This is a genomic window from Paenibacillus chondroitinus NBRC 15376 (assembly GCF_004000765.1).
Classification (GTDB): Bacteria; Bacillota; Bacilli; order Paenibacillales; family NBRC-103111; genus Paenibacillus_E; species Paenibacillus_E chondroitinus.
Window position 1 is genome coordinate 1 of the sequence record NZ_BILW01000011.1, and the last position, 57671, is coordinate 57671.

General features: G+C 44.9%; 52 protein-coding genes and 1 pseudogene (1 of these 53 running past the window's edge). 41 read left to right on the plus strand and 12 right to left on the minus strand.

What is annotated here, in order from left to right; translation table 11 throughout:
* The first annotated feature begins 217 nt into the window (after positions 1-217).
* The 12 genes from PCH02S_RS14410 to PCH02S_RS14465 all read left to right on the plus strand — a co-directional run bounded on the left by PCH02S_RS14410 (position 218) and on the right by PCH02S_RS14465 (position 13656).
* Positions 218-412, plus strand: a complete 195-nt coding sequence (locus PCH02S_RS14410; protein ID WP_127454129.1) for a hypothetical protein — start codon at positions 218-220, stop codon at positions 410-412.
* A gap of 174 nt (positions 413-586) precedes the next feature.
* Positions 587-2191, plus strand: coding sequence for a response regulator (locus PCH02S_RS14415; RefSeq protein WP_127454131.1), 1605 nt, complete (start codon positions 587-589; stop codon positions 2189-2191).
* 25 nt (positions 2192-2216) lie between these two features.
* A complete protein-coding gene (locus tag PCH02S_RS14420; protein ID WP_127454133.1) occupies positions 2217-3998 on the plus strand; it encodes a cache domain-containing sensor histidine kinase in 1782 nt (593 codons plus the stop codon).
* Between the two features lie 126 nt (positions 3999-4124).
* Positions 4125-5531: an ABC transporter substrate-binding protein gene (locus tag PCH02S_RS14425; RefSeq protein ID WP_127454135.1), complete on the plus strand. Its 1407-nt coding sequence runs from the start codon at positions 4125-4127 to the stop codon at positions 5529-5531.
* Between the two features lie 72 nt (positions 5532-5603).
* Positions 5604-6563: a carbohydrate ABC transporter permease gene (locus PCH02S_RS14430; protein WP_246069081.1), complete on the plus strand. Its 960-nt coding sequence runs from the start codon at positions 5604-5606 to the stop codon at positions 6561-6563.
* Positions 6564-6578: 15 nt separating this feature from the next.
* The gene (locus PCH02S_RS14435) at positions 6579-7412 is read left to right on the plus strand and encodes a carbohydrate ABC transporter permease (protein ID WP_127454137.1); all 834 of its coding nucleotides are present in this window, start codon (positions 6579-6581) and stop codon (positions 7410-7412) included.
* Between the two features lie 14 nt (positions 7413-7426).
* A complete protein-coding gene (locus PCH02S_RS14440; protein ID WP_127454138.1) occupies positions 7427-8389 on the plus strand; it encodes a Gfo/Idh/MocA family protein in 963 nt (320 codons plus the stop codon).
* Positions 8390-8418: 29 nt separating this feature from the next.
* Positions 8419-9288, plus strand: a complete 870-nt coding sequence (locus tag PCH02S_RS14445; RefSeq protein ID WP_127454140.1) for a sugar phosphate isomerase/epimerase family protein — start codon at positions 8419-8421, stop codon at positions 9286-9288.
* 154 nt (positions 9289-9442) lie between these two features.
* Complete coding sequence (locus PCH02S_RS14450; RefSeq protein ID WP_127454142.1) at positions 9443-10609, plus strand: hypothetical protein; 1167 nt, start codon at positions 9443-9445, stop codon at positions 10607-10609.
* Between the two features lie 152 nt (positions 10610-10761).
* Complete coding sequence (locus PCH02S_RS14455) at positions 10762-12090, plus strand: MFS transporter (RefSeq protein ID WP_127454144.1); 1329 nt, start codon at positions 10762-10764, stop codon at positions 12088-12090.
* Positions 12091-12196: 106 nt separating this feature from the next.
* Positions 12197-12670 (plus strand): RrF2 family transcriptional regulator, encoded by a 474-nt coding sequence (locus tag PCH02S_RS14460; RefSeq protein ID WP_127454146.1) that lies wholly within the window; start codon positions 12197-12199, stop codon positions 12668-12670.
* Positions 12671-12741: 71 nt separating this feature from the next.
* Entirely contained in the window at positions 12742-13656 is a 915-nt protein-coding gene (locus PCH02S_RS14465) for an NAD(P)/FAD-dependent oxidoreductase (protein WP_127454148.1), read from the plus strand.
* Positions 13657-13794: 138 nt separating this feature from the next.
* Here the strand turns inward: PCH02S_RS14465 and PCH02S_RS14470 are convergent, their stop codons facing one another.
* Positions 13795-14436, minus strand: coding sequence for an FMN-dependent NADH-azoreductase (locus tag PCH02S_RS14470; protein ID WP_127454150.1), 642 nt, complete (start codon positions 14434-14436; stop codon positions 13795-13797).
* Between the two features lie 153 nt (positions 14437-14589).
* Entirely contained in the window at positions 14590-15021 is a 432-nt protein-coding gene (locus PCH02S_RS14475) for a MarR family winged helix-turn-helix transcriptional regulator (RefSeq protein ID WP_127454151.1), read from the minus strand.
* 190 nt (positions 15022-15211) lie between these two features.
* Here PCH02S_RS14475 and PCH02S_RS14480 point away from each other — a divergent pair, with 190 nt between their 5' ends.
* Positions 15212-15667 (plus strand): CBS domain-containing protein, encoded by a 456-nt coding sequence (locus tag PCH02S_RS14480; RefSeq protein WP_127454153.1) that lies wholly within the window; start codon positions 15212-15214, stop codon positions 15665-15667.
* 78 nt (positions 15668-15745) lie between these two features.
* On the opposite strand, the gene PCH02S_RS14485 is transcribed toward PCH02S_RS14480, so the two are convergent.
* On the minus strand, positions 15746-16927 hold the full coding sequence (locus PCH02S_RS14485; protein WP_127454154.1) for an NAD(P)/FAD-dependent oxidoreductase: 1182 nt from the start codon (positions 16925-16927) through the stop codon (positions 15746-15748).
* 21 nt (positions 16928-16948) lie between these two features.
* Entirely contained in the window at positions 16949-17380 is a 432-nt protein-coding gene (locus PCH02S_RS14490) for a DUF1641 domain-containing protein (RefSeq protein WP_127454156.1), read from the minus strand.
* Between the two features lie 694 nt (positions 17381-18074).
* Between PCH02S_RS14490 and PCH02S_RS14495 the strand changes: the two genes are divergently transcribed.
* The 5 genes from PCH02S_RS14495 to PCH02S_RS14515 all read left to right on the plus strand — a co-directional run bounded on the left by PCH02S_RS14495 (position 18075) and on the right by PCH02S_RS14515 (position 24643).
* Positions 18075-20114 carry a Na+/H+ antiporter gene (locus PCH02S_RS14495; protein ID WP_127454158.1) on the plus strand — a complete coding sequence of 680 codons (2040 nt, stop codon included), beginning with the start codon at positions 18075-18077 and terminating at the stop codon, positions 20112-20114.
* 81 nt (positions 20115-20195) lie between these two features.
* Complete coding sequence (locus PCH02S_RS14500) at positions 20196-20906, plus strand: YebC/PmpR family DNA-binding transcriptional regulator (RefSeq protein WP_127454159.1); 711 nt, start codon at positions 20196-20198, stop codon at positions 20904-20906.
* Positions 20907-21833: 927 nt separating this feature from the next.
* A complete protein-coding gene (locus PCH02S_RS36955; RefSeq protein WP_407670075.1) occupies positions 21834-21974 on the plus strand; it encodes a GerAB/ArcD/ProY family transporter in 141 nt (46 codons plus the stop codon).
* Complete coding sequence (locus PCH02S_RS36960; protein WP_407670078.1) at positions 21920-22171, plus strand: GerAB/ArcD/ProY family transporter; 252 nt, start codon at positions 21920-21922, stop codon at positions 22169-22171. The genes PCH02S_RS36955 and PCH02S_RS36960 overlap by 55 nt, the downstream gene beginning before the upstream one ends.
* Positions 22172-22720: 549 nt before the next feature.
* Positions 22721-24643 (plus strand): glucosidase family protein, encoded by a 1923-nt coding sequence (locus PCH02S_RS14515; protein ID WP_127454163.1) that lies wholly within the window; start codon positions 22721-22723, stop codon positions 24641-24643.
* A 94-nt stretch (positions 24644-24737) separates the two neighbouring features.
* Here PCH02S_RS14515 and PCH02S_RS14520 read toward each other — a convergent pair whose 3' ends face one another.
* Positions 24738-25163 (minus strand): hypothetical protein, encoded by a 426-nt coding sequence (locus PCH02S_RS14520; protein WP_127454165.1) that lies wholly within the window; start codon positions 25161-25163, stop codon positions 24738-24740.
* A 228-nt stretch (positions 25164-25391) separates the two neighbouring features.
* On the opposite strand from PCH02S_RS14520, the gene PCH02S_RS14525 reads away from it, so the two are divergent.
* Positions 25392-27260, plus strand: coding sequence for an alpha-L-fucosidase (locus PCH02S_RS14525; protein ID WP_127454167.1), 1869 nt, complete (start codon positions 25392-25394; stop codon positions 27258-27260).
* An 18-nt stretch (positions 27261-27278) separates the two neighbouring features.
* On the opposite strand, the gene PCH02S_RS14530 is transcribed toward PCH02S_RS14525, so the two are convergent.
* On the minus strand, positions 27279-28169 hold the full coding sequence (locus PCH02S_RS14530; RefSeq protein ID WP_127454169.1) for an AraC family transcriptional regulator: 891 nt from the start codon (positions 28167-28169) through the stop codon (positions 27279-27281).
* A gap of 125 nt (positions 28170-28294) precedes the next feature.
* Between PCH02S_RS14530 and PCH02S_RS14535 the strand changes: the two genes are divergently transcribed.
* The 11 genes from PCH02S_RS14535 to PCH02S_RS14585 all read left to right on the plus strand — a co-directional run bounded on the left by PCH02S_RS14535 (position 28295) and on the right by PCH02S_RS14585 (position 39474).
* Positions 28295-29332: a glycoside hydrolase family protein gene (locus PCH02S_RS14535; RefSeq protein ID WP_127454171.1), complete on the plus strand. Its 1038-nt coding sequence runs from the start codon at positions 28295-28297 to the stop codon at positions 29330-29332.
* Between the two features lie 138 nt (positions 29333-29470).
* Complete coding sequence (locus PCH02S_RS14540; RefSeq protein WP_246069082.1) at positions 29471-30841, plus strand: ABC transporter substrate-binding protein; 1371 nt, start codon at positions 29471-29473, stop codon at positions 30839-30841.
* A gap of 67 nt (positions 30842-30908) precedes the next feature.
* Positions 30909-31790, plus strand: a complete 882-nt coding sequence (locus PCH02S_RS14545; RefSeq protein ID WP_174806782.1) for a carbohydrate ABC transporter permease — start codon at positions 30909-30911, stop codon at positions 31788-31790.
* On the plus strand, positions 31790-32620 hold the full coding sequence (locus tag PCH02S_RS14550; RefSeq protein ID WP_127454173.1) for a carbohydrate ABC transporter permease: 831 nt from the start codon (positions 31790-31792) through the stop codon (positions 32618-32620). Before PCH02S_RS14545 ends, PCH02S_RS14550 begins: the two co-directional genes overlap by 1 nt.
* Complete coding sequence (locus PCH02S_RS14555) at positions 32620-33837, plus strand: trans-sulfuration enzyme family protein (RefSeq protein WP_127454174.1); 1218 nt, start codon at positions 32620-32622, stop codon at positions 33835-33837. The genes PCH02S_RS14550 and PCH02S_RS14555 overlap by 1 nt, the downstream gene beginning before the upstream one ends.
* Complete coding sequence (locus PCH02S_RS14560) at positions 33803-35005, plus strand: GntR family transcriptional regulator (protein WP_127454176.1); 1203 nt, start codon at positions 33803-33805, stop codon at positions 35003-35005. The genes PCH02S_RS14555 and PCH02S_RS14560 overlap by 35 nt, the downstream gene beginning before the upstream one ends.
* A 30-nt stretch (positions 35006-35035) precedes the next feature.
* The gene (locus tag PCH02S_RS14565; protein WP_127454177.1) at positions 35036-35818 is read left to right on the plus strand and encodes a phytanoyl-CoA dioxygenase family protein; all 783 of its coding nucleotides are present in this window, start codon (positions 35036-35038) and stop codon (positions 35816-35818) included.
* A gap of 286 nt (positions 35819-36104) precedes the next feature.
* The gene (locus PCH02S_RS14570) at positions 36105-37022 is read left to right on the plus strand and encodes a hypothetical protein (protein WP_127454179.1); all 918 of its coding nucleotides are present in this window, start codon (positions 36105-36107) and stop codon (positions 37020-37022) included.
* A 337-nt stretch (positions 37023-37359) separates the two neighbouring features.
* On the plus strand, positions 37360-38235 hold the full coding sequence (locus PCH02S_RS14575; protein WP_127454181.1) for a hypothetical protein: 876 nt from the start codon (positions 37360-37362) through the stop codon (positions 38233-38235).
* Between the two features lie 854 nt (positions 38236-39089).
* The gene (locus tag PCH02S_RS14580) at positions 39090-39281 is read left to right on the plus strand and encodes a hypothetical protein (protein ID WP_127454183.1); all 192 of its coding nucleotides are present in this window, start codon (positions 39090-39092) and stop codon (positions 39279-39281) included.
* Complete coding sequence (locus tag PCH02S_RS14585) at positions 39268-39474, plus strand: hypothetical protein (RefSeq protein ID WP_127454184.1); 207 nt, start codon at positions 39268-39270, stop codon at positions 39472-39474. Before PCH02S_RS14580 ends, PCH02S_RS14585 begins: the two co-directional genes overlap by 14 nt.
* A gap of 25 nt (positions 39475-39499) precedes the next feature.
* Here PCH02S_RS14585 and PCH02S_RS14590 read toward each other — a convergent pair whose 3' ends face one another.
* Positions 39500-39694 carry a hypothetical protein gene (locus tag PCH02S_RS14590; protein WP_127454186.1) on the minus strand — a complete coding sequence of 65 codons (195 nt, stop codon included), beginning with the start codon at positions 39692-39694 and terminating at the stop codon, positions 39500-39502.
* Between the two features lie 201 nt (positions 39695-39895).
* Between PCH02S_RS14590 and PCH02S_RS14595 the strand changes: the two genes are divergently transcribed.
* The 5 genes and pseudogenes from PCH02S_RS14595 to PCH02S_RS14615 form a co-directional block, all read left to right on the plus strand.
* On the plus strand, positions 39896-41068 hold the full coding sequence (locus tag PCH02S_RS14595) for an FAD-dependent oxidoreductase (protein ID WP_127454188.1): 1173 nt from the start codon (positions 39896-39898) through the stop codon (positions 41066-41068).
* Positions 41069-41116: 48 nt separating this feature from the next.
* A complete protein-coding gene (locus tag PCH02S_RS14600; RefSeq protein ID WP_127454190.1) occupies positions 41117-41812 on the plus strand; it encodes a response regulator transcription factor in 696 nt (231 codons plus the stop codon).
* Entirely contained in the window at positions 41805-42890 is a 1086-nt protein-coding gene (locus tag PCH02S_RS14605; protein WP_127454191.1) for a HAMP domain-containing sensor histidine kinase, read from the plus strand. Before PCH02S_RS14600 ends, PCH02S_RS14605 begins: the two co-directional genes overlap by 8 nt.
* A gap of 97 nt (positions 42891-42987) precedes the next feature.
* The gene (locus tag PCH02S_RS14610; protein WP_127454193.1) at positions 42988-43851 is read left to right on the plus strand and encodes a M15 family metallopeptidase; all 864 of its coding nucleotides are present in this window, start codon (positions 42988-42990) and stop codon (positions 43849-43851) included.
* A 52-nt stretch (positions 43852-43903) separates the two neighbouring features.
* Positions 43904-44341, plus strand: a pseudogene (locus PCH02S_RS14615) (VanZ family protein); the annotation flags it as partial.
* A 12-nt stretch (positions 44342-44353) separates the two neighbouring features.
* Here PCH02S_RS14615 and PCH02S_RS14620 read toward each other — a convergent pair.
* Positions 44354-45580, minus strand: a complete 1227-nt coding sequence (locus tag PCH02S_RS14620) for an MFS transporter (RefSeq protein ID WP_127454195.1) — start codon at positions 45578-45580, stop codon at positions 44354-44356.
* A 220-nt stretch (positions 45581-45800) separates the two neighbouring features.
* Here PCH02S_RS14620 and PCH02S_RS14625 point away from each other — a divergent pair, with 220 nt between their 5' ends.
* Entirely contained in the window at positions 45801-48257 is a 2457-nt protein-coding gene (locus tag PCH02S_RS14625; RefSeq protein ID WP_164819567.1) for a S9 family peptidase, read from the plus strand.
* A gap of 59 nt (positions 48258-48316) precedes the next feature.
* Here the strand turns inward: PCH02S_RS14625 and PCH02S_RS14630 are convergent, their stop codons facing one another.
* Positions 48317-48799 carry a hypothetical protein gene (locus tag PCH02S_RS14630; RefSeq protein ID WP_127454199.1) on the minus strand — a complete coding sequence of 161 codons (483 nt, stop codon included), beginning with the start codon at positions 48797-48799 and terminating at the stop codon, positions 48317-48319.
* Between the two features lie 164 nt (positions 48800-48963).
* Between PCH02S_RS14630 and PCH02S_RS14635 the strand changes: the two genes are divergently transcribed.
* Both PCH02S_RS14635 and PCH02S_RS14640 read left to right on the plus strand, forming a co-directional pair.
* Positions 48964-50757, plus strand: coding sequence for a protein adenylyltransferase SelO family protein (locus PCH02S_RS14635; protein WP_127454201.1), 1794 nt, complete (start codon positions 48964-48966; stop codon positions 50755-50757).
* 30 nt (positions 50758-50787) lie between these two features.
* Positions 50788-51297: a DUF402 domain-containing protein gene (locus PCH02S_RS14640; RefSeq protein WP_127454203.1), complete on the plus strand. Its 510-nt coding sequence runs from the start codon at positions 50788-50790 to the stop codon at positions 51295-51297.
* Positions 51298-51369: 72 nt separating this feature from the next.
* Here PCH02S_RS14640 and PCH02S_RS14645 read toward each other — a convergent pair whose 3' ends face one another.
* Entirely contained in the window at positions 51370-52857 is a 1488-nt protein-coding gene (locus tag PCH02S_RS14645) for an MFS transporter (RefSeq protein WP_127454205.1), read from the minus strand.
* Positions 52858-53093: 236 nt separating this feature from the next.
* On the opposite strand from PCH02S_RS14645, the gene PCH02S_RS14650 reads away from it, so the two are divergent.
* The 3 genes from PCH02S_RS14650 to PCH02S_RS14660 all read left to right on the plus strand — a co-directional run bounded on the left by PCH02S_RS14650 (position 53094) and on the right by PCH02S_RS14660 (position 55786).
* On the plus strand, positions 53094-53657 hold the full coding sequence (locus PCH02S_RS14650) for a TetR/AcrR family transcriptional regulator (RefSeq protein ID WP_127454207.1): 564 nt from the start codon (positions 53094-53096) through the stop codon (positions 53655-53657).
* A gap of 110 nt (positions 53658-53767) precedes the next feature.
* Positions 53768-54685: a phosphotransferase gene (locus PCH02S_RS14655; protein ID WP_127454209.1), complete on the plus strand. Its 918-nt coding sequence runs from the start codon at positions 53768-53770 to the stop codon at positions 54683-54685.
* Between the two features lie 24 nt (positions 54686-54709).
* Complete coding sequence (locus PCH02S_RS14660; protein ID WP_127454211.1) at positions 54710-55786, plus strand: NAD(P)H-dependent flavin oxidoreductase; 1077 nt, start codon at positions 54710-54712, stop codon at positions 55784-55786.
* A gap of 49 nt (positions 55787-55835) precedes the next feature.
* Here the strand turns inward: PCH02S_RS14660 and PCH02S_RS14665 are convergent, their stop codons facing one another.
* Positions 55836-57278, minus strand: coding sequence for a response regulator (locus PCH02S_RS14665; protein ID WP_127454213.1), 1443 nt, complete (start codon positions 57276-57278; stop codon positions 55836-55838).
* Positions 57275-57671 carry the 3' end of a sensor histidine kinase gene (locus tag PCH02S_RS14670; RefSeq protein ID WP_127454215.1) on the minus strand. The gene runs 1391 nt beyond the window's last position, so only the last 397 of its 1788 coding nucleotides appear in the window; its start codon lies beyond the right edge, outside the window — the gene reads right to left on this strand; its stop codon occupies positions 57275-57277. Before PCH02S_RS14670 ends, PCH02S_RS14665 begins: the two co-directional genes overlap by 4 nt.

Sequence of the window (57671 nt, forward strand, 5' to 3'; positions counted from 1 at the left end):
CTCCAAGCTGTGGCCTGCCAGCCAGTTTGGCGAAGGAAATTAACTCCTCCAACGATCCTTTCTCCTCAACGAGGAACTACTGGGCACTTTTTTACTGAAATAGACCCTTTTTCAAAAGATAAGAATTATGTTTTGGGATGAGCTTTATGAATAAGATTTGTCCATAATTGGGAAATTAGACCGAATGTCAAACTAATCGAAATGGGAGGTATATACGATGTCTGATACGTCAAAGGGCCAGAAGAATATCGTTGAAAACAAAACGAGCATGTTTAATAACATGGGGCAGTCAGCTACAAATTATGTCCAAAACGCTATCGAGAATGTGTTTGATTCCACACAAGACGCAACCCAAAACTTGGTGAACAACATCATGAAGCGGCGGAAATCGGGCAACAAAAATGAGGTTTAAGGTATAAACGTCGAAATAGCTGGAGTTTCTCCAGTTATTTCCTTTCTATAGACATGGACATCTTTTTAGCACCTACTTTTCAGATCTATCAAATTCATGTAAAGTATGGAAAAGACATCTAAGAAATAAACGTTTTTGAAGGGTAACAGACCTTTTTATACGAGAGGAGAATGAATGATGTACTCTTTATTAATCGTGGATGATGAAAGGTGGGTTCGTCAAGGATTAGTTACAACGATTGATTGGGAAGCAGAAGGTATTAAAGTCATAGGAGATGTAGAGGATGGAGAAGATGCATTAACCTTCATTCAAAACCAGATGCCGGATATCATCATCACAGATATTAAAATGCCGCGGATGGATGGTCTTGCTTTCATTGAAGCCGTCAAAAACGCCAATATGCCCTCCAAAATCATAATTATTAGCGGATACAGCGAGTTTAGCTACGCGCAAAAAGCGATGCGTCTCGGAGCCGTTGATTATGTGCTGAAGCCGATCGAGGAAACCCTCATGCTGGAGGTTGTGCGAAAGTGTATTGAGCAAATCAAACGTGAAAGAGAAGATCATAACGAATTCTTGCAGATGTCTGAACGCGTTCGAGAAAGTTTGCCACTGGCGCGGCAGCGGTATGTTGAAACACTTCTTACAAATGGAAGCGCTTCACAGCAATTCTCGCGAACGGTGTGGGATCGTCTCAACATTCCGCTCGACCCCGACCAGATCAAAGTTATCATGATCAAGATTTATGACTGGGGCGTGCATGAGCACAACCCGAAGGAGCACTACTTATTGCGACATGCCATTGGTAATCTCGCTAAAGAAACCGGAAAACATGCCATGAAGATGATTGCTTGTTCTTTGCATGACGACCCCGATACAGATTTAGCCATTCTAGTGTCGCCCAACAAGGAAGCAGATCTTGCTCATGAGCAGGGGATTTGGGAGACGCTCATCTCTGCTTGCTGGCGGTACTTGGGAATCGGTATTAACATTGGAATCAGTAAAAATAGTCAGATTACTGACATCCATGCCTCGTTCCAAGAAGCCGTGCAGATTTCCGCCTATGCGTTCTACGAAGGATACGGGAAGGTTTATGATGCGAATGAGATGGACGTGCCTCAGTCCCATTCACTCCCTAAATATACGCAGCCTAATGGCTGGGTAACCAGGTTTGTGCATGCTGTGAAGCTTAGCGATGATGCTGCGCTTCGTGCTTTGATTGATGAATTGTTCGCACATTTGCAAATGCATAAACAGAAATGTTCGCCGTTTGTGCTGAGAAAGGGCTTAACCTTACTCTTCACGGAAGTGGAGATGAAATTGGAAATCAATTATGCTTCAGATTTGAAAGAGGCAACCAAGAGTTTTGTCCTTCCCTACTTTGCTTTGTCGGATCTCAAGGATGTGCTCCTTACGATTCTGCTCCAATTCCAACCAGGCGATAACGCCTCTGGAAATCGAAAAAGATTTATCGAGCTCGCTGTCGACTATATGGAAAAACATTATACAGAACCGCTTACGATGAACCGGGTTGCCGAGCATTTGTTTTTGAACCCTTCGTACTTTAGCAAAATATTTCATGAAAAAACGGGGGAGACGTTCAGTAAATACTTAATTCGGCTTCGGGTCAACAGAGCTAAAGAGCTGCTCAAGGTTTCAACGCTTAAAATTTATGAGGTGGCGGAGCAGGTGGGTTACCAGGACTTCAGGCATTTTGTAAAACTGTTTAAAGAGCAGGAGGGCATGACGCCAGCTCAGTATCGTGATATTGGCGTCTAATGCCTAATTTGGAGGGGACAATAGCTTGAAGCTTCTAGCGCATCTCAAATGGCGTTCCGTAGGCTATAAATTATTCATTTTATTTTTTGCAAGCATCACGATCTCCATCATGCTCATGGGGTATTTATCCTATCATAAAGCCAATGAAATTATCAGCTCCAAAGTCTCGCAAGTAGCTTGGCAAACGATTCAGCAAGCGAATAGGCGGCTTGAGCTTATTATGAACGAATATGATAACAGGTCTTTATTGATTTTTGGCAATAAGGAAATTCAGAAAGGCATTCTGGGTGAATACCGGGACAGCTATGATCAAAGCTATAACAACCAACAGATCGGCAAGTTTTTATCCAACTTGGTAAATGTCAAAAATGATACGTTGAACATTTATATTTTGGGAGAGCGCAGTGCTTCCTACCGGTTCACGAACACGGGTTTCACAGAACTGCCGATGGTAAGCAAGGTAGAGAAAGAGCAGGATTGGTACAAGCAGATTAAAGCGGCTAACGGTCAGGTGGTCTGGTACGGCATCCGATCGCCCCTTTTTAAATCAACGATTGATCAAGACAATAAACCCGTCTTTGTGATGGGGCGCTCGCTCAAAAACTTCGACAATCTGAATCAAACGCTTGGAGTGCTCATCATGGAGTTTAATCCGGAATTGATCCAGCAATTTTTGTCCGAGGTTGATTTCCAAGCGCAAGGTACAACCTATATTGTGAATCAGAACGACACTGTTGTTGCTGATTCGGACGGCTCATTAAGTATGCGCCCAGCAGGCTTGAATCTTCCCCCGAATCCTAGCGGGTATTTAACCGACAGGGTCGATGGGAAAGAACTCATGGTCGTTTATGATCAATTGAAAATTAATGATTGGAAGCTTGTCGGCATGGCCCCGATTCAAAATTTGGTCAGTGATTCAAGAAAAATCGCCTACTACACAGTTTATCTCGTCATAGGTTTTAGCGTTGTGGCAATCGCCTTAGCGTTCCTATTTGCCAAGCAAATGCATAAGCCGGTCAGAATGCTGCTGTGGTCCATGCGCAGGGCAAGAGAAGGCGACTTCGATGTGCAAATTACGGATGAACGCAAGGATGAATTCGGCATGTTGTATCATGGTTTTAACACGATGGTGACGCGTATTAAGGATTTAATTGATGAAGTGTACATTCAAAAGCTGCTTAAAAAAGAAACGCAATTGAAAATGATGGCTTCGCAAATTAACGCCCACTTTTTATACAACACGTTGGATTCCATTCATTGGATCTCCCGCATTTATAAGGTTGATGAGATCAGTACGATGATTTTCGGCTTATCGAAATATCTCCGGATCAGCTTAAGTGAAGGAAATGATTTTGTAACTGTTAAAGAAAGCGTGGAGCTGCTTGAAAGTTATTTATCGATTCAGAAAGTAAGATATCAGGACAAATTTACAGTGAATATGTACACAGATTCCGCCATGCTGAACCATAAAGTGTTGAAATTCGTTTTTCAGCCTCTTGTTGAAAATGCGATTTATCATGGGCTTGAGAATAAGCGAGGCAAAGGGCGGTTGGACATCCGTTGGAAAATGGACGGCCAGATTTTACACTTCGAGGTAGAGGACGACGGAATCGGGATTCAACCGGATAAAATGGCAGAGCTCACGGCTATGATGGCAAGTGAGGAGTGGGAGGGAGAGCATAATTTTGCTCTAAGAAATATTCATTCACAAATTCAGCTAACTTATGGCAAAGAGTATGGTCTATCGATTGTAAGTACGCCGGGGTCAGGAACAACAGTGAAGCTCGTGCTGCCACTTCGATTATGACGAAAACCGTGAACGAACAAAAATAATACACTAAAAACAAAAATCCCCACGTTTAAAGGAGGCCTTGAAAGCGCCTACAATAAAGGTGAGCTCATCAGCGAGTGAGAAACTTAAAGGAGGATCAATATGAATAATAGAAAAAAACGTATCGATTGGCAAAGCAAAAAGTTGATTGCACTCCCCCTCTCAGCAGCACTGGCAATTACTCTGACAGCGGCCGGCTGCAGTTCCACGAACACCGCATCGAGCAGTCCAAGTACCAAAGGAACAGACACAAAGAGCACAGACGCCAGCACACCTAAAGCGGCTACAAGTTCAGGAGATCCGGTTACCATTGATTTTTGGTTTCCGTGGGGCGGAGACTATCAGAAGGATTTTAAAGCTACGGTAGTAGACGTATTTGAGAAGCAGCATCCTAACATAAAAGTGAAAATGACCTTCGTGGAGACAACAGGCCAAACACAAGCCTCTGATAAATTGTTGACGGCTATTGCCGGCGGAAATCCGCCTGATGTCGCTTTGTTCGACCGATTCTTGATCGGTTCTTGGGCGGCCAAAGGCTCGCTGACAGACTTATCGGGTTATGTGAAGAGCAGCGGAATATCTCCAGATGATTATTATAAAGGGCTTTGGGCCGAAACGGTTTATAAAGACAAAGTTTACGCATTACCATGGGGTACGGATAATCGCGGAATGTTCTACAACAAAACGCTGATGAAAGAAGCGGGACTTGATCCGAATAAGCCGCCTACAACGATCGCAGAGTTAGATCAAATGGCGGAGAAAATTTTCAAAAAAGGAAGCAACGGAAAATATTCGCAAATCGGTTTCATCCCATGGATGAACCAAGGATACTTATTCACGCACGCATGGAACTTTGGCGGGAAGTGGGAAGATAGCAGCCATAACTTGACGCCAAACGATCCGCAGAACGTTAAAGCGCTTGCATGGATGGCCGACTATGCGAAAAAGTATGACATCGGGAACTTGACCAGTTTCTCCGATGCCATGGGGCAAACCGGTATGAATCCATTCTGGACGGGTAAGGTTGGTTTCGAATTTGATGGCAACTGGATTTTGAATGATTTGGCGAAATACAAATTGAACTTCGATTGGGGCGTTGCCCCAATGCCTGTAGCAGATGGCGCTAAACCGACGACTTGGGCTGGCGGTTGGTCCTACGTTATTCCGAAGGGCTCCAAGCATGAGAAGGAAGCATGGGAATTCGTCAAGTTCGTCGCGCACAAGGAAGGTACGCTGCTCTACGCCAAACGTCCGAAAGCCGGAAATGATATTACGGCAATGCCGCAAGTGAATGAAGAGTTGAAGCTGTCTGATAACCCGAACTTAAAGGTATTTCTTGACTTAATGCCAAATGCATACACAAGACCGGTATCCCCTGTAGGCGCCTTCTTGTGGAATGAATCCATCAGGGTACAAGATTTGGCGATTCATGGCAAAGGCGATGCCAAAACGCTGCTTGATGAAGTGAAAAAGAATGTGGACACGGAATTGGCTAAAGTTGGAAACTAGATTCTAGAAAAATAGGAGGCAGGGCATTGTGCATGGCCCTGCCTCTTTTACTTAGAAAAGGAGGGGAACGGATTGAAATTGGCTGAGACTGAAACTTCCATCAATAAACTGTCAGCTTCCGCAAGTGCTGTAAAGACGAAGAAAACGCGCTTCGAAAGAAAGATTTCTTTATTCGGATTGATCTTCGCAATGCCTTGGATTATCGGTTTGCTTCTCTTTCACGCCTATCCGCTTATTATGTCAGCTTACTACAGCCTAACCACCTACAGCATTCTTGAACCCGGAGAATTCGTAGGTTTCGATAATTATGCAAATCTTTTTAAAGACCAGGTATTCTGGATCAGTATTTATAATACCTTGTACTATACGGTGATTTTCGTACCGCTAAGCATTGCATTTGGCGTGTGTCTGGCGCTGCTGTTGAATTTGAAAATACGCGGTCAAGGCTTTTACCGAACGCTGTTTTTCATTCCTAGCTTAGTCCCTCCAGTCGCGACGACAATCATCTGGTTGTGGCTGCTCAACCCGCAATTCGGTCTCGTGAATTTTTGGCTGGAAAAGATCGGAATTTCCGGTCCGCCTTGGATCGGAAGTGAGGCATGGTCTAAGCCATCCCTAATTCTAATGAGCTTGTGGGGTACAGGGCAAGCCGTTGTCATTTATTTGGCAGGCTTGCAGGATATCCCCCAAGATTACTACGATGCGGCCAGCGTGGATGGAGCCAGTGCTTGGCAGCGAACGAAAACGATTACGTTACCGCTTTTGACACCTGTTATCTTTTTCAATCTAATTATGGGCACCATCGGAGCTTTACAAAATTTCGTTCTCCCCTATACCCTCACGAATGGGCAGGGAACGCCGGCTAATTCCATGATGTTCTATGTCATGTATTTGTACACGAACGGTTTCGGTTACTTGAAAATGGGTTATGCTTCAGCGATGGCCTGGATTCTCTTCTTGATTGTGGTCGGTTTAACGGCGTTGATCTTCGCGTCACAGAAGCGCTGGGTCCATTATCAAGGAAAAGAATAGGGAGGAGAGATCATTATGGGAAGCACAGAACTTGGAACGGTTCGAAAAATATTTTCACATCTCTTGTTAATTCTCGTTGGCGCCTTTTTCCTTTCGCCATTTCTATGGATGGTGTCTACTTCACTCAAAGCAAATGATGAATTGTTCATATGGCCACCCGTATGGATTCCACATGTCATGGAGTGGAGCAACTATCCTGCAGCGTTAGATTATATTCCTTTTTTCAAATATTTGAAGAATACGCTTACGATTGCAGGCCTGGCAACATTCGCGGTGCTGTTATCCTGCCCGCTTGTTGCGTATAGCTTGGCTAGAATTCCTTGGAGGGGGGCGAAGCCGCTTTTTGCCGTGACGCTCATTGTCATGATGCTGCCTTATCAGGTCACGATGATTCCCATTTTTATCGCCTTCAAAAATTTCGGCTGGGTCGGGACCAGCATCCCGCTTTGGCTTCCCGCTTTTTTCGGCGCACCGTTCTTCATTTTCTTGCTGCGCCAGTTCTTTATGGGCTTGCCCAAAGAACTGGAAGATGCTGCGCGCATTGACGGCGCTTCAGAACTTCGCATCTATTGGCAAATTATTCTTCCGTTGTGCCGACCTGCTCTGCTGACGATTGCGTTATTCCAGTTCATGGGCAGCTGGACGGATTACCAGGGGCCGCTCATTTATTTGTCCGACGATAGCCAGTACACGTTGATGCTTGGGATGCAGTCGTTCAAATCGCAGCACGGTGCCGAATGGCAGATGATGATGGCTACGCTGGTTATGATTACGCTGCCTATAATCTTGCTTTACTTTTTTGTGCAAAGGGCATTTATTCGAGGAATCACTTTCTCAGGTATTAAATAGGAGGCTGCAATCGAATGAGCAAAATTCGTATTGGTATGATTGGAACGGGAGGAATCTCCCAAGTTCATGGCCGTCAACTGCTGGAATTAGAGGAAGCGGACATTGTAGCGCTTTGTGATACGAGCACGGAGAACAGAGAAAAGTTTGCAGCCAAGTTTGAGCTTGAAGGCGTAAAGCATTATACAGACTATACAGTTATGCTGGATGAGATCGAATTGGATGCTGTGGTGATCTGCTCGCCGCATACGCTGCACTTCCAGCAAGCGACCGATGCGCTGAACAGAGGGCTGCATGTCCTTATTGAGAAGCCCATGACTTGTTCATCGGAGGAAGCGGAGCTCTTGATTGCAACGGCAGAGAAGGCTGGGAAAGTCATGCAGGTCTCTTACCAGCGTCATTTCCAGCCGGAATTCCTGTTCATTCGCGATGCGATTGCAAGCGGTGAGATAGGGAAGCTAACCTCGATTACGGCATCTTTATATCAGGAATGGAAACAGTTCACGACCGGCTTGTGGAGACAAGTTCCTGAGCTGTCTGGCGGCGGTATGCTGATGGATTCCGGCAGTCACATCGTCGATGTGCTCCTATGGACGACGGGGCTTACACCTGCTGAAGTGAAGACGAACCTGCACACCCAGGGAGCACCTGTGGAGATCGATTCTTTTACCTCTATCCGGTTTGAGGAAGGGGCTGTGGCTGGACTAAACATTATCGGATTTGCGCCATGCTGGCATGAAACCTATGTGTTTTGCGGGGAAAATGGAGGAATTTTTTACGATAATGGTAAAATTACGATCCAGCGCTTTGGAGAAAAACCGATTGTTCCTGAGTTGCCTAAACAAACGACGAATCAGGATAAAAGCTTTATCGACGCCATTCTAGGACGGCATGAGGTTAAGGTGCCAGGGACATTTGCGCTGAAAGTCGTTAAGTTTACGGAGATGATTTATCAGGCTGGCGGCTATAAACCTTATTAAGGCTAAGTTGGCATAAGGAGAGAACTACGATGAAATTACAGATAGGAATGCGAATCCCGCCTAGAATCGGTGCTGAAGGCTTGGAATCAACGGCTGCATGGGCCGTTCAAGCAGGTTTGGACGTCCTCGATGTCCCTCATTTGAATCCTGAAGTCAAACAAATATGTGACGCAGCGGGAATCGGCATTGGCTCCGTAGATGCGGTGCAAATGGGCGGAACACTTCTAAGCAAAGAGGATGCTCGCAGAGAAAATGCGGCCGAAGCCGTCAAGAAGCAGATAACGGAAGTGGCTGCGCTAGGTGCGAAGGTCATGTTCATGTGTCTCGTGCCGGAGGATCATTCGCAATCGCGTCAGGAGAGCTTCGCCATATGGAAGGATACATTTCCGGAGATTGTCGGCCATGCGGAACGCGAAGGCGTCTACATCGCCATTGAGGGTTGGCCTGGGCCAGCCCCTCATTATCCGACGATTGGCTGTACACCGGAAATGTGGCGCGCCATGTTTGAAGCCCTCCCGTCGAAGCATTTTGGCTTGAATTATGATCCGTCTCATATGGTGCGGCTGGGTATCGATTATTTGCGCGCATTAACAGAGTTCGGCGAAAGAATCAATCATTGTCATGGCAAAGATACCGAAATTCTACATGATGAGTTGTATGAATGCGGCATCTTGCCGGCAACTTTTGGTGCGAAATATGGCTTCTCTGAAGGCTCTTGGCGTTATACGATACCAGGCCAAGGGGATGTTGAGTGGAGCAAGGTCGCTGTGCGATTAGACCGACTCGGCTACAAGGGCGCGATTTCCATTGAGCTGGAGGATCACCGGTTCTGGGGCACATTGGAGAAGGAACGGGAAGGTATCGTGAAAGCGGCGGCGCATTTAAGGAATTATTTTTAATGTAGGCTTCAATAACCTTATCTATTCAGCATGCTGCTGTTTAGGTAAGGTTTTTTTGAGTCAGGAAAATATATCCAAGGTGTGGCGAATGTGATAAGATATTGTCGAATTCGTATCCTGCGAAATTAGATGTATATTTGCAAGGGGGAGCCCAATGCACGCACGTATCTCGAGTCAAGCAGTCAAACAACCGGCACAAGGAGGGAATTCAAGAAGGTCAAGTACGCAGCAGAATGTTTCGAATCATCCCTATTCATCCCTCTTACAATTACAACGAACGATCGGAAATAAAGCTGTCCAGCAGATGATAGTCGGAACGCCACTGATACAAGCTATGAGATGGCCATCTGCTAAGCAGCAAACCAAACTAATTAGCCAAATCGATGAATATTGGAGCGACTTGGACAATTCGGATGTTAAGGAATTCTATGAGTGGTGCACTTCGGATAAACAATTTGAGATTATTCCCAAGGAACTTAGCCACTCGGAATGGAAAACGTTAAGGAGCAAATGCACAGGAGCACAGATGGATGAACAAGGTTTTTCGGGCGATCCTAGTGAGGGGAATGTAAGGGCTATTTTTACCTTCCTTACAGCGAAGAAAGTGGTTCCCTTCAAAAGTTTCGATATGGGAACTTATGTGGAATTCAATGATCTGTTAGCTGCTGATATCGCAAGCAAGCAAACCCAAGGGACCTTCAACCTCGATCGAATTATTGAATTGGATAAATCATTCGCTTTTGATCTCGTAGAGGCAGACAAGGAAAGGCATGCTGCGCGATGGGAGAAAGAGAACAATTCGGATCTCGAAAGAGAGAAGATATTGACACTTAATCAAAAAATTAAAGCGGCAAAAGAAAAAATACAACTTGCCCTAACATCATTGGTTCATGCCCATGAGACCAGGATCGCTGAGGAGAAAGAAGCGGCCAAAAAGCAAGCGAAGATCGACGGTGCGATTCTAGCCGCTGAGCAGTCTTATGCAATTACTGGTTGCAGCGCATTGACACAAGCGATATGGAATAGTACGAAAGCAAATGCCGGGGCAACGGGTTATTTGGAGATCGGCGGATCGTATTCTGCCCAGGAATTGCAAACCGCTCATGATGAATGGCGTGATTTTGGCATCGCGTATAACAGTTCGGTCGGCAAAGTCGATTTTCTGGAAAATATTCATAGTCCGGGGAATGGGACGGCACAGGATAAAACAGGCCATGCCAATTACGAGAGCCGCTCTTGCTCCAGCCAAGTAGATTTCATCTCGACGTGGGGTGGAAGCCGTACGGTTATGCACGTGGGTTTACGCGGAACTGAGAAGTAAGAGGATGTTGAAAAAAAGCATTAGCGAACCGCGCTTAGCGCGGTTTTTTCGATAAAAGGTTACTTCCCTATTACTTGTATGATACAATGAGTTTAGAATTTTACAGAAGATGGCATGCTACATACAACAAACATGTGTTGAGGTGAAAGGATTTGAATGACAAAGTTGTGCTGCCGGTTTGGACGGTCGGCTTATTTATCGTTATCATGAATACGACGATGTTTAATGTTTCTATCCCCAGTATTATTGGTGATCTCCAAATATCGGCGGATCTCGGGGCGTGGGTCATTTCTAGTTATTCCATCGGATATGCGTTATCCACGGTTATCTACAGCAGGTTAACGGACATTGTGCCATTAAGAAGGTTGCTGATGGTGGGGCTGCTTGTGCTTGGCCTCTCTTCCGTATATGGAATCTTTGCTCACAGTTTCGGTGCTTTACTTACCGCGCGTATCCTTCAATCCGCTGGTGCCGGCGTCATGGCTGGATTAGGTTTGGTGCTGGCGAGCCGATACGTGCCCATGGAAAGACGCGGCTCCGCCATCGCCATGATCTCAGCTGGAAGTGCCATGGCATTCGGTTTAGGCCCGATTGTAGGAGGGCTTATCAGTGAATATTTTGGCTGGAACGGGCTGTTTGCGATCACTTGCCTCGTCTTGGTCATCTTGCCGGTACTGCTTCGTTTGCTTCCGAAGGAGGACCCTCAGCCTTTCCGCTTCGATCTCATCGGAGCCATCTTAACGGTTATCAATGCCGCTACCATTCTATTAGCAGTAACGCAATTATCTATGATTTGGATTTTGGTCAGCGTTGTATCCTTCTTGCTGCATGCGTGGCATTTGAGACGGGGGAAAGAGACGTTCATCAACCCGGATTTATTGAGGAATCATGATTTTCGCAAATTGGTCGTCATTGGGTTTTGTGTGTTGGTTTTAAATCTCGGAAATCTGTTTCTGATGCCGCTAGTCCTGGCAAACCTGTTTCATCGCTCAGCGATGGAAATCGGCTTGACGATTGCGCCAGGCGCCATCTTGTCGGCATTCTTGACTCGCTTCGTCGGTCGCTGGATTGACACCTATGGGAACTTGCGTTTTCTGCTGATCGGGCACATCGTGCTTTCTATAGTTATGCTGCTTTTTTACGCTGTCGTAGGGACTTCGTCCATCGTTGTGCTTGTCGGGTATATTTGCTTTTCACCCGCCTTTTCAGCAACGCTGTCCTCTTTAAACAACGAGACTTCGCGTATTCTACCGAAAACGCTCATCGGATCGGGCATGGGACTGATGCAGTTGATTCAGTTCTGCGGCGGATCGATTTCGGTTGCCGTGTGTGGCATTTTGCTTGAGGTTCAAACTCATACGAGCCTTGCTCTGTCCTATCAGCACGTGTATGGTTTATTGCTGCTAATTGGTTTAGTCTCAATCGGGATGTTATTGTGGTACCGATCTTCGGGAAAAAGAGTACGACAGATTGAAAATTGATTTTCGCAAAATCAATGACTTGTAAAAAAAGTGAAGGTCAGCTATTATGGATATTGCAGGTCCATAAAGATGCTGAACATATTTTAATCGCTGGAAGGTGTTACTTATGCAATTCTCCAAAAGCACAGGCCACGCTCTGCACGCCGTCATTCATTTAGCTCGCGCTGAAAGAGGCCAGCATGTAGGCATTAAGGAATTAGCTGCGCTTCTGGGAGTCTCCGAGAGCTATCTGTCCAAAATCATGTCGAAGCTGCGGCAGGATGGCATCGTGCGTGCAATGACAGGTGCAAGTGGGGGCTACGAGTTGGCTAAATCAGCCAATCTGATTACGTTTCTTGATGTCATTCAAGTTGTGGAAGGCCGTCAGAAGATGTATGAATGCTTCAATCTGGATTCACAGCAGCATCAATTGTTTTTTGAATCAGAAGAGCAGGCTTCACAGCATACCGGCCATCATGAAGGCAACGGCTGTTTGGTTAAAAAAGTGATGGATGGCGCTGAACAGCAAATGGTTCATTATTTACAGCAGCACACGATTCAGGGGGTACTTGATTCAGCGGCAGCTACAAGTACAAAGTAAGCAGTAAACAAGGAGCTATCAGCTTCTTATGGCTATATTATGGATATTAAAGATCCAGAAAGGTGATGGATATGAAACAGTTCATGGATGTAGGGATTATCGGCGGAGGACCAGCAGGATTGAACGCAGCACTTGTGCTCGGGAGGGCCAGAAAAAACGTCGTGGTCATCGACGAAAGCCGGCCTCGAAATCGAGTAACACGGCACACGCATGGTTTTCTCACACGGGATGGCATTACCCCGGCGGAATTTCGGCGGATTGCGAGAGAAGAGATTCAAGCGTATCCATCCGTTCAGTTTGCTGATGAGACAGCGATAACGATAACAGGCGCCGATGGTGACTTTCAGATCACGACTGAACAAGGCAGCACGTACCGGGCGAAAAAATTGCTGTTCGCCGTAGGCATGAAAGACCTTCCGGTCGATATAGAGGGCTTGGCTGAAGTGTACGGCAAAAGCGCGTTCGTTTGTCCCTACTGCGACGGATGGGAGCTGCGAGACCAACCGCTTGTCGTGATTACGAAAGGCGCGAAAGCGATGCATATGGCCAAATTGCTGGCCGGTTGGACCTCGGACTATGTTATTTGCACGAATGGACCTGATGAGTTAACGGATGAACAACGCGAAGAACTCAAGCAGCATCATGTATCCGTATATGATTCACCGATCTTACGCATTGAGTCAGACAAGGGAATGGTGCAGCAAGTGTTACTGGAAGACGGCAAGCTTGTTCCTTGCACGGGTATATTTTTTGCACCGAAGCTTGCTGCCGGATCTGATCTCCCTCAAACGCTTGGTTGCGAGAGGACGGAAGCCGGGGCTATTGTCGTAGATGCTTTCGGAAAAACGAACGTTCCGGGTATTTATGGTGCTGGTGACGCCTCTTCAGAAATGTATCAAGCGATTGCAGCCGCCTCATCAGGTGCTCTAGCGGGCGCTGGAATTAATAATGAGCTGCTTATAGAAGCTTGGGATCGTCAGGGCTAGATGAAAGCTGAGAGTAAACTTTAGCAAATTCGTCTTCTTATTATCATGCAATAAAGGATAATTCAGTATGGGTTGTAAAAAAAACCAGCTTCTCGTCAATTTCACGAGGAGCTGGTTTTGAATTTCACCAGAAATAAATCAGAAAGTTAATGCTAGTGTGCGAGCTTCTTGAACGGCTTTTTCTTTAATAGCTTGAGCTTGATCCGCAGCAGCAGCCATGCCTTCTACAAAAATAGCATCAAAGCTTGGCACGCCCAAGAATTTCATGATGGTGTCCAAGTGGCGATGGCTCATTTCGAAATCAGCGTAAGCCGATCCAGGAGAGAGGACGCTGCCGCTAGCTTGAATATGAAGGGCTTTTTTATCGGTTAATTGCCCAACAGGACCTACACCGGCCACATACTTGAAGGTTTTGCCTGCGACACAGATCGCGTCAATATAATCTTTGAGCACTGGTGGATAGGAGAAATTCCACACCGGATTGACGAATACATACTTGTCAGCTGCAACGAATTGATCAACAAGCCCGGATAGACGGCTAACTTTCTTTTGGTCGGAGGCAGTTAATTGATCAAATGCTGTGCCAGCACCTAATTTTCCCCAAGCGGTGAGAACTTCGGCGTCAATGCGAGGGATGTCCATTTGAAAGAGGTCTAGGTAAATCACTTCATCATTCGGGTTAGCCTCGCGGTAAGCTTGAATAAATTGGTTCCCGACAGTTGTGCTATAAGATGCTTCACCTTGCATAGGGTGAGCAGAGATATAAAGTACAGTTGACATTATTAATTCCTTCTTTCTATATTGAAATATTAAATTATTTTTATTGACTAACATTTAGTATGTTACTATTAAAATATCGTTATGTCCATTAACATATAGTGGTAGAACATGCAAACACAAAAAGGCTGCCCAAGGAGGGCAAGCCTTTTTGTGTTAAGCAAAGATCCTGTTAAATTTACTTAGGAGCTCACCGAATTTTTGCTGATCTTCCGCAGGCCAATCTCGCAGCAGTTCCGCAACGCGTTCATAGCGAGCCTGCTTGTTGGAGGCCAATTCCGCGGCGCCGCTTTCCGTGATTTGCAGCGAGTAGGCGCGTCCATCCTGAGGATCGGGAATCCGGTAGACGTAGCCTTTTTGCTCCAGTGAAGCGGTCTGTCGACTGATTGTCGAGATATCCAGCTGGAACTCCTCCGCCAAAGCTTTCACACCGGACGAGCCGTTCGAAGAGATCTGATGGAGCAATAGATAAGCGGAACGGTCTAACGTGCCGATTTTTTTATTGGTCGTCGCAGCAAGGAATCGACGCATGAGGATGGCGAGTTCGAGCTCAATCGTTTCAGCGGGATGATCGATCTTTTCGGACATGGAGTACCTCGTTTATAATTTAGTAGATATGACTATGAATTCATCGTAACATACAAGGTTTATTTTGAATATGTTTCAGAATAGGGTGCGAATTACAATTGAAGTTCTATGTATATAGTTGTATAATACAAATATATAGTTGCATTATACATCTAGATACATCAGAAGGCAATGATATGGGGGGATCGTCATGAAAGCAAAAGAGATCATGGTTCGCCAAGTTTACAAAGTGAAAGAAAACGACCCTGTTAGCGATGTGATTGAGAAATTTATCAAATACAGAATCAGCGGGCTTCCTGTTGTCAACGAGCGAAATGAAGTGGTTGCGTATATTAGTGATGGAGATATTATGCGCTACATCGGTAAGCATGATGATCATGTATTCGGATCTTATATGTACACAGCTGTGGTCAAAGGGGATGACGAAGAGTTTGATGAAAGAGTTCGCAGCTTACTTCCAATGTGTGTCATGAGAATCGCTCAAAAGAAAGTGATTGCCGTAGATGCGGAAGAAGATATCGAGCAAATCGCAGCCATTTTGGGTAAAAAACGAATTAAAAAACTGCCGGTGGTCCATCGCGGCGTATTAGTTGGCATCATTAGCAGGGGAGACGTTATCCGGCATTCCTTTCAAACCTTATTGTAAGCGTATACGTAAATTGGAAAAAAGAAAAAAGGATGTCCTGACAGCCTCGAGAGGTTGGGGGCATCCTTTTTTACGATATTAATAAGCTAGAGCGGACAAACCATTGATATGGGACAAGTAACGGATGTTACTTGCTTCTTTCATCAAGGAAGCCGGTAAGCCTTTCAGCTGTGTGTTGTTTCCGCCAATTGTTCCGATTCCGTCTTTGCGGCCTAAGCTGCCAAGTGTTCCGGAGAATACAGGAACGAATTTGTCCATTGCTCCACCTTTGACTTGAACGGAAAGGTTGTAACCAACGGTTTCACCCATTTGCCATGCAAGCTGTGCAGTAGGAGGGTATGGTCTTTCGCCACCTTCAGGGAAAACAACCGCGCAGTCGCCTGCAAGGAAGACATCCGAGTGGGAAGTCGATTGAAGCGTTGAAGTGACAGTCGCACGACCGCGGTCTTCTGCGATTCCGCAGCTGCCGACAACCGGGTTACCTTTCACACCACCGGTCCAAATAATCGTATTTGATTCGATGGTTTGTCCACTTTTCAGTGATACCGTGTTTTTGGTAGCTTCGGTAATGGCAACGCCAGTCAAGAAAGTAACGCCGCGTTTCTCAAGGCTTTCCACCGCGCGCTCGATCAGCACTTTAGGGAATACTGGCAGAATAGCAGGACCTGCTTCTACGCAGAAGATGGAGACATCGCTGAAATCGATGCCTTTGCTGCGGCAAACTTCAGGCAGTTTATCCGCGAATTCGCCAACAAGCTCAACGCCTGTCAGACCGCCGCCGCCAACAACGATTGTTGCGTCAGCTTTGTTGCCGGATGCTTTGTAAGCATCCAGACGCGCTTCAACGTGCTCGCGAATACGGTTCGCATCGGAAGCTGATTTGAGAACCATGCTGTTCTCTTCCAGTCCAGGAATGCCGAAGTAGTTCGTTTCGCTTCCAAGAGCAACGACCAGCGCATCGTAAGTATGTACTGCGCCACTGGTTGTAATGACTTTTTTATCATCCGGTTTAATTTCTTTAATCGTATCAACCACGATGTTTACTTGTTTGTTGCCGAGTAGTCTTTGCAAAGGAAGGGCAACGGCTTGCTCTTTAATCGTTCCGCCAGCAAGACGGTGTAATTCCGTAATAATTTGATGCGTAGGAAAACGGTTGATGATTGTTATGTTTGCTTCTGAAGCTGTCAGATGTTTGCGCGCTGTTAATGCGGTCAAAAGGCCGCCATAACCGCCGCCAAGAATAAGTATTTGTTTAGCCATCGTTATCATCCCTAGTCCGTATTAGTTTTTACGTTCAGCAAGTACGTTCAAGAATGCTTGTGCAAAACGAAGTGTTTTTTGCACTTCTGGGTCTTTCAGCATTTTTAGAATTCCGAATAGACCGATTGTTGCTCCTGCATCAGCTTGTGAGCGTTCGCCAGCTTCAATAGCCGCGGATGCAATGTCTTTTGCCTTTTCTTGTACCGGTTTAACAAACTCGCCAATACCATGGGCAAAATCGTTGATCAATACTTTGTCTGTAGCTACACTTTGCGCAAAATCATAAGCTTTGGTTAACACAGTCACCATTTCTGCCAATTTAGGCAGATTATCGACCAGTACAGTCAGAGATTGTTGCACCTCAGGCTTAAGCAATTGGTCGAGTACGTCTAACGATTTTGGTTCCGCAGCAGCCGTTGCTGCTACTTCTTGAACAGCAGATGTCTGTGACATATGAAAATCCTCCTTTGCGATGAAAAAAAATCGGGTACTGTCACAATGTGTACGGGCGAAACAAACGTTTCCCACATGGTTGTAACATTTTTCACATAAGAAAATGTCAAGCAACATCGCACAATTGGATATAAACCGTATTTAGGTATTGTACACCTAATGGACACAAAATTATAATTGAAAATATTTCAAATTTGTGAACATTGGATGAAAATGAGACACAAAACTACTAGATGAAGTTGATGATAATGATTATCATAGATATTAGAATGAGAAGGACGGAAGGGAAGCTCAATTCACGATGATTAATGATAATTTATGGAACCAAATGGGGGATGTCAGCTTCAATTTGTACCAACTACTGCGTAAGCGATATCCAGCAGGCAAACGAGCCAGTTAAAAGCCGTACAAAAAAAACAAGTGCATCCCGTCGATTACGACCTATGGTTCCAAGGCTTTGGACCGACGGCTTATTCCCTTATGATTGATGAAACTGTGAAAATGGTGACTAAGAAATAATAAGTGCATACCTGTATAAAAACGGCATTCGGTTCTTTGGATCGGATGTCCTTTTTTGCTCATCTTGGGAAGGAATCTTTAAGAAAAATATTGAAATACTACACAAGTACACCACAAAAGTAACAGCGGTGGTATTCGTATGTACATAGCACTTAGCGGGGAAGGAGACATAAACTTGCATGTTTTTATTATCATTCTGAGCTTATTGGTTCTAATTGGCGTATCCAATGTCGTGAACCGCTTTGTTCCATTTATTCCGGTGCCCTTGATTCAAATTGCCTTGGGGGCCGTTCTGGTGATCTTACCGATAGGTGTTCACCTGGAACTGGAACCGGAATTGTTTTTTCTTTTGTTCATTGCCCCGTTGTTGTATCACGATGGCAAGCATACGCCAAGAGACGAGTTGTGGAAATTGCGCGCGCCGATCCTGCTTCTCGCGGTGGGCCTCGTTTTCATAACGGTATGTGTCGTAGGCTATGTTGTTCATTGGCTAATTCCTTCCATTCCTCTTGCGGCGGCGTTCGGATTAGCGGCGATTCTCTCGCCTACGGATGCCGTAGCCGTCAGTGCTTTAGCCGGCCGCATTCATTTGCCAAGAAGCTTGATGCGGCTCCTTGAAGGAGAAGCCTTGATGAACGATGCATCCGGCCTCGTCGCCTTCAAGTTCGCTATCGCCGCGGCGGTTACCGGTGTGTTTTCGTTCCCCAAAGCAAGTCTTAGCTTTATCGTTATCTCCATTGGAGGCCTGGTGGTTGGTGCATTAGTCGCCTTTTTAATTATCGGACTTCGCCAGCTGCTGCGCCGTGCAGGTCTTGAGGATGAGACGATGCATATGCTGCTGCAAATATTAACGCCTTTTATGCTCTATTTAATTGCCGAGGAGTTAGGTGTATCGGGCATTCTGGCAGCGGTAGCAGGCGGATTGGTGCATGCGATCGAAAATGAGCGATTGGCGTTTACGATGCCGAATCTTCGAACGGTTTCTAATTCAACATGGTCTGTTATTTTGTTTGTGCTGAACGGCTTGGTGTTTGTTCTTTTGGGCTTGCAAATCCCGGGTGTATCCAGGACGATTCTCAAAGATCCTCATTTCGATAATTTCAAAGTGATTGGTTATGCCTTACTCATCTTTGTTTTACTGTTGGTCTTGCGTTTTGTTTGGACGTTTATTTTTGCAAGAGGAGGACGCTGGTTCGGGAATAAAAATCAAGAGGTACCAAGCCTGCGGATGCTGACGTTAACGGCGATTTCGGGTGTACGCGGGGCGATCACATTGGCAGGTGCTTTCTCCATACCGCTTATTTTGCAAAATGGCGATCCGTTTCCGGAAAGGGACCTTATCATCTTCCTAGCCTCTTCGATCATTTTGTTCTCTCTTCTGACCGCAAGCATTGTGCTGCCGCTGATCGCGAAAAAGAAAAATACGGACGGCAATGCGGAACAGGAAAGATTGGAGCGTGAGTGGCAGCTGGAGGTTATGGCTGCGGCCATTCGAGCTCTGCAGAATACTAGCAACGAGAAGAATGAGGTTGCCGTAGGTACCGTGATTGGCGATTACAAATTAATGATGCAGCAGCTTGGTCAAAAAGACGGAAATATGAAACGTCTGCCGCGATTCCAACAAGAAGAAGCCGAGATGCGGCTGCTGGCTCTGGATATTGAACGCAAGGTTGTGAATGAGCGTTTGGAAAGCGGACAAGTGAGCCGTGAACAGGCTAATTATTATCTAAACATGCTGGAACAAATAGAAATGATTTTGGCCAATAAACTCGATTTAGGCAAAGTGCTGGTCAAAAATATCTGGCGTCGCTTGAAGCTTCTATTTACGTTCTTCGCGCGGCCGCGCCTTGCTTCTAATATCGTAGAGCCTGATCTGGCAGAGATTCGGACCTTGAAAATGCAATGCAGCCAAGCTGTCGTCGAGGAGTTCTCCAAACGGTGCGCCTATCAAAGCGATGATGCAACAGAGGGCGTGCTGGACTATTATCAGCAAATGGTGGACAGGCTCCGCAGGTTCGCATTCGGCTCAAGGCGCAAAGATACTTCCTTCATCGATAGCCGTCGTGAGCTGCATTGGATCGCTATCCAGGCGGAGCGCGATGCCGTGCAATGGTTCTATGAGCGTGGAGACATTACGCGCGATATGGCGTCCTTGCTGCGACGAATCATTCGGAACAGAGAAGCATCGCTGTACGAGCTTGAAGGAATTGGCTAAATTCCGTGATTTTATTTTTACTTTTTGAATGAAAATAGGTTATTATGTTAAATGAGATAAAAACAGAAAGTGGGAACAAACGTGGGCCGTAAGTGGAATAACATTAAAGAAAAGAAAGCCTCAAAAGACGCTAACACAAGTAGAATTTATGCGAAATTCGGACTTGAAATTTATGTAGCTGCACGCAAGGGCGAACCGGATCCTGAAGCGAATCGCGCATTGAAAGTTGTTCTCGAGCGGGCCAAAACGTACAATGTACCGAAAGCGATTATCGATCGCGCTATTGATAAAGCAAAAGGCAGCTCGGATGAAATTTATGAAGAGCTTCGCTATGAAGGTTTTGGGCCAAATGGTTCGATGATTATTGTGGACGCGCTCACGAATAACGTGAACCGCACGGCGCCAGCGGTTCGGTCGGCTTTTAATAAAAATGGCGGGAATATGGGCGTAAGCGGTTCTGTCGCTTACATGTTTGACGCGACAGCGGTTATCGGGCTGGAAGGCAAAAGCATGGATGAAGTCATGGAAGTTTTGCTTGAGGCGGATGTTGACGTTCGCGACATCGTGGAAGAAGATGAAATGGTCATGGTCTATGCAGACCCAGAGCAGTTCCACGCTGTTCAAGAAGCGTTCAAACAAGCTGGCATCAGCGAGTTTGCTATTGCTGAGTTGACGATGCTGGCTCAAAACAACGTCACGTTGTCGGAGGAAGGACAAGTCCAATTCGATAAATTGATCGAAGCTTTAGAAGATCTAGAAGATGTTCAGCAAGTTTATCATAACGTGGAATAATTCATATAGTGACTTAAAGATCCGCGCGACTAGCGCGGGTCTTTTTTTGAAAGATGAGAATTTATATGTTTTGGGTTGAGCGAAAGCTCAAGCTTTATTTAATATTGTTGTTAAAATCTAAGTATGGAATCGAATACTACTCAAAAAATTATTTTTCGTAGTAAAGACGGCTGTGCAGCAAAGTTGAGGGGCTACGTTGCATTACATACAACGTAATGGTGTGGTCAGACCGCGATTGCAGTCTTTCGATGCACATCATACAACCATTTGTTGCAATAGGTGAATTGTAAGCGGTTTAAATGGAACAATCGTTGTATGAAGTGCAATATAGTGGCGAAGTGAGGTCCCTTTATGGCCAAATGGCTGCACAAAATACAACATAGCCGTACTGTCGCTGCGAATCGCTCCAGCGGTTCCTCCCTGAGGGGAACTACAGGGCCCTATTTCATCGAAATAGGCTACTCCTCACTTGGAAGGGAACTGACGTCCTCTATTTGTCCGTTTTCTTGAAGAAATCGGGGTTAGGCGGTCAAATAAGACCCTGCAGTTCCGCTTGAACGCGGAAACGGTTTAATTTGTTAGCATAGCACCCTGTAGTTCCTCCAAGTGGCCTGCCAGCCAGCTTGGCTCTCCTATGAGGATGCCCCCTCCGCCAGATGTCTCCGTAACGCTGGATTTTTAGCGGTGTTGGGTGTTCTCCACCGCCCAAATTCGCTCCCATTAGGCTCTTAACAAGCTAAACTACGGAAGGAAATTAACTCCTTCAACGATCCTTTCTCCTCAACGTGGAACTACTCGGTACTTTTTCATTGAAATAGACCCTTTTTCAAAAGATAAGAATTATGTTTTGGGATGAGCGAGAGCTCAACCTTTTTTTGTACGTCATTTTCATAATATCAAGGATTTGGGAACCATCACAATTGTTACTTGATGATGCTGCTCTTCGAACTTGGAACTCCCGTTGTATTTAATCCCGGTTTGTCTGCGAAGAAGGACGCCTGGATGGTTCCATTATTGTCGTTGCTTATTGCTTCGGTCTTGTATTACATCTATATCCGCATGTTCTAATTTTATTATTTGATATATGGGTGCTTGGGGCAAACATGGCCGGAAGATCCAACTTTCCACTATTAACGCTTGTGAGAATGATCAACATTGCCAATTTTATTCAACGATTGGATCCATTGTTGATCTTGACCTTAATTCATTGGAGTGTTCTTCAAAGTGTCCATCTATTTCTACGCTGGAATGAGAGGCGCTGCTGAATTGTTTTAATTCAGTAACCACCGGCAACTAGTCGTACCGATCGCTGTAGTCATTTTATATTCCTCATTAATTGTTTCGGAGAATATGGCGGATCATCTGTAAGAAGGCCTTAAAATATTGCCCGTCGATGTGCATCCTGTCCTGCGTATCGTCATTCCGCTTTTGCTTTTAGCTGTGGGCTTTTTCCGTCATCTATCGCTTCAACGTAAAGGCGAGCGTAAGAACGAGCAGTAAATAGGTAGTAGCTAGCATCATTTCTACTGGCTTAAGGAGGAAATAGGTTTGTTTCATAGAGGTAAAAAAGGATGCGACACCGATCCCTGCGAGAAGATCAATACCAGTGGCACTTAAAAGAATTGAAATGACTAGAAGTATAAAAATGAAATGATTTTCATAGATGAGCAGACCCCTTCTTGATGATTCATGTACATTGTTTGCCAAACATGGGTAACGTATGCATGACTCGCAAACTAGACATATGCTTAGCCAAATAGAATACGCTTAGATTATGGATATCCATATCAACGGTTCTGCTAGGAGGGGATAAAGTGTCTAAACATCCGGAAAGATGGCGCTTGCTAGATGATGGTATCCAATGGAACACCCCGCAAGACCATGTGGATGCTCACGAAGATCATCTTGAAATGAGCGGCAAGAAAGTGTCCGTCATTGTCAGCTACGGTGTAAACCAAGCAGGAAAGCTGATGCTGTCCCGCAAAATAGTCTGGCCAACTCTTAGGACGATTCCTAATGATACGCACGGCAGCTTGATCCATGATTTTGAGCTGGATTCGATGCCGGCTATATGGATAAATGGGCATCCGAATATGAATGAGAGGCCGATATGCTTTCAATTCAATGGGCTGCTGTATATTCGAAGTAAAGCGAATGAGGGGATACGGATAGAGAGAACCCTTTTTCCTTCAACGAGTTCGAAAAGTGTTTATGAGAAAATCGTGATGACGAATACATCTGATCAAGCTGTTTCTATTCAAATAAGTTCCTCTTTGTCGCGAAAATCCGTAAAAGGCGTATCCGGCATTTATTTGATCGAAGTTTCGCACGATGCTGCCAGTGAGTACCGGCTCGGCCCGCAGGAATCTTGTCAATTCAGTTTTCGCATAAGCGCAAGGCATTTGCAAGAAAAGGATATAAGGATGGATGTTCGTCAGGAAAAGGAACAGAGATCCAATTTGATCAGGCAAATGAATCAAAATTTACGCCTAGAAACACCGGATCCGGTTCTCAATCAAATGTTTGCATTTGCGAAATTAAGAACCGCGGAAAGCATTTTTGAGACGAAAAATGGACCCATGCATGGACCTGGCGGCGGACGTTATTATGCGGCGATCTGGACCAATGACCAAGTGGAATACGCCGGGCCCTTTTTCCCCTATTTGGGATATGCGCTTGGAAATGAAGCAACACGTAATGCGCTGCGGTTATATACGGCTTTCATGGGGCCGGACTACCAACCGATTCCAAGCTCTATTATTGCGGAAGGCAGTGATATTTGGGAAGGTGCGGGAGACCGGGGCGATGCAGCGATGTATGCTTACGGTGCGGCGCTTTTTGCGCTTAGCTCAGGAGATCGGGCTGTCGCAGCTGAACTATGGCCAGCGATTATTTGGTGTTTAACCTATTGTGAAAAGCAAAGAAATAAGGATGGCGTTATTGCATCGGACTCCGACGAGTTGGAGGGGCGTTTTCCAAGTGGTTCGGCGAATCTATCGACCTCTTGTTTGGTATATGCCTCGTATGTTTATGCTTCGCGTTTAGCTCTAGAACTTGGCTATGGGGAAATTGCCAAACAATACGTTTCCAGCGCTCAAGAGCTCTATGAGGCCATCGAACAGTATTTCGGTGCTGTAGTGGAAGGTTATGACACGTATCGATATTACGATGGAAATGACATTTTGCGATCATGGATCTGTTCGCCGTTAGTTATGGGCATAGAGGAGCGTAAATCCGGAACGATTCAGGCTTTGTTATCCCCACGGCTATGGTCAGAAGACGGTTTAGTCACACAAGCGGGAGACACCACATTTTGGGACCGATCCACGCTTTATGCCTTAAGGGGGTTATTTGTCGTAGGGGCAACGGAGGAGGCAATCTCCTATTTGCTTTCCTATTCCCGGCGGAGATTATTAGGTAATCATGTCCCTTACGCGGTTGAGGCTTATCCGGAAGGCAATCAGAGGCATCTATCCGCGGAAAGCGCGTTATATGGCCGCATTATTACAGAGGGCATGTTTGGGCTTCAGCCTACAGGGTTAACCAGCTTTATTTGTAAGCCCAGATTGCCCGATGCTTGGGACCATATGGCGCTTCGGTCTGTTCATCTATGTGGGCGAGAGATGGATTTGATTGTGACTCGACAGGGTGGAGGTATGGAGCTGATTGTCTCGGATCAGGATGGCTTCGTTAAATTTGAAGGGGCGGTAGGGACAGCATTTGAAGTTAAAAAATAGGATGTATGTGAGGAAGGATTACAGTTCCGCTCCTTTCGTTCAAGGCTTAAAAAGCCGTCTCCAAAGTCGCACAGACTACTTTGGAGACGGCTTTTTAGTGTCTTAAAGGATGGAATCGGCGGCGCCGAACGAACAATTTTGTTAAAGCTTTTAAGAATAAAAGGGATATTGACTTTTTCTTCGGTGAGGGGTGCCGCATGGAGCGCGGCGTTAAATCAGTAGGGGAGAGCACCAAGCTAAGCTCTTGCTTGACTTCCGTTGTTCGTACGGGTTCGATGAGAACGGTCATCTCCGCGCTGCTTGCGATTTGGGCTTTGCTTTCCATCAGGATATCCAACCTGCGCTCATATTCAGCAATCCGATTCGAGAGGATCACATTTTCTTGATTTAACTTTTTAATAAGTTCATACAGCAGTTTCATGGATAGTTTCGGCTTCTCAGACACGTTCGTTTCTTGATTATCGCAAATAGGAGACAGCAGCAACAATAGTTCTTCATCACTGATCACTTTATGTGCCACGAGTGGTCCTCCTTATTATTCATAGTATTAATTATAGATTAATAGAGTGCATATAAAATGTCGCTCGAAACTCGTTGTCGGATTGTAGGCATTAATGATGAACAATGTTCCCCAAAGAAAGATCCTAAAACACTGGAAATTTATCTAAATAAACGGAATTTCATCTAAATACAAATCCGCTATCGGACGGCATAATGTAGGAAAACTACTTGGAGGACCTACATCAAGATGACAAAATCTAATAGAACGATCCCTGATCCAGAAGAGCGAGATCGATTGGCGGTTGAACAGGCAGTAGCGAGTTGGTGGCCTGTTTCGTTAATCAACAAAGAAGAGCGGATTTCCTGGTGGCGCGAAGCTCGGTACGGCTGTTTCATCCATTGGGGGGCATATTCGGTAACCGGCGGAAGATGGAAAGGCCAGCCGTCGCGAGGTTATGCGGAACACCTCATGAGAGCTCAGAAGATCAGTCTTAATGAATACAAGAAGGAGTGCATCGAGAAGTTTAATCCGCAACAATTTGATGCGGAAACCTGGGTACAGCTGTTTAAAGCGGCTGGCATGCGGTATGTCGTCATAACGGCTAAGCATCATGACGGCTTTGCGATCTATCCGTCGGATGCCTATCCGTTTGATATACGGATGACCCCTTTTCAACGAGATCCGCTGCAAGAGCTGAAGGATGCATGCAAACGGCATGGCCTGCGGTTTGGATTTTATTATTCACATGCCTTCGATTGGGAGCACCCGGACGCTCCGGGTAACGACTGGGAATATGCGAATCCGGGAGGCGACCTCCGCTTATACGAAGGAAAGGGCAAGCTGTGGTTCAACGAACATCCGGAGCTTGTGCCCAGAGTAGCAGACCAGTATGTGACCCAGAAATCGATCCCGCAAATTGTCGAGTTAATTAACAAATATGAGCCGGATATTTTGTGGTTTGATACGCCTCATAAATTGCCGCTTTCGGAAAATTTAAGAATTCTGAAAGCGATTCGTGAGGCTGACGACCGCATTGTCGTTAATGGGCGTCTTGCTCATGGATACGGTTTTGACACTTTCTCTGATTATGTGAATACGGCAGATCGCGCATTGGAGATTTTTCCGTGTGAAGGTGACTGGGAAACGATTCCAACGACCAATGAATCTTATGGCTATTCGGTTGATGATCATTCGCACAAGCCTGCAGAAGTCTTCCTTCAATTGTTGGCGAAGTCAGCTGCGCGAGGGGGCAATGTTCTCATGAATCTGGGGCCAATGGGAAACGGTCTCATCGATGAGAAGGATCGTTCGATTCTGCAAGGAATCGGAACTTGGTTGGCAGTGAACGGGGCGAGCATCTACGGTACCCAGAAAACGCCGCTTGCCGTCCAAAGTTGGGGAGAGTCTACGAGGCTAGGGAATCAGCTGTATCTTCACGTTTTTGATTGGCCACAAGACGGGAAATTAGTGCTAGGAGGCCTGAAAAGCCATATCAAGAAAGCTTGGCTGCTGGCTGATGAAGCAGCTAATGATCTGGTTGTCCACAGAATGAATTACTACGACTGGGAGATCCATGTGCCAGAGCAGGCGGACAGCAAGTATCATCGAGTTGTGGTCATAGAAGTGGATGGGGAACCTGCTGTACATCTTGGACGGTTGATAAGCAGCAGTCAGACAACGACGCTAAGAGCTTTTGATGCAGAAGTAAGCAAAGGTATTGGTTACGGGGACGGCAAGAAGGGCAACGATTATGTCTGCAAATGGACAAGTATCCACCAATTCGTCAAGTGGCGTGTGAGATTCAATCATCCAGGTGTTTATAAACTGGTGATCCGCATGAGCGCACCTGGACCTGCGTACGGGGGAAGCTATGTGTTATGCCTTGGCGAGCAGCGGATTCCCGGTCAGATTGCACCTTCTGAAACAACGGTTCCGCTACAGATTGAGCACGAAGTGACGCTTGCCGCAGGAGAGCATGACATCCTGATGATGCCAGTCTCCATCGAAGGGAATGAGCTCATGAGGCTTCATGCTATTACATTCATTCCGTTGTCGACGAATCAAGAACAGAAAGAATCTTATGATGAGGTTGATACAACGGATGTTGGGAATTAGCGCTGCCACTGTTAAAAGTCAGGATTCCTTCTTGGAATAGGACACCGTTGCCACTTTCGTCTGCTTCCTTAGCTCGGAGGGAGGAAGGCCGAAGTATTTGGAAAACTGCAGCGAAAAATAATGAACCGAAGAGAATCCCAGATCTTCCGCAATCGATGTGATCGAGCGTTTACTTTCATGGATCGTCGCGTATGCTCGCTGCATTTTAATCCGAAAGAAGCACTCTTTTGGTGTCAATCCGGTCATTTTCTTAAACATGCTGTAGAATTGGGATTTCTTTAATTGGCACAGCTCAAGCCATTGTTCATAGGGCGGATTCATCCCGGGGTACTGTTCCATGAGATCGATGATCTTTTGAATACGGTAATCAGGGATGTTGTCCGACAGATTTAAATTGACGAGCTGCAAAATCCAACTGTAAAGCAGGCTGTTTACGATCTCTGCTTTAAATTGAATGTCTAATCGATTCATACGAACGATCTGAATAAAGGTTTGAATGAGTTCGGGATACCGGGTTAGCTGTGTAATCCCTGTTAATTGCTCCAGCTCTTGGCATGGTCTGCTTTCTGTCAAAAGATCGGGTTCGAAATCGAGCTGAGGATCGAAATACAGATGCTGAATCGTCTTTTTCTTCATGAAAAAATCGCAATACATATCATATGAAGAAATCGGCTGCGATTCATTCATGTGGAAAGTATGCTTAAGGCCGGGAGGAATAAACACGAGCGTGCCTTTCTTTAAAGGATAACTTCTGCCGTTCATCTGCACGGAGCCAGACCCTTTATAAATCAAATGAAAAGCAAAGCAGTAGCCAAATCTGTTTTTCTCTTTCACTCTGCCGGAATAGGCATGATAATGAGCTGCCCGAATGGAGGGCTCGATGGAGACGATAGAAGTTAATTCCGTCATTGGTAAACACCTCTAGTCTGCGGAAACGCAAGAATGCTGCCATTTTACGCATTTTTCTTAGGATAAACCGCTTACTATAAGCTGTCAATTGCGTCTATCACTTTTAAAATTAAAGGAGGATTTATATGTCTGTTCAAACTAAAAGCTTGTACGACAGATTGCAACCAGCACCTAAGAATGGAGGATTCCGAATGGAAGGATATTGGGTGTGGTGCGGCTCCGTGATAAAAGGAGAGGATGGTCGCTTTCACATGTTTGCATCCCGATGGCCCAAACACCTGCCTATGCATCCAGGTTGGCTTGTTCACTCGGAGGTTGTTCGGGCGGTCTCCGATACGCCGGAAGGGCCTTATGCGTTTCAGGAGATTGTGCTTCCCGCACGCGGAGCTGAATATTGGGACGGGCGCAGCACGCATAACCCACATATTACAAAACACGGGGATACTTATGTGCTGTATTATATGGGCTCAACAAACCCTCTGGCTGATGTACTGCCAGGCGAAGAATTCGGGCTTAAAGATCCACGATGTATTGTTGCTCGCGCAAATAAGCGTATTGGCATAGCGACATCTACGAGTGTGTTCGGTCCTTGGGAGCGGAGGGACGCGCCAATTTTACCGACAAGACCAGGGCATTTTGACTCCTTCCTGACTTCCAATCCTGCGCCATGTATTCATGAGGACGGTTCCGTCATGCTCATCTATAAGGCACGTCAATACGAAGGAAATGTACACGGGAATATGATGATCGGTGCGGCGCGCGCTGACCATTTCGAGGGTCCCTATCGCGTAATCAGTGAAGATCCCGTATTTCCACCAGCAAAATTCCATCTCGAAGATCCATTTATTTGGCATACGGGTGAGCGATATGAGCTTATCGCCAAAGATATGGACGGTCGCATATGCGGAGAGGTGCATGCAGGAATTCAGGCTCACTCCATAGATGGATTAACCTGGCATGTAGCTGACAATCCTAAAGCCTACTCCAGGAAGGTTCGATGGGATGACGGTACGGAGACGGTCATGGGCAGTTTTGAGCGACCTTTCATTCTTTTCCAAGATGGAAAACCAACGCATTTGTTCGCAGCAACAGCCGATGGAACAGGCGGATTCACCAAAGCTTCTCATACATGGAACATGGTGATGCCGATTGCCTCGGAATAACGATCAAGGTACCATGAGTGAACTAGCCGGTCTCTGATACTCAGAGGCTGGCTTCTTTATTTTCATAAAGGGCTAAGACATATCTATTGAATTAAGACAATATAGTTGAATATAACAAATTTGGGGAGGCCGTGAGATATGGGGGCAGCTGCAATAAAAGGATGGACAACTATGCTAGCCGGAGTCATGTTATTGGGAGGCTTGGCAGGGTGCAGCGGAAGCGGGAATACAAGCACTACGCCTGCGCCTGGCGGAAGTACGCCGGCTTCTTCTGACGCTCCGAAAAGTACGGAGCCTGCTGCAAAACAAGTGACACTCCAGATGATCGAAAGTTTAACGAGCCCGGAGCGCACGAAGCTGCTTCAGGATGCGATTGGACGGTTTCAAAAGGACAATCCGAACATCAAGGTTGAGCTTATTTCGCCTCCTTTTGACCAAGCAGACAATAAGATCAGAACGATGCTGGCCGCTAAGCAAGACCTTGATATTCTGGAGGTAAGGGACCTCAATATAGCCGAATATGTCAATAACGGATACCTTGAGCCCTTGGATTCCTATGCATCAAGCTGGGCGGATAGTAAAACACTTTCCGGTACGTCCAAGGTCGTAGGCTCCACTAGCGGCAAACTTTACTTTATCGCCAATGCGTTGTATCAGAGACAAATGTTTTATCGCAAAGACTGGTTTGAAGCCAAGGGATTAGCCGTGCCAAAAACGTGGGATGAGCTGGTGGATGCAGCCAAAAAATTAACCGATCCAAAGCAAAATCGGTATGGCTTCTCCTTCCGGGGTGGACCGGGAGCAAATGGTAATTTTGACCATATGATTTATGATTTCAATGATAAAGTCATGAATCTTGGCGATGCGCCATTTACGAAGGACGGCAAGACGATTTACGGGACTCCCGAAGCCAAACAAGCGCTAGAATTGTATAAAAAGCTTTACAAAGAGGCATCACCGCCGGACTCCATCAACTGGGGCTTCCAAGACCAGGTTCAAGCCTTTACATCAGGCGTAACCGGTATTTTGCTGCAGGATCCTGACGTTATTAAAGTTCTTCAGGACAAAATGGACCCCAAAACCTTAGAGACGGCAGCTATGCCTCTGGGACCTAACGGCAAATCATTGGTTAGCACAGGAGCAGCAGGATGGGGGATTACCGCAAATTCAAAAAATAAAAATGAAGCATGGAAACTGATCTCCTACCTCTCTAGTCCGAAAGAAAACACGGAATTCTCCAAACAAATCGGTACAATTCCGATCCATACGTCGGCGACGGCGGACACGTTCTTCCAAACAGGGCCGTATAAAACGCTCCTGGATATGACCGCAAAAGCGGATACTTTTATTAGCTATACTCCGCCTTTCAAATATCCGGGTAATGGCAGCTGGGGAGAGCTGAGCATGAAAGGGCAGCAATCCTATTTGCTGGACAAAAAATCCGCTGATGATCTTCTGAAGGAATGGGATAAATTTTGGCTGGATCAGCAGGCAGGTATGAAAAAATAAGAAATGAAGCAGCAAGCGGCGGGCGCTCATCGCCTGCCGCTGCTGTCTTACCGGGGAGGTGTTCGACGTGAGTGCTCGGCAAAAATTCATACTCTCCAGCTTGCTGCCCGCACTGCTGCTAGTCGCTATTTTTACCTATTACCCCTTTCTCAAGGGGGTTGTTATGGCCTTCCAAGATTATAAGCTATTCAATCTGAAGCAGGTGCATTTTGTCGGCATGCAAAATTTTGTTGATGCGTTCCGCGATCATCAATTTCTTGCAGCGCTGAAAAACAGCTTGTACTGGGTGTTCTTTTCGTTAATTTTTCAATTTCTTCTGGGGTTCATCCTGGCGCTGTTTTTAAATAAGAAATTTTGGGGACGAGGCGTATATCAAGGGTTTATTTTTTATCCATGGGCATTATCCGGCTTTCTCATTGGTCTTATTTGGAAATGGCTTTTTAACTCGCAAATCGGTGTCGTTAATGACCTCTTGCTGCGGCTAGGCATCATTGAAGACCGAATTGGTTTCTTGTCGGATCCCAAGTGGGCGATGTCCTCTGTGATTATTGCCAATGTATGGTACGGCATCGCCTTCTTTACGATCATGCTGCTAGCTGCGCTGCAATCTATTCCTTCGGAGCTTTATGAGGCGGCAAGCATTGATGGTGCTAACAGTTATCGCAAGCTGCTTGATGTGACGATTCCGTATATTATGCCAACCATAATCGCTACGACGCTGCTGCGGGTTATCTGGATATTCAATGATCCAACGCTTATTTATGGCATGACGAATGGGGGGCCGGGAGGCGCCACACACATTTTGTCTTCCTTAATGCTGAACAAAATCATCTATGACGGGGATTATGGTGCGGCTTCGGCTGTTGGCGTCATCATGATTGTGATGCTGTTTTTGTACACTGTATTTTACCTGATGGTCACGAAGTCTGAGAAAGTAGGTGACTTTTGATGAAACGTAAATTGTGGTATCGGCTCACGAAGGTTGTCTTTCTCTCTTTTTACTTCGTCCTGATGGTGTTTCCCTTATATTGGATCGTCATAACTTCCTTGAAACCACAGAAGGAAATCTTCAGTTATCCGATCCATTATTGGCCTGAGCAATTTACTTTCCAAAATTACATTAACATTTTCAAAGTATCCAAATTCAATGTGTATATCGCCAATAGCCTGCTTGTCTCCATTACTTCTGCGCTTATTGTTATCGTGATTGCGATATGCAGCGCTTATGTGCTTGCGCGATTCCGGTTTCGGGGGCATAGGCAAATTATGCTCGGTTTCTTCATTACGCAAATGCTGCCAGGTTTCATTTCATTGGCTCCACTTTATATGATGATGTCAAATATGCATTTGCTGAATCAACGCATCTCATTAGTTTTAATGTACACGGTCATTCTCATTCCTTTTTCCACCATTATGCTGCGGGGTTTCTTTCAACGGATTCCTTCCAATTTGGAGGAAGCGGCGATGATTGACGGTTGTTCCCAGCTGTCCGCTCTAATGCGAGTTATCATTCCGATTATGATGCCGGGAATTTCCTCCATGTTCATTTTCGCATTCGTGCAGAACTGGAATGAGCTTTTCTTGGCCGTTATGTTTATTGATAATGAATCGCTGAAAACCCTGCCGGTCGCAATGAATTCGTTTATTCTCAAATTTAATGTCGATTGGGGCTCCATGTCCGCAGGTACCGTGTTATCTGTACTTCCGACTATTCTGTTGTTCGCTCTCGCACAGCGATTTATCGTGGAGGGACTAACCCAAGGGGCGGTGAAAGGCTAATGACGGCTAATGAGAAAAATTTCTCAATCGTGGCTCATGATGAACATGATGATCACCATCACGGCTCTATCAATGTTCCGATTTACCAGACAAGTTTATTTTCGTTCGATACGTATGAACAATTTAATTTGGCAAGAGTGGATGAGCAAGAAAATTTCGTGTACTCAAGAGGCAATAATCCAACTGTTCGGTTCCTGGAAGACAAGCTTGCCCAGTTGGAGCGGGGAGAAAGGGCAAAATGCTTTGCGTCCGGTATGGCGGCTATTTCGGCGGCGATTATGTCGATCGTTAGGTCAGGCGATCATGTGATTTGTTCGCATCAGGCGTATGGCCCGACAAGAGAATTTCTAGGCAATTATTTGCAAAAATTCGGTATTGAGACCACTTTTGTCGATGGCAGTGACCTAGATCATTGGAAAAACGCCGTACAGTCAAATACAAGGTTGCTGTATTTGGAGAGTCCGACGAGTATGTTTTTTCAGCTGCAGGACATCCGCGGTTGTACGGATTTGGCGGCCTCTATTGGAGCGGAAACGATTCTCGACAACTCCTGGGCGACGCCTTGTTTCCAAAATCCGCTCACACTGGGGGTCGGTCTCGTCGTCCATTCCATAACGAAGTATATTTCCGGTCATAGCGATTGCTTAGGGGGCGTCGTCGTTGGTTCCAAGCGGTTGATGGACCCGCTAATGTCTACCGAATACATGTTATTCGGCGGCGTCATGACCCCACAAACTGCGGGATTGGTAACACGTGGACTCCGAACGCTGCCATTACGGATGCAGCGTCATGAATCAAGCGGGCTTAAAGTTGCTGAATACGTGAGCAGACAACGTTATGTCGCGAGAATCAATCATCCCGGATTGCCGAATCATCCTCAGTATGAACTGGCAAAAACACAGATGACTGGTACCGGCAGTTTATTTTCCTTTGAATCTCGGGAATCCGTCGACAAGCTCAGAGCTTGGGCGGATCACATGCACTTTTTCCGGATTGGAGCCAGCTGGGGCGGATTCGAAAGTTTAATCAATGTGAATGCCTTACATACATTAAATGCTAAGGATCCACAATTAGGCACCCTTGTTCGACTGTACATCGGTGCTGAGGACCCTGAAGATTTAATTCAAGATTTGGATCAAGCCTGGCGATGTGTCGAACAGAGCCCTTCTGAGGAGGAGCTATATGAGCAGAATCCGGGAATCAACCAAAAGGGATGAGCGACAGCCGCTTTATTTGCAAATTCAAGAGCATTTTAAACAGGTAATCCTCTCTGGAGAATTGGAAGTAAATAGCAAATTTCCGACCGAAAAGCAGTTGATGGAGCAATTCAAGGTTAGTCGAATGACGGTGTCTAATGCGCTAACACAGCTCGCGAAAGATGGATGGATCTACCGCATACCAGGGAGAGGCAGCTTTGTCAGCTCGGAGTATGAAGGGAACTTGTTTGGTATAAATTCGGACGACAACTCCAAGGACCATCCATCAGCTAATGGTAAGCATTCAGAGTTAGGCCGACATGCATCTGCGCGCAAAATGATCGGGTTAGTTCTTCCCTTTTTGGAAGATTTCTTCGCAATTCGACTTATAAGGGGAATCCAGACCGCTCTGGAAGACACCGATTACTACTTATCCATCGTCCTTTCGCACAATCGTCAGGAGCGGGAGAAGGAAGCGATCCAGGAGTTGATTCAAAATGGGGCGGCGGGGCTTATCATTTTTCCGATTGATGCAGAGACGTACAACGAAGAAATTTTGATCTTGAAAATGAACAAATTCCCGTTTGTGCTCGTGGATCGTTTCCTGCCAGGGTTTGAAACGCATTGTGTCTGCTCGGATAATATGGTGAGCGCTCAGTTGGCCGTCCATCATCTGTGGGAGCTTGGGCATCGAGATATTGCCATATGCTCTGATATTTCGATTGGCACGATGACCGTTGACGAACGGATTCGGGGATATATGGAAGCGTTGAAACAAAATGGCTCGATGATTAATCCAGCGCTGATTGTAACTGATTTTCAGGTGAACGATACGAATTCGATTGAAAAACACCCGCTATATCTGTTCTTGAAAAATCGTACGGCAACCGCATACATTACCTTGAACATGAAGTTGGGCTTATTTATGGCTGGACTCGTTAAACATTTAGGGATGAAAGTCCCGAATGAATTATCTATGATTACCTACGACAATCCATACTCTGAGCTAACTGATGACCGTGTGTTCACTCATATTGATCAACATGAGCAGGAAATAGGCTCCAAATCGGTTGAAATGCTGCTTCAATTGCTAGGTAACAAAGAAAAGATGAATGAACCTATGAAATGGATCGTAAAATCAGCTTTAGTAGAAGGGGAATCCACAGGCCGGTTAACAGCGAAAGTCTAAGTGCGGAGAAAGAGAAGGAGGAGTTATCGCATGGACCCCATTTCCAGTCCAGGAGAATTTACGGAGTTAGATCGGTTCACATTTGAATCTTGGGGTTATCTCTTGATTCCAAATGTCCTCTCGCAAGAGGAAGTCAATGAATGTCTGGAGGCGTCCATTCGCTTACACCAATCAGCCGGCACCACCGGCTGGGCACAAGTGGGCAGAGGATATGAAACAGAGATATCCTTAGAGCGACTGATCGATCATCCGGCTATCCTGCCCAAAGTCAGAGCGCTTTATGGTGATCGGTTTATTATGCAGTCGGGCTGGTGTACGAAACAGCCGGCTTTCGGTGGGGTAGGCGGATGGCATCAAGACGGATCAGGTGCTTACGACTTCCGTAAGCTTGGTTATCCGATTCCCCTGCTACAGCTGCGCGCTTCCTTTTTACTAACGGATCAGACGCTTCCGCGAACCGGAAATATGGAGCTTATTCCAGGAAGCCATCGAAGCCAGGTTCAGCTGCCGGATGCGATTCGATCGAACAGGGAAGACGTGCCAATCGGCCATGTCATCTGTGCGCCGGCAGGGTCAGTCTTATTTTTTCACAATGCAGTTTGGCACCGCACATATGCACACGACGGTGATTATGACCGTTACACGATGCATTATATTTATAGTCCGCCGTGGGTACGTTGCTCCGATCGCTTTGCGAACAATCCAGAGTTTCTAGCGCGTACAACACCGACACGGCGTTATCTCATGGGAGAATTCGAAAGACCGGACGCGCCTTTTGGCGCCGGCTATCCCGTGCAGTTTGAGAATGAATGATGTCTCCGTTGAAGATAATGAAAAGAGCCCAAGATGGACATCTTGGGCTCTTTACTATCATTGGTTGTGTTATATTTGAGGTAAGGAAATTAAAGGAAATAGTTTAAGATAATTGTAGCACAGAGTTGATAAAATTGGGATTAAAAGCATTCCTTAATGGAAAATGAGGTCTAGGTGAATGTCAGATTAAATCAAGTTGGTTGAGGTTTTTCAAAAGCATAGCAGTGCTTGGTGGTTTTACGATTAACCAGTTATTTTATACTTGTATTTTGAATGGAGAGTTAACATGTTACGAGATGGTAATAATCATAAACCTAATCAAAAAGCAAATGTTCACCGATCTAACAACAATAACAACGACACCAAGAAAGAAACAAAAAGTAACAATGTGCCTCTAGGGAATCTCTCAGGTAATATGATTACACAGCTTCAACGGACTATTGGAAATAAAATGGTGGGACAATTACTTGGAAATAACAATGTTATTCAAGCTAAAAGATTATACAGTGAGGTTCCGCATAACAAACAAGGTACAGATAGCAGAGTGCAAGAATTTACTCCTAGAGTTCATGCAACAGTATTCCCTGATTCACCAGATTTTGCTGGTCCATTAAACTACAACTACATTAGTCCTAGATGGGTTTCTTCCTTTCACATTACAGAAGATGAAGGCCGAAATCGTGCATATTATACGGATGAAGGTGATCTAATTGATACCCCTTTAAATAGGGGTGATGAAAGAAGACTTAGCGGATATGCTGATCAATACCAAGATATGTTAGATGGTATTGAACACTATTCTGAAATTAAAGCTGCGAATGAAGATGTTGTTTTGCAAAACCAAGAGAATGCCGCTAGAATCGAAGCGGCGGCTGAGGAGGAAGTGCGAAAGAAGAGACGAAATGCTACCACCAATAACATAATTATTGACCTAGTCAAAGATTCAGGAAGATTAGATTTATCAGCGGAAGAAATTGCAGCTAAGTGGTTTCCATTCTTTAGGGCAAATAGAGCGAAAAATGGGCGTTCAGATGTTGACCAAGTTATGTTTGCTAATAGATATGCAATATTCCAAGAAAAACTAAAAGAAGCAAAGTCAAAACGAGAAGCTCCTGTTACAGAAAGTGAAAATGAGAATAAAGATGACGAAGAAAATACTAAAAAGCGAAAAGTGGATGATGAAAAAGAGGAGAATGAGAAATAAGAAGAGTTATTAAATAGATATTTAAAAGAATAGGGAACGAATACTGACACAAACCATTCGACGATACTGCTACTTGTTGCATAGAATCCGGTTACAATAAGTTGGAAGTAGTTAGTGAAAGAGAAAATTTATCAATTTATGATAACAATCTTAAAGTGATAATTCTTGAGTAAGAAGAATATAAAAGGTTAATTTAATACAATTAAAGGTGCTTAATTTATCATGTATAAATTCCAGATATTATTCAAAGTTACAATATCTAATTTCACAGATCTTTGCTTACTTAAGTCGAAATCAGACAATGAAAAGATAATTTTATTATGGAAGGCTGAGTTACATGTCTATTATTAAAACTATTAATTGTAGATTGATGCAAATAAATCATAGATGCAATAAAGATGAGTATTTTGCACTTCAAAGTAAAATAGAATATTACTTAAATGCAGTAGATAAATCTCAAGCAGAATATAAGTTATTAATGATGAGATTGCTTGAGATTAAATCTTCAAATGATTTCTACAATGTCAAATTACCTACAGTTGAGAAATCTCAGGAAAGAAATCAAAGCGCTATTTGTTCGTTATCTCCTAAACACTGTGAAGATAACTTTGAATCACTTGATTATAAAAGCCAAAACTTGAAATATCGTTTACAAGACTCTTTTCAAAAGTTTTTAACAGTAAACGAACTCTTTAAAGATATATCTAAGTTACATAAAGAAAATAATGACAAGGAATATTTTCTGAAAACTAATTTTGATTCTGAAGATAATTTGATATGTGTTTATTTGCCGGAATTTAAAAATTCCAGTTCCATCTCTACAATTTATTTATCATATGGGTTGTGTAGAAACCATCACAACAGAAGTTACATGGACGTTACTTATTATAGTGATGGCAGAATGGAAATTGACGAACTCAATTCATATGTTGAAAGAAAACGCCATGGGGCATTTATGCTGCAATGTTTGTTGGAAATGGTGCCTCGTTTTAATGAAGATATAGAAAAGAAGAATCAACAAAAGTACTTAAATTTGGGACGTATATATTCATCATGGGATGAATTTAAAAGTTCAATTAATTACGAAAATCCCATTAAATATATTCACGGTAAAATTAAACCAAATAGAAATTTAACAAGGGAAGACTTGGTTCGTTTCTATGGAAGGAATGGTTTTATCCAAAATGGCAGGCTCTATAGAGAAGTCTATTAAAACAACAATTTGATTAGAAAAGAGTGGTCTTCCAATGTTGTAGGTAATGTTTATGAATCCAGATGGAGACCAACTAGACAGCCGCGACATGTCACTGGAGCAATTGTATGCACTCAATTGGCCGATACAATCGATGTAACAAATGAATCAATGAATCTTACAAGTTGGCTGACATGGGCTTTAACGTCGAAATGAAGAAGATGTATATTTGGTTAGTTAGAATAAAGAAGATAGGTTTAGGATGCAGCAGAGAGGGCTGTGTGAACTCTTTCTGAAAACATAAATTTTTAAATTAAATATTTGCCATTAAATATTGGATAAATGAACTACGATATGGAAGCAGCTTGGATTGCGGTGATAAGTATATTAGGGCTCCGCATTAACTACAATGATGCACAAAGAAACTTCAAATTGAAGAGGCAGGATGACGAATTCCAAGTGTATCCTAAAGATATTCTTTTGTTTTAAATAACTGAATGATCTGTGCTGTTATTAACAATCTATTCACTAAGGTCAAGTTGGGAAAAGATATTCGACATTTATAGAAGGCGCTGTTCCGAGGATGAAGAAGAAATTAAATTGGCAAACTGGCGATTGTAGGGAGTTACAGGAAAGTTAGAAATAGATAAAGTAAAAAATGCTGAGTTTTTTGTGGCAATTTGAAATAATAAAAATGAGTTTTTTGGGAGCGTGTCAACACATTGAAAAGGTTACTATATGTAATAGCTCTCGTTCTTTTTTGGTTTTCCTATTTGTAGCTTTTATTTATGGCTTCGCAATTATATTTAACATCTTATTGTAAACGAGGAATACGAGGTTTGTGAAGTTTATTATGAAAATGGTGAACCTAAGATATGGCGCGTTCTCCGGCGAGTGGCATTCCTAAAGTGGAGTTAGAGGTTCTGGACCTCATGGATCCACTCTCCATCAATGCCTTTGCAGAACGTTTTGTATTAACCGGAATTCCGCTCCATATGTTGATCAATAGTGCAGGGATCATGGCTGCACCGCTTATGCGAGATTCAACAGGTTATGAATCGCAATAGTTATTCGTTGGCTGGTAGGGGCGTGTGTTTTTGTGAAGATTTGAATATCGCTGTAACCGTTCCGGGCGACAGCACGAAAGGTTATGGCGTACGTCCATGGGCCATTGACCCTGAATATGCAACTAAGCTTTGGCAGATCAGCGAGAAGTTAACGGGTACCAATTCGAATGTCTCTGATCGTAGAATGAAGTAGGGAGATCGCTCACAGTTAGTTTTCCCTACTTTTGATATGAAATGTAAGAGGCAGGTTCCTCATAAAATACAAAACCATAAAGTTTTTTGTTCGGCAAATTATTCGTTTTGTTCTTGACGATCGGTTCTGTCTCGTTAGTATCTTCAATTAAACCCAATCCAACAATAGCTCCTGCAAAGAAAAGACATGTGATTGCGATGACAAAATGATTCTTTTTCATGAGAGCTCCCCCTGGTACATTCTACATCGGCTGCAGGATTTGCTTGATGGTGGTTGTTTTATTGTAAACCATTTTGTATGTGAAAGTTGTAGAAACGTGTCCCCGTTTAAGAGAAACGACCTCGTTTATTTTCAGTTTAAAAAGCAGTCGTATATTTGGGTCAGTTGATAAACAAAATCTAACGACGAGGGGTCGATTCGTATGAACACAACAAAACAACAGCAACGCATTGCTATCGTAGGTGCAGGTCCTGGAGGACTGACGTTGGCCCGGATTTTACAGCAGCATGGGATCAAAACTACCGTTTATGAACGGGAAACATCACCTTCAAGCCGCAAACAAGGCGGTTCATTAGATATCCATTCCGATTCTGGACAGAAAGCACTCAGAGAAGCTGGCTTAATTGAACAATTTGAGGCGCTCGCCCGATATGAAGGAGAAGATTTCAAGCTTCTCGATAAATTCGGTAATCTGTATATGGATGAAGTGGCGGAGGGCGGTGAAGGGGATAGACCTGAAATCGATCGCGGGACGCTGCGGGACTTATTGTTAGACGCTATCGACCCTGGCACCATTCAGTGGGGACACGAATTAGTTGAGGCTATTCCTACGGAAAATGGGATGCACGAACTGCATTTCCAGAATGGGCATGTGGATACCGTTCATCTTGTCGTAGCCGCAGACGGGGCATTCTCCCGTATTCGTCCGCTGCTTACAGAATCAGTTCCTGCCTACAGCGGACTAAGTATGGTTGAGCTCTATGTTGACAATGCCGCTGTTGCACATCCGGAACTGGCTGCTTTTAATCGACGCGGCAAAATGTTTGCTCTTGCCGATCATAAAGGCATATTGGGCCAGTTGAATGGAGATGGCCGAATTTGTGTATATGCGGCATTTGAAGTTGAACGTGAATGGCTGGATACGTGCGGTATTCCGTTCGATCAGCCTGAAGAAGCGAAAAAGCAGTTGCTGGAGTATTTTAGCGATTGGGATGCTTCACTGACTGATTATATCCGCTCAGCAGATGGGCCAATTGTGCCGAGACGTATCTATAGTTTGCCGGTTGGACTCCAATGGACGCATAAACCTGGTGTCACCCTGATTGGAGATGCCGCGCATTTGATGTCCCCTTTTGCTGGTGAAGGCGTGAATTTAGCGATGTTAGATGCCACTGAGCTGGCATTGTCCATCGTTCAACACGATGACTTGAACACGGCTGTTCAAGCTTACGAGGAGAAGATGTATGCTTACTCGTCGATTTCAGCAGAGATATCTGATGCGAATCTCAAGCTTTGCTTTTCGGACGATGCTGCGCGCAAGCTGGCGGACCTGATGAACCAATACCATGAGAGGGAGAATGGGCAAATGCGCTGAATTCGGATAGAATAAGAATGAAGCACTTTAAATAGAAGAGGGATATCGATGAAACGTATTACGATTTTGGTCGCGGATGACGAGGCGGAGATTGCCGATCTGATTGCGCTGCATTTAGAAAGAGAAGGGTACCAAATCATCAAAGCGGCGGATGGCAAAGAGGCTGTCCAGGCGATTCAAACGCATTCAATTGATTTGGCTATTCTGGATATCATGATGCCGAAGTTGGATGGGCATGAGGTGACGCGGCAAATTCGTGAGAAGCATCAAATGCCGATTATTTTTCTAAGCGCTAAATCATCTGACCTGGATAAGATAACGGGATTGGTAATTGGAGCCGACGATTACATGACCAAGCCGTTCAATCCAATGGAACTGGTCGCTCGCGTGAACGCTCATCTGCGCCGGTCCATGCAGTTAAGTCAAGCCAAAGTCGACCACAACCTGCTGGAAGCAGGCGGACTGACGATTGATCCTGACAAACGGACAGTGAATCTATACGGTGAAATTATAGAATTAACTCCGAAAGAATTTGATATCCTCTATCTTTTGGCGGCTCATTCCAAAAAAGTGTTCAGTGTGGAAAATATTTTCCAGCACGTATGGGGCGAAGCCTTTTATGAAAGTGGCAACACCGTCATGGTGCACATCCGTACACTGCGCAAAAAACTGGGTGAAGATGAGAACAATAAAAACAAATGGATCAAAACTGTTTGGGGTGTGGGATATACGTTCAATGGCTAAAATGATACGAAGTTTCCGCTTCCAAATGATCGTTCTATTAGGAATGAGCATGCTTTTGTCGGGTGCTTTCACCTTCATCCTTTATAAGGTCCTTCAGCTTTACTACAGCGGTGTTCGGGCTGAAGATCCTTTGGCGAAACTACGCCATTTTATCTCGAATATTGGGGATTTTAATTTCTTTCTCATCTTTTTCATCCCGCTTGCGATTGTTTGTTTCTTTTTCCTTACTAAACCTTATGCCACCTATTTTCATGAGATTTCCACAGGGATTCATCGCCTCGCAAACGGGGATTTCCAAAGCCGTGTTCATATTTCATCGAACGATGAGTTCAGAGAAATTGCGGAAGATATCAATATGGCAAGTGAGAAGCTGCAAAAAGCGGTAGAGCGGGGCGATTTCGCGGAAAGCAGCAAAGATCAGCTGGTTTTGAATTTAGCGCATGATTTGCGGACACCACTTACCTCGGTCTTAGGATATTTAGATTTCCTGCTTCAGGACAATCAATTGACGGCGGAACAAATCAGGCATTATACAACCATTGCTTTTACGAAGTCCAAACGGCTGGAGAAGCTTATTGACGAACTGTTTGAACTCACAAGAATGAATTACGGCATGCTTTCCATTGAGAAAAATCAAATCGATCTGAGTGATCTTCTCATTCAGCTTAATGAGGAATTGTATCCTGTTTTCGAGAAAAGTCACCTGCTGGTTAGACTGAATATTGAACCGCATTTGCAAATTCGGGGTGATGGCGAGCTGCTGGCACGTGTTTTTGAAAATTTATTAACAAATGCGAATCGGTACGGAAAAGACGGCCAATTCGTGGATATCAACTGCCATCTTGATGCAGGCGAAGCTGTCATCCAAGTTGTAAATTATGGCGATAGTATTCCACCGGAAGAGCTGCCGCATATTTTTGACATGTTTTACACCGGTGACCGGGCTCGCACGCATCAAGGAGGAAGTACCGGACTCGGGCTTTTCATTGCCAAAAATATCGTGGAGCAGCATCAAGGAACGATATCTGCCCAAAGCAGCTTGGTTCGCACGCTCTTCGAGGTGCGTTTGCCGCTATAATGAGAGAAATTTAAGAAAAACTTTAATTTTAACCCACTTCTTTCTTAAAAAGTTTGCCCTATTCTTATGTCTAGTAAGAAGAAGGAGGAAACGAAGAATGAAGAAGTGGGTTTTTTGGCTTGTCATACTTGGACTGCTTGGATATGAAGCCATTCACCAGAAAACGGAGCGTGTAAATGAAGAACAAGGGGGAGCAAAAGTTGACATACAAGAGTCGATTCCCCAAAAGGGCGAACAAACGATTAAGATTATGAAAGATCAAATATACCAAGGGAATTTAGTCTTAATTAATAAGGATTACCCGATCCACCAAGTAGGGATTCTCACGGATGTGGTTAATCTTTTTCAACATAAAGAGTTGGTCAATGGCTATGGTTTGCTAGATAATACGATTCGCTTGTCACAAAGCATCGTGAAAAATTTTACCACCATGATCCAAGCGGCTGATAAAGAGGGAATTCATCATTTTATCATTAACAGCGGCTATCGGGATAACAAAGAACAAAGTAAGCTCTATAAAGATATGGGTCCGGATTATGCTTTGCCGGCGGGGAATAGCGAGCACAACTTAGGTATAGCTCTTGATATTGGTTCGACGCAATCGGAGATGAGTCAAGCTCCTGAAGGGAATTGGCTGAAGAAGAATGCTGCGACCTACGGGTTTATTTTGCGTTATCCCAAAGATAAAACGGCGATAACCGGCATCCAATACGAACCCTGGCATTTCCGATATGTTGGAGTGCCCCATAGCCTGATTATGCAGCAAAAGAATTTAACGCTGGAGCAGTATTTAGATTTCCTGAAACAGCAACAGACTTTAACAACAACTGTTTTCGGTGTAAAATATGAAATTTCTTATCATCCGATTTCAAAAAATACAACCATCCAAGTGCCAAACAAGCTAAAGTACGAGCTGTCAGGGAACAACATGGATGGCGTGATTGTCACTGTATTTCTATAAATAACATCAAAACTCAGGAAAGGTGAGGATGTAAGTGAAACAGATGAAATTCATGTATGATACTGTACTGTCCGGGCTATTTGCCCTTTATATCTACGTGGTGTTTAAAGTGATCTTGTTTAAGTTCGCTGTGGTTGACATCCCTTTCCTCTGGCATCAACTTCAGAGAAATCTCGGGAATCCGATCTATATCCGGCATCGCTTGCAAACGGCTAATTTCCGTCCATTCGAGTCCATCTCACACAATATTCAAAGTTTATCCGGCCATGACGTGATCAATTTGTACGGAAATATTTTGATATTTGTTCCTTATGGCATTTTTCTGATGCTTCTGTCCAAAAAATCAAAGATGTCAGTGGTCGGGGTCGTTTTCCGATCCTTTGCCTTAAGCTTGAGCTTGGAATGCTCGCAAGTTTTATTTGCTATCGGCAGCTTCGATGTCGATGATCTCATTTTAAATACATTCGGCGGGTTGTTGGGCTTCTGCGTATTCAAATTCATGTCAGCTGCTAGCGGCTTGATCCGGATCGGTTCCTTTCGTTTCTTTGCCGAAGAACAGAAGAACCAGCGCTCCGAATACGATAGCAATGAAGAAAATGGTAAATATCGAGGTAATGCTGTGATGTCGAGACACCAATAACCCAACAAGATAAGGACCTATGATCCCTCCAACACGTCCAAAGGATGCGGCAAAACCGACGCCTGTCGAGCGGATACCAGTAGGGTATAGCTCGGGGGTATACGCATACATGGCTCCCCAAGCGCCAAGATTGAAAAAGGATAAGCTAATCCCTGCAGCGATCAGCATGGCTTCTGTACCGGCCGTACTGAACCAAATTGCGCTAAAAGCCGTTAACAGCAAGTAAGTGATGAGAACAAACTTACGGCCGAATTTTTCAATAAAATAAGCCGCTGTGAAATAGCCGGGAAGCTGCGCTAACGTCATGATCAGCACGTATTGAAAACTTTTTACAAGACTAAAGCCCTTCAAAACCATGACGGATGGAAGCCACAGAAATATGCCGTAATAGGAGAAAACGACGACAAACCAGAGAATCCAGAGCGTAATCGTTGATTTCCGGAAATTTGCCGACCAGACGGAGGAGGCACGTTCTTTGAGCGTTAAACGGCGATTTCGTTGCTCGTTAAATCGCGGGGAATCTTGAATCGCTCTTCTTAGGTATAAGGCATATAAGGCCGGCAGCGCACCAATGAGAAATGCCGCTCTCCAACCATATGCAGGGATAACAAAATAGGAAATCAAAGCCGCGATAATCCATCCGCATGCCCAAAAGCTTTCGAGCAGCACCACAGCCCGCCCCCTCTCTGTAGCGGAAAACGATTCGGAAACAAGCGTAGAAGCTACGGGCAGCTCCCCGCCAAGACCGAATCCAGTGATAAAGCGTAGGATGCATAACATGATGAAACCTGTTGCTATAGCGGAGAGCCCGCTTGCGATAGAAAAAATCAGCAGTGTGACTAAAAGTACGGATCTACGACCATAGCGATCTGCACTTGCTCCGGCAACGGCCGCTCCTACAGCCATTCCTATTGAATTGATGGCTGCCAACAAGCCGATTTGCTGTGCTCCCAATTTCCAATCAACAGCCAAAGCGGCGACGATAAAGGAAATAATCCCTACATCCATGGCATCGAATAACCAGCTTATTCCCGCGCTGAAAAGTAATTTTCGTTTTGCCGGGTCTTGCAGCAATGTTGATTTACTCATGTTCGTATGCTACTCCCATCCTCAAACTGTTACCTCTATCTTCCACCTATATTCTGTTTTCATACATGAGAAAGGCTAAAGGAACGGTATGAATTCTTATGGGTAATTCTACCTATTACTTTTCTACTCTACAAGTCTATCAATTTCTCATTTGTTGGGATATAATGGGACACGTTCCGTATTATTGATGTCGCATGTATTTTACAGGAGGATGGTCAGGATGGTTCCATTTCGTAAAGGGGTAGCTTCCCTGTTAGCGGCAGTATGGATAGCGGCGATTTCGCTGCCAATCGGGGCACAGGCAAGCAGCGATGCAGTCGCTTATCCGGATGTGCCGGCAGATTATTATGCAAGTCAAGAGATTGCTCAGCTCAAAGAGAAAGGTATCGTGGATGCCGAAGAAGACGGAGCTTTTCATCCGGACGATGCTGTTACACGCGGAGATGCCGCTAAATGGCTGAGCAAAGCGCTTAAGCTCAAAAAGCCTACATCGTTGAATGGCTTTACGGACGTTGCAGTAAACAGCCCTTATGCTGAAGCAGTCAACGCATTGAAAGAACAAAACATCGTGCAAGGCAGCGATGGCATGTACCAACCGGATGCGCTCCTGACGCGCGAACAGATGGCAAGCTTGCTGGTGCGTGCTTTCCAATTAAAGGATAACGGCATCCAAGCATGGCTTAAGGATGAAGCAACGATCGGCAAAGCGCATCATGACGATGTCTTGAAGTTAAAGCAAAATTTTATTACTGAGCAATTAACGTTTATGCCACAGGATCAGGTAACTCGCGCTCAGCTAGTCTTATTTTTATTCCGAACGATTTCTCAAAAAGAAGAAACAGGGCAAGGTCCTGTTTCACTGGATGACTTTTTGCAACTGCCGAATAAAGCCCAGATGCGGTTATCGCCAGACAGTAAATCCCTGGCTTACTTGCATCCATGGGAAAACCGCATGAACCTATATATCCAAAAGGTTGGTGACTCGGAAGGTACGAGAATCACTACTTCCAAAGATGAGAATATTAATGGCATATATTGGATAACCGATAAAGTACTGATTTACAAGATGGATAAAGGCGGTACGGAAAACACACATATTCATGTTGTGAACGTTGACGGGTCGGGTGATAAAGACTTAACGCCATATACGAATGTAAAAGCTGAACTCCTGGATGTGCTGCCTTCCAAAAGCGAAAGTGACATTGAGTTATTGCTAACCATGAATAAGCGAGATTCCAAAGTGATGGACGTTTATCGGGTTAATCTCAGCTCAGGGGATACGAATATGCAGGTTCAGAATCCTGGAAACGTCAAATTTTGGGTAACGGATAACTGGGGGAAGGTCCGTGCCGCAATAGCTGTAGACGGTGAAGCCACTAACCTTTTATACCGTGATAATGAAAACAAAGATTTTGATAAAATTGATACGTTTGACCGCAAAGATACCTTTATTCCGGCTATGTTTACTTTCAATGACACGCAAATCTATGCTGTTTCCAATGTAGGGCGTGATAAGCAGGCACTCGTGAAATATGACCCGCTTACCAAGAAAGAGACGGAAGTCATTTATGTCAATGATGAGGTAGATCTCTCTAATTTTATCGTGTCCTATAAGAACAAATCGATTGCAGCCGTCATCTATGAGACGGAAGACATGAAAATGCATGCGTTGGATCATGAATTTGAAGATTTGTTCCAAAAAATCGAGGATAGACTGCAAACTCCCCATTGGGGCTTAATTGGATCGCCGGATAGGGATATATTACTGTTATACACATATAGCGATAAATCTTATGGCAGCTATTATCTCTATGACCGTAAAGCGCTTAAGATGGAGAAGATTGCAGACATCCAACCCACGTTTGATGAGAAAAAGATGGCGGATATGCAGCCGATTTCTTTTAAAAGCAGAGATGGACTTACGATCCATGGGTATTTAACGCTTCCCAAAGGTGGAGCGTCGACCCAATTGCCCGTTGTCGTCAATCCGCACGGTGGACCTTGGGCCCGTGATTCCTGGGATTTCAATATGGAAGCTCAACTACTTGCGAGTCAAGGGTATGCGGTCTTGCAGCTGAATTTCCGTGGGTCATCAGGCTACGGGAAAGCGTTCATGAACGCGGGAGATAAGCAGTGGGGCAAAAACATGCAAAACGACATCACGGACGGTGTGAATTGGCTGATTAAAAGGGGAACTGCTGATCCTGAGCGCATTGCCATTTATGGAGCATCCTATGGTGGATACGCGACATTGGCAGGAATGACGTTTACGCCCGATTTGTATGCAGCGGGTGTGGATTTCGTAGGACCTTCCAATCTGATTACTTTCTTGAACACGATTCCTCCGTACTGGTCCATGGATCGTTCGATGATGTATCAGCAGGTCGGTGACCCTGTCAAGGATAAGAAGCTGCTTGAAGCAGCATCGCCTGTCCTGCATGTCGACCAAATAAAAGCGCCGTTAATGATCGCACAAGGTGTTAATGATCCTAGAGTGAATAAAGCAGAATCGGATCAAATGGTCGCCGCGCTGCGTAAATTAGATGTAGATGTCCCTTACATGCTCAAGAAAAATGAGGGTCATGGGTTTCAAAAACAGGAAAACGTACACGACTTTTATGAAGCACTTATTCATTTCTTAAATAAAAACGTGAAAAACAAGAAAAAATCTGCGTAATCATATATACATTTCTTAGTGCCAAGCACCTTGATTTTATGGGTTGCTTGGCACTTTTTTTAAGGAATAACTTCAATAACTGATCGGTTTGTCTCAAACTCGTATTCCTTTAAATTTTCCCCTTCACCGATTGTGAACTTTGCAATTGCTGAAACCTCGTAGTAGCCGGAAGTGTCCAACTTATAGTTATAATCCTCTGTGGCTGGTTCTTGTATCTTTAAAGTACTTATTTCTCCGACACCCTTCATTCCAAAGGTATTCACTTGCTTTCCATTACTATTTTTAATTGAAAAGTAAAAAATACGTGCTGCATGACGAATCATTATCTGATTATCACCTAAGTTTAGCAAACTAGCTTTAATCGTGAACACTTCATTTAACTTTACTTGTTTAGGTACATCAATACTTACGGAATAAAGTTCTAGCTTTGCTGAAGAGAAAGAAGCATTCTTTCCCATGGTCTCCTTAGATGGTAAGGATGGATTGCAAGCTATACAGACAAAAAACAATAATAATAGTAAAAATCCAAACTTCCTCCTCATACATATCGCCTCCATAATTATTGAACGTATTGAAATTGGGAAATGTTTCAAGAAAATCAAGATCAAGTTTAGGTGGTTTTAAATTGTCTGATTTGCTGGAGAAGTAGGCGGATGATATGATTAGTGGATTAGAATAATTTGTTTATTTGTTATAGGAGGCTACCGTGGATAAAATATCAATCCCTGATTTATTTAGAAAACTGGAAACAGAAGAAGTGCTGTTGCTCGATGTCCGTAGCAAGGAAACCGCTTCTGAATATACGCCAGAGCATAAAAACCTTCATCGCATTCACATTGAAAAAGGTGAAATTAACAACTGGTCAGAAAATACCGCAGCTGAACTTCAAAAAATCGCCCATGGCAAGACACTGTACGTAACTTGTTCAGGAGGCAACTCAGGAACGAATTGCGCCATTTTGCTGCGCGAGAAGGGATTTGACGCGGTCACCGTCGATGGCGGAATGCGTGCTTGGCAGGCTGAACTGTCAAAAGATGAGGAGGCAAAGCAGCGCGGCTGGAATTTCGACAACAGTTATGCTCGTCTGCCTAAACTATTTTATAGCCGAATCAACCCGACACCTGTTCCTTCACCAGAAATTGTTATTTTCAACGATAGATTAGCTGCATCACTAGGTTTAGATACTCAAGAGCTCCAAGGTGCTGATGGCGCGGAGATTTTCGCAGGCAACCAAATCCCTGAAGGTGCTTCGCCACTTGCTCAAGCTTATGCGGGGCATCAATTTGGATATTTTAATATGTTAGGGGATGGTCGGACTAATCTGCTCGGTGAACATATTACTCCTCAAGGCATCCGAGTTGATATTCAGCTGAAGGGGGCAGGCCCTACCATTTACTCCCGAGGTGGAGATGGTCGGGCGGCACTTGGTCCGATGCTGCGTGAATATATCATAAGTGAGGCGATGAGCGCATTAGGCATCCCAACAACCCGCAGTTTAGCGGTGGTTACGACAGGGGAAACCGTGTATCGTGAAACCGAGCAGCAGGGAGCAATTGTTACTCGCATAGCTGCTAGTCATATACGTGTTGGTACTTTTCAATTTGCCGCAAAATTCGGCACTCCTCAGGATCTTCGTGCGATGGCTGACTATACGTTGCAGAGGCATTTTGCCGAAGTTGCAGCAGATGAGAACCCCTACCTATCGCTGCTTAATGAAGTGATAAAACGCCAAGCTGATCTTATCGCCAAATGGCAGCTTGTCGGGTTTATTCATGGCGTGATGAACACAGATAACATGGCGCTTAGCGGTGAAACGATCGATTATGGTCCTTGCGCTTTTATGGATGTGTATGACCCAGCTACAGTTTTCAGTTCCATTGACTCGCAAGGGCGCTATGCCTATGGCAACCAGCCGCGCATTGCGTCTTGGAATCTTGCAAGATTTGCTGAAACTTTATTGCCTTTATTAAGTGAGAATGAAGAAGAGGCGATAAAAATTGCTGAAAATGCGCTTGCTCATTTTTCGGAACGGTATCATCGGAATTGGTTGTCCGGAATGAGAGCGAAATTAGGGATTTTTAACGAAGAGGTTCAAGACGTTACGTTAATCGAAGAACTGCTCAGTATGATGCACAAATACGGGGAAGATTTCACGAACACGTTCCGTGCGTTAACCTTGGATAAACCTGAAGAGACATTCCTGTTCGGGACCGCGGAATTCGCTCAGTGGTATGAGCAATGGCAGGCAAGATTAGGCCGGCAGCAGGAGACGAAAGACTTGTCACAGCAGTTAATGCGCACCAGCAATCCTGCCATTATTCCACGCAATCATCGGGTAGAAGAAGCATTAGAAGCAGCAGTGAAACAAGGAGACTATAGTGTCATGAAGCGACTTCTTCAGGTGCTCTCCAATCCATTCGCGCATACAACCGAGCAATCGGAATATTCCGCACTGCCGGCTCAAACTGCTCGTCCTTACCGGACTTATTGCGGAACCTAGAATCGAATTGGATGACGTGAGGATAACAGCATGGATAATCAAATAACCATTCAAGCCTTGAAATACGGAAATGTTCCTCATTACCAATGGAACACAACGTTACTGGAAAAGACGGATTCTCATATTTTTGTTTTGGGCCAAAAGGGAAGACAGCTACATCATTATACGAAGCAAAAAGTGTTTACGATGGAGACTTGGACGATTGAATTTTTTTCATTTGATTCATGGTTCACGGTAAGTGCTGACATCGTCGGCGGCAAGGTCCGCCAGTATTATTGCAATATTAATCAACCTGCCAAGTTGGATGGGAATACAGTTTCCTTTATAGATTTAGATCTGGATTATATTCAGATAAGCGGTGAATGGATGGTTGTTTATGAAGACGAATTTGCGAGCAATTCCGTCAAGTTTGCTTATCCCACCGATTTGATTCAGCAAGCTCGTCAGGAATTAGAGGGTTTAAAGGAGAGGGTTCGTCATAACCTGTTTCCTTTTGACGGCTCGCTAGCCAAGCACATCGCACGAGTCCCCATTGACTAGAGTAGAAAAGAGGCTTTCCCAAAGGTCATGTAATGACCGTGGGAGAGCCTCTTTTTATGAAGAATAACTCGCTTAGTGCACACTCACTTCACTAATTTCAACTTGAGAAGACTGCAATTCTTTGGGCGTGCGTTTCTTCTGAATGAGCACAATAATGGCTATAAGCGATAGCGCCATAAAGACGACAGATCCTGTGATGGAAGCTGCAGAGGCGTGAGCGAGTACATACCGAGCTTGGTCTTGTTGCGCTGCTTCTGCAAGCGGGTGAGTAACGGCTTCGCGGCTCGCTGAACCAAACACGGTAATCAAGATCGCCAGTCCCAAGGAAGCGCCTGTTTGATGAGCGACATTCACAAGACCGGAAGCTGCACCTGCGTCGCTGCGTTCAACACCGGCGATTCCGGATGATGTAAGGGGGATAAAAACGACCCCAGCACCAACTCCCAAAATCACTAATGGAATTGCGATATTTGGAAAATAGGAAGTATCTACGGTGATCCTGCTTAACCAAAACATCCCGATAAGAGCAAGGAATACGCCGCCGATCATCAATCTTGTGCCTCCAAAGCGTGATAGCAAACGAGGAACGGCGTAGACCATGCTAAACATGACGCCAGTCATTGGTAGAAAAGCAATACCGGCAACGAGCGCATTAAAGTTCGTTACACCTTGCAGGAATTGCGTTAGAAAAAAGAACATGGCAGACATGCCGCCTACAAACAGAAGTCGCGCTAAGTAAGCGCCAGAGCGTTCATGGCTTGCGAACAAGCGGAGCGGTGTAATCGGCTGTTCGGCTTTCTTTTCGATACGGATAAAGAGGGCTAACAGTACGATCCCAATTAGGAAGGATGCGATCGTCCCAACATTGCTCCAGCCGTTAGAGGCTGCGCGGACAAAGCCGTATACGATGGAAGTCATTCCGACTGTTGAGGTGGCGGCGCCTGAGAAATCGAAGCGGCCGTTTAACCGCGGTGTTTCTTTGAGATAACGTGGAGCTAAAAGAATAAGTGCGATACCAATAGGTACATTGATGAACATGCCTAAGCGCCAAGATATCAAATCTGTTAGAATGCCGCCGAGCACAAGCCCGACGCTCCCGCCTGCACCGGACACGGCGCTGTAGAGGGAGATAGCGCGCGTCCGCTCTTTGCCTTCCGGAAAGCTAACCATAAGAAGCGCAAGGGTGGATGGTGCAGCGAAAGCGGCGGCCAAGCCTTGAATCGAGCGAGCGATAAGCAGACTCTCAGCGGAATTGGCGAATCCGGCGATTAACGAAGCCAGCGTGAATACGGCGATGCCGGCCATGAAGACGCGTCTGCGTCCTAAGAGATCGCCTGCTCTTGATCCGAGTAGCAGAAGTCCGCCAAAGGTTAATGAGTAAGCATTTTGCACCCAGGATAAATCTGTTGCAGACAGGTGCAAGTTGCGTCCGATCTCCGGCAGCGAAGTAATCACAATCGAGCCGTCCAAAATAATCATAAGTTGGCATGCAAGTATAATGGCCAGAACGATCGGTGACGTGCTTGATCGTCCATTTAAAGCAGAAGCGGTTGAAGACATGTGTGTAATCTCCCTTTCATCTTTGGAGTGTTTGTTCCAACACATCATAAAGCCTGAGAAAGAAGAAGTCAACATATTTTTGGATTGAACATTCCAAATGTATGAAGGATTCAGCAGAAATAGCGTCACTTCGCCGCATTTTTCTTGAAAATACCGTGAAATTACAGAATATACATTCCGAATACTTGACGTTCCCAGTTGTACATACTAAAGTTGAGGTTAACGAGGTGTGTATAATGAGTAAACGAGAAGATATCTTGAATGCTACGTTGGATTTAATAGATGAAGAAGGGCTGCAGGCCGTTACTTTTGCGAAAATTATGAAAAGAGCGAATGTAGGCTCGGGTACTGTTTTTAACTATTTCAGCAATAAGGAAGAGCTCATCAATGAGCTGTATCGGGAATGTCGAATTCTTCTCGGTGATCACCTGATGATGGGCTACGATGCGGAGTTAAGCTTGTATGAGCGCTTTAAATGCCTTCATACGAACAGAATTCGTTTCGCGGTGGAATTTCCCAAGCATTTCCGATTCATCGATGCGTATTCGTATTCGCCTTGCATCAAACCTGAACTACGGAAATTGGAAGATGACAGCGTTTCTCGTGAAGCGATTCTGGCTCTGATTAGAGAAGGGCAGAGAAATGGCGTCATACGGGAATTGGATGTGAATTTTTGCAATTCCATCACGTATGGGATTGTTTCGTCCATTGTCAAAGGCTACTATGTGAAGAAATTTGAGCTAACGGATATCAAAATACAACAGACGATAGAGGCTTCTTGGAAAGCTATTTTAGTTTGAGTTGGATCGTATATTCCAAAGAAGCAGGGAATAAGGAATCTTTCATCGCCCGCGCATTGCGCGGTTTTCTTTTTTTGAGATGAATTGGACGTGAAAGGCGGTGGAGGCAATTGGGAGGTTCGAATCTTTGGGATGCAGAGTGGGAGGTTTCAGAGGATTTAGCTCAGAAATTAATTACTAGCCAGTTTCCTCAGCTTGCGCATTTAACGATACAAAAACTTGGTTACGGCTGGGATAATACCGTTTACCGGGTTGGTGATAATTTCGTTTTCCGCTTTCCAAGAAGAAAAGTGGCAGTTGCTCCATTGCAAATGGAGGGCAAAATTTTGCCAATGCTAGAGGCGTACATACCCATTCCCTATGCTAAACCGTTATATTTTGGCGAAGGCGATTATGAATATCCGGTACCTTTTCTTGGATATGCTTATTTAACAGGCAAATTCCCTATTGGATTGACGGATGAGCAGCGAACCTTATCAGCACCCATTCTTGCCCAATTTTTAAAAAGGCTTCATTCATTTCCTGTTCAACTTGCCATAGAGAGCGGAATTCAATTTGACCATAGGAATCTAACCGATATTGCATTACGAAAAGAGAAAATGCTAGGTTTCCTAGCTGAACTCAGAGCTCATATCAGCGATGAAGATTATCAGGCAATGGCCGATTATTTGCATCAACTAAACATAGAACCAGTAGAACCTAGACATATTTTCCTGCATGGGGATTTGCATTTTAAAAATATGTTGGTAGACGAGCAAGGAGTCATTTCCGGTATCATAGATTGGGGGGATATGAATATCGGTCACCCCTCCTGTGATTTGAATGTTGTTTATAGCTTTCTGCCTCCTGGTGCTCGTGCGAGTTTTTTTGCCGAGTACGGGGAAGTGGATGAAGAGACGAAGCGTTTAGCTCGTTTAATTGCCGTGTACATACCTATGTTGATCTGGATGCAGGCCATTGATGACCAAGAGACTGCAGTTGCCGAAGAGGCAAAAACAATAATTGCGCGTGCGCTTGCTGATGCTTAGCAGTTTTTAAGGAGACATAAGAACATGACCCTTCAACTTACAACGGATATTTGCCGTATTTTTAAAATCAAATACCCGCTATTTTTGGCAGGAATGGCTGGGGTTCCAGGCACTGTGAATCTGGCGGCAGCCGTTTCCAATGCGGGAGGTCTCGGCACGATAGGAGCCGCTTATATGACACCGGACGCTATTCAAGTGGCCATAAGGGAGTTAAAGCAGTTGACGGACGCCCCCTTCGGAGTCAATCTGTTTGCGATTCGGGTGCCTGACAACAACACGAGAACACAAGTCGTGCAGCAGGAGCTTAACAAGGTGCGCGGCCAGCTTGGGATTGCGGAAGCCACTGGGGAGAACGTCAGCACACCAGATTATTTCGATGAGCAAATCGCTGTTTTGTTGGAAGAAAAGGTGCCCGTCATTAGCACGGCTTTCGGCGTTCTTTCGGAAGCTCATAGGCAGAAGGCAAAAGAGGAAGGATTACGAATCGTGACGATGGTCACAACCGTGAAAGAAGCGATCTTGGCTGAACAAGCCGGCTGTGATGCGATTGTGGCACAAGGCAGCGAAGCAGGAGGCCACCGCGGTACCTTTGACATATCGAACCATCCGATGGGAGCGAATATTGGCACCATAGCACTGGTACCGCAAATCGTGGATCAAGTGCGGATTCCTGTTATAGCTGCTGGAGGGATCATGGATGGACGTGGTCTCGTTGCTGCACTTGCCCTAGGCGCTCAAGGCGTACAGATGGGGACCCGGTTTCTGACCGCTTTTGAATCAGGCGCGAATGTGGCGTACAAGGAAGCGCTTTTGAAAAGCACAGAGGAAAGTACCGTGATCACGAAAGCATACTCTGGCCGCCCGGCGAGAGGCATTGTGAATTCGTTTATTCGGCAATGGGACGAGCGAGGCATTGAACCGCTGCCGTTCCCTACCCAGAATACGATTACAAGAGATATTCGAAATGCTTCGGCTGACCAGCGTAATGCGGAATATATGTCTTTGTGGGCAGGACAAGGGACAAGGATGTTGACGGATGGGGAGAAAGCTGGGGATCTGATCGCGAAGATCATGCAGCAGGCGAGTGCGATTCTTAAGTAAAAGAAATGAAGCAATTGGCGGGGAAGCTGCCGATTGCTTCTTTTTGCTTTTAGATCGATGAACTTCCAAGCCGGTATTGTCCGGGCGTGGTGTTTTCAAATTTTTTAAACACTTTGAAAAAATGCCGCGGATTTTCATAGCCGACGAGTTCAGCAATGGTATTGATCGGCCAGTCCGGGTGATCCTGCATGAACTGCTTGGCTTTGGCGAGGCGAAACGTATGCAAGTAGTGAAGGAAGGTGAGGTCCATCTCTTTGCGAAACAGCATGCTGATGTAATTCGGATGCATTTGCACGTGGTCGGCAACCACATCGAGAGATAAATCCAACTTATAGTTTTGTTCGACAAAGGAAACGATTTTATCGATAGCCTGTGTGTGTGGCTGACTGTGCTCAGGACGCCGCTCAAAGGGGAGGAGTTGTCCAGTGGTTTTCGAATGAGTTGCAACATTAAGTATTGTGCCGACTCTTTGGTTGCGATCGTTAACAAGACTGAGGAACAACTCACGAAGTCTGAACTTGTGATCACAGTCAGGGAAATGAAGATGCAGGGAATGCATTTCCTTTTCGATATGTTCGAGAGCGATCAAGCGATCGCTCCCCTGGGCAATAGCCAATTCATGCCCCATGGGTTCAGCATCTTTTCGATAAACGCTAATGCTGCAGTTGGCGAAGTGCCGGTTAAATAGCATGGCAGCCACCGCTTCCATGTAAAGCTCCCGCAAGCTATCTATATCCATGAATCTGCCGCTGCCGCCAATTGCAAGACCGCTGTTTTGCGTGTTTTCGCTCGCTACTAAATCACCACAAGCAAGCTGCAGCTCTGCCTCTGATGGCACATGCATCCCGTTCAGAATGAGCACAGTTTGCCGAAAAAAGCGGGATTGAAAAGTGTAAGCCTTAAATTGCATCTCGGATAATACGTTACACATCTGTTTCATGCGTTCAACCGTTAACAACGGCGTATCTTCATTAGATTGAAAAACGAGAATTGACATAAACGGATGAGGTAGAAGCATGTGCAGCTGCTCCGGCTTGAGCGGCATGTCCTCATAGGGCATATCATAAAGGAGATGCTCCTTCAGCATCAGCAGGTCATGTTCTCTCATTTGGCGCTGTTCGATCCGTATCGTCTGTTCAACTTTTTCGAGCACGCCTACCAGTTCCACCTTATTAATTGGTTTTAATAAATAGTCAACGACTTGGTAACGCAGCGCTTGTCTAGCATACGCAAAGTCGTCATAACCGGTAATAATTACGAAGCGGTTGCCATAATGCTGCGCTTGCACTTCTTTAATAAGCGCAAGCCCGTCCATTTCAGGCATATGAATATCCGTTAGGATCAAATCGGGCTGAAAGGTTGCCAGCTTGTGCAGCGCGTCAATACCATCACTTGCTCCGACAATTTCGGTAAAAGAAGTGTTCGCTTTCTCTATCATACGAATAATGCCATTCAAAATGATAGGTTCGTCATCGACAACCATAAGCTTCATTGTGCTGCCCCCTTGCCTAATTTGAGTAAACACGTCGTTCCCTCGTTAAGTTTACTCGTAATCTGGGTACCTGAACCTTCCCCATAAAACATTTTGATGCGTTCACTGACATTCACGATGCCGAGTCCGCCGCCGCCGCTCTGTAACTGAGAAGCATCCATTTTACCATTTAAAACACCTTGAACCCGTGCCAATCGATCCTCCGCAATACCCGCTCCCGTATCGCTAACAGAAATGAACATGAATGAGGCATCTTCCCAAATCCGAATGGAGAGGGTCACTTGTTTTCTAACGGTAGCAATCCCATGGACGATACTATTTTCAATAATTGGCTGCAAAATATAGTGGGGACAAATAAAATGATCGATCGCTGCGTCAATCATGAAGCTTACT

What these genes read in the sequence shown, in the direction of transcription:
- PCH02S_RS14410 (WP_127454129.1), top strand. Translation starts at nt 218, where the DNA reads ATGTCTGATACGTCAAAGGGCCAGAAGAATATCGTTGAAAACAAAACG.
- PCH02S_RS14415 (WP_127454131.1), top strand. Translation starts at nt 587, where the DNA reads ATGATGTACTCTTTATTAATCGTGGATGATGAAAGGTGGGTTCGTCAA.
- PCH02S_RS14425 (WP_127454135.1), top strand. Translation starts at nt 4,125, where the DNA reads ATGAATAATAGAAAAAAACGTATCGATTGGCAAAGCAAAAAGTTGATT.
- PCH02S_RS14435 (WP_127454137.1), top strand. Translation starts at nt 6,579, where the DNA reads ATGGGAAGCACAGAACTTGGAACGGTTCGAAAAATATTTTCACATCTC.
- PCH02S_RS14440 (WP_127454138.1), top strand. Translation starts at nt 7,427, where the DNA reads ATGAGCAAAATTCGTATTGGTATGATTGGAACGGGAGGAATCTCCCAA.
- PCH02S_RS14445 (WP_127454140.1), top strand. Translation starts at nt 8,419, where the DNA reads ATGAAATTACAGATAGGAATGCGAATCCCGCCTAGAATCGGTGCTGAA.
- PCH02S_RS14450 (WP_127454142.1), top strand. Translation starts at nt 9,443, where the DNA reads ATGCACGCACGTATCTCGAGTCAAGCAGTCAAACAACCGGCACAAGGA.
- PCH02S_RS14460 (WP_127454146.1), top strand. Translation starts at nt 12,197, where the DNA reads ATGCAATTCTCCAAAAGCACAGGCCACGCTCTGCACGCCGTCATTCAT.
- PCH02S_RS14465 (WP_127454148.1), top strand. Translation starts at nt 12,742, where the DNA reads ATGAAACAGTTCATGGATGTAGGGATTATCGGCGGAGGACCAGCAGGA.
- PCH02S_RS14470 (WP_127454150.1), bottom strand. Translation starts at nt 14,436, where the DNA reads ATGTCAACTGTACTTTATATCTCTGCTCACCCTATGCAAGGTGAAGCA.
- PCH02S_RS14475 (WP_127454151.1), bottom strand. Translation starts at nt 15,021, where the DNA reads ATGTCCGAAAAGATCGATCATCCCGCTGAAACGATTGAGCTCGAACTC.
- PCH02S_RS14480 (WP_127454153.1), top strand. Translation starts at nt 15,212, where the DNA reads ATGAAAGCAAAAGAGATCATGGTTCGCCAAGTTTACAAAGTGAAAGAA.
- PCH02S_RS14485 (WP_127454154.1), bottom strand. Translation starts at nt 16,927, where the DNA reads ATGGCTAAACAAATACTTATTCTTGGCGGCGGTTATGGCGGCCTTTTG.
- PCH02S_RS14490 (WP_127454156.1), bottom strand. Translation starts at nt 17,380, where the DNA reads ATGTCACAGACATCTGCTGTTCAAGAAGTAGCAGCAACGGCTGCTGCG.
- PCH02S_RS14525 (WP_127454167.1), top strand. Translation starts at nt 25,392, where the DNA reads ATGACAAAATCTAATAGAACGATCCCTGATCCAGAAGAGCGAGATCGA.
- PCH02S_RS14530 (WP_127454169.1), bottom strand. Translation starts at nt 28,169, where the DNA reads ATGACGGAATTAACTTCTATCGTCTCCATCGAGCCCTCCATTCGGGCA.
- PCH02S_RS14535 (WP_127454171.1), top strand. Translation starts at nt 28,295, where the DNA reads ATGTCTGTTCAAACTAAAAGCTTGTACGACAGATTGCAACCAGCACCT.
- PCH02S_RS14540 (WP_246069082.1), top strand. Translation starts at nt 29,471, where the DNA reads ATGGGGGCAGCTGCAATAAAAGGATGGACAACTATGCTAGCCGGAGTC.
- PCH02S_RS14550 (WP_127454173.1), top strand. Translation starts at nt 31,790, where the DNA reads ATGAAACGTAAATTGTGGTATCGGCTCACGAAGGTTGTCTTTCTCTCT.
- PCH02S_RS14555 (WP_127454174.1), top strand. Translation starts at nt 32,620, where the DNA reads ATGACGGCTAATGAGAAAAATTTCTCAATCGTGGCTCATGATGAACAT.
- PCH02S_RS14560 (WP_127454176.1), top strand. Translation starts at nt 33,803, where the DNA reads ATGAGCAGAATCCGGGAATCAACCAAAAGGGATGAGCGACAGCCGCTT.
- PCH02S_RS14565 (WP_127454177.1), top strand. Translation starts at nt 35,036, where the DNA reads ATGGACCCCATTTCCAGTCCAGGAGAATTTACGGAGTTAGATCGGTTC.
- PCH02S_RS14570 (WP_127454179.1), top strand. Translation starts at nt 36,105, where the DNA reads ATGTTACGAGATGGTAATAATCATAAACCTAATCAAAAAGCAAATGTT.
- PCH02S_RS14575 (WP_127454181.1), top strand. Translation starts at nt 37,360, where the DNA reads ATGTCTATTATTAAAACTATTAATTGTAGATTGATGCAAATAAATCAT.
- PCH02S_RS14580 (WP_127454183.1), top strand. Translation starts at nt 39,090, where the DNA reads ATGGCGCGTTCTCCGGCGAGTGGCATTCCTAAAGTGGAGTTAGAGGTT.
- PCH02S_RS14585 (WP_127454184.1), top strand. Translation starts at nt 39,268, where the DNA reads ATGAATCGCAATAGTTATTCGTTGGCTGGTAGGGGCGTGTGTTTTTGT.
- PCH02S_RS14590 (WP_127454186.1), bottom strand. Translation starts at nt 39,694, where the DNA reads ATGAAAAAGAATCATTTTGTCATCGCAATCACATGTCTTTTCTTTGCA.
- PCH02S_RS14595 (WP_127454188.1), top strand. Translation starts at nt 39,896, where the DNA reads ATGAACACAACAAAACAACAGCAACGCATTGCTATCGTAGGTGCAGGT.
- PCH02S_RS14600 (WP_127454190.1), top strand. Translation starts at nt 41,117, where the DNA reads ATGAAACGTATTACGATTTTGGTCGCGGATGACGAGGCGGAGATTGCC.
- PCH02S_RS14605 (WP_127454191.1), top strand. Translation starts at nt 41,805, where the DNA reads ATGGCTAAAATGATACGAAGTTTCCGCTTCCAAATGATCGTTCTATTA.
- PCH02S_RS14610 (WP_127454193.1), top strand. Translation starts at nt 42,988, where the DNA reads ATGAAGAAGTGGGTTTTTTGGCTTGTCATACTTGGACTGCTTGGATAT.
- PCH02S_RS14620 (WP_127454195.1), bottom strand. Translation starts at nt 45,580, where the DNA reads ATGAGTAAATCAACATTGCTGCAAGACCCGGCAAAACGAAAATTACTT.
- PCH02S_RS14625 (WP_164819567.1), top strand. Translation starts at nt 45,801, where the DNA reads ATGGTTCCATTTCGTAAAGGGGTAGCTTCCCTGTTAGCGGCAGTATGG.
- PCH02S_RS14630 (WP_127454199.1), bottom strand. Translation starts at nt 48,799, where the DNA reads ATGAGGAGGAAGTTTGGATTTTTACTATTATTATTGTTTTTTGTCTGT.
- PCH02S_RS14640 (WP_127454203.1), top strand. Translation starts at nt 50,788, where the DNA reads ATGGATAATCAAATAACCATTCAAGCCTTGAAATACGGAAATGTTCCT.
- PCH02S_RS14645 (WP_127454205.1), bottom strand. Translation starts at nt 52,857, where the DNA reads ATGTCTTCAACCGCTTCTGCTTTAAATGGACGATCAAGCACGTCACCG.
- PCH02S_RS14650 (WP_127454207.1), top strand. Translation starts at nt 53,094, where the DNA reads ATGAGTAAACGAGAAGATATCTTGAATGCTACGTTGGATTTAATAGAT.
- PCH02S_RS14660 (WP_127454211.1), top strand. Translation starts at nt 54,710, where the DNA reads ATGACCCTTCAACTTACAACGGATATTTGCCGTATTTTTAAAATCAAA.
- PCH02S_RS14665 (WP_127454213.1), bottom strand. Translation starts at nt 57,278, where the DNA reads ATGAAGCTTATGGTTGTCGATGACGAACCTATCATTTTGAATGGCATT.